A 57,671-nucleotide genomic window follows, 5' to 3' on the forward strand; every position below is an offset into this window, starting at 1 on the left:
CCAGCGCGTTGACCAGGCGCTAGCGGTTGGCGGCCAGTTCTGACAGGGCCTCGGGCAAACCATAGAGGTCGCGGATTATGGCGGAGGGCTGGAAACCCCAGTCCTCGAACACCGTGGCCGGGTCACGCTGGACCCAGATCGCCATAAGACCCGCGGCCCGCGCGCCGATCACATCCCAGCCGTTGCTGGACACCAGACACAGGGGCTGATCCATAGCGCCGGTGGCCCGCCGGGCGTGGGTATATACGGCAGGGTCCGGCTTGAAACTCTTGATGTCGTCCACGGACACCAGGCCGTCGAGATGATCCAGCAGCCGGCTGTGACCCAACACTTTCTTGAGCGCTGCGTGAGTGCCGTTGGAGAATGCAAACTGTGGGTGATGCCGGCCCAGCTCTTCCAGCACGGGTTCGGCATCCGCAAACGCCGGTAACGACAGATAGGCTTTCATCAGCTCGTCTTCCCGTTTCCTACTGAGGCTGAAACCATAGCTTTGCATCGCAGTCTGCAGGGCCTGACGGGTGCAGATTCCGAACTCCGCATAGACCCGCATCAATCCGCGGCGAAACGAGAACTCAAGCTGCTTTTGCCGCCACAGCAGGCTGACCGCCGAGGCCGCATCGCCGACATCGTCAGCGAGATGCTCCGCCATGCCCTGGGGATCTACCAGTGTGCCGTAGACGTCAAAGGCCAGATAAATTGTCATAATTGCGATGCTCCTGATTGCCTGCGCTTGATTAAACAGCCGGATCAAGCCGTGCTGTGGCTGTTGCAACCACTCTACCGAAGTTGCCCCGGCTTGGCTGCCTGGCTTTACTGACTCCGGCAACACGCCCTACAATGCCATGCATGAATACTATTGATGAATTCAATATTGACGTGCGGGCGCTGACAGTTCTGCTGGCAGTACTGGATACCGGCAGCGTTTCTGCGGCGGCGGTGCGTCTCGGGGTCAGCCAGTCGGCGGTCAGCCATACGCTGGACCGGCTGCGCCAGACCCTGGGGGACCCGCTGTTCGTCAAGTCCGGCCGCGGCATCACACCCACACGCTACACCCTGCAGGCCGGGCCCCACGTTCGGCAGTTGGTGGACGAGCTGCGCTCACTGTCGGTAGGGCCGCTGTTTTCACCCGACAGGGCCGAACTCACATTCACCATCGCCGCCAACGATTACCAGCGGGATCTGCTGTTACCGCCGCTGATGGCACGCCTGCGAAAAACCGCTCCCGGCGTCCGGCTGCAAGTCATGCCCGCGGGCATACCCAGCCCCGAGATGCTGCGCAAAGACGTGTGTGACCTGATCATATCCCCCCATCCGCCTGCCGTTGGTGATGTCATGCAGCGACGTTTGCTGGACGACCATATGACGATTTTTTATGACGCTGACCAGCGCACGCCTCCCCGATGCCTGACGGACTATCTGCAAAGCCGCCATATCGGCATTCTGTTCGCCACCGGGGAGCGCATGGCACTGGAAGCATCGCTTACCACCCAGGGCCTCAGCCGGGACATCGCCGTTACCGTGTCCAATTTCTCGGGCTTGCCCGCATTCCTGAGGGGCACCGACTGGCTTGCCACTGCGCCATTCCGGATGAAGGATCACCTGATGAAAGCGTTCCAGCGAGCACCGCTGCCCTTCGAACTCAAACCCTTCACTCTGCTGATGCTCTGGCACCAGCGCAACCACCAGGACCCCGCCCATCGCTGGCTGCGCCAGCAGTTGATTGCCGTGGCGCAAGGGCTGGAGACATGACCCATCACTTTTGTTCATAGGTTATATGAAACCCGGGGCCGTTATTAATTCAGCCTATCGGCGTAGACTCCACGTTCATTCGAAAATTACCTGACCGGAAAACCCATGCTTGCACTGACCAGTGTCTGGACGACTATCCTGCTCGCCGCCGCCGTTGCGTTGGGGCCGCTGGCAACGGATATGTATTTGCCAGCACTACCATCCATGGGCGCTACCCTGGACGCCGGCACCGATCAACTGCAGCTTACCCTGAGTATTTTCATGGCCGGGTTTGCCCTGGCACAGCTCGTATGTGGCCCATTGGCCGACCGCTTCGGTCGCAAACCCATCATGATCGGCGGCTTTGGTCTGTTCGCCCTGGCCAGCCTGGGCTGCGCGCTCGCAACCGATATCGAGACCCTGGTACTCTGCCGCTTCCTGCAGGCTCTGGGAGGCTCCGCCGGCCCGGTGCTGGGGCGCGCCGCCATCCGTGACATCTACACGCCCCGGGAGGCCGCCCGCATCATGGCCATTCTCGCCAGCATCATGGCGCTCGCACCGGCGATTGCACCCTCACTAGGCGGCCTGCTCCTGGGTGGCTTCGGCTGGGCCTCCATATTTATTGCTCTGGGGGTCTATGCCCTGATCATGACCGTAGTCATCGCCGTCGGCATGCCCGAGCCGCTGAAGCCAGCCAACCGCCAGAGCCTGCGAATCAGCAATCTGCTTCACAACTACCGGGCCATCGGTATCGACCCGAGCTTTATCGGTTACACGCTCACCAACTCGCTGGTATTTGCCGGCCTGTTCGCATTTCTGTCGGGTTCGTCTTTCGTTCTGATCGAGTTTTTCGGGGTTAAAGCAGAATATTTCGGGTTTTACTTCGCCTTTGTGGTCGCCGGTTACATCCTTGGCAACCTGATTGCCGTGCGCCTTGGCCGACGCATGCTGCCGGATCAGATCCTTCAGCGCGGACTTACCGTCAGTGTCATCGGTGGCACCGTGATGGCGGGGCTGGCATTAACAGAAGTGTTCCATGTGTCGGCGGTGATGCTGCCGCAAGTCGTGTTCATGGTGGGCGTGGGCATGGTACTGCCACAGACCATGGCGGGGGCATTGGCGAACTTTCCCCGGATGGCCGGTTCAGCTTCCGCCGTATTCGGCTGCGTGCAAATGACTGTTGCCGCATTGGTGGGCCTGCTCGTCGGGCACCTCCATACCGGCACCTCGCTGGTTATGGCCCTGGCAATCGCCGCCTGCGCCCTGGCCGCCCTGACAGTCTATCGGTTGCTGGTTCAGCGTTATCCTGCCCAGGGCTTCGAGCCCGCTACCAGCGCCACGGCCTGATGCCGGAGCCGAATCGCCGGAGACATTTCCCGGTTGGTGAGTGAGTATGGAGAGTTGCGAGTCGTTGTGAAGGGTGACGAGTCATCCAAAATCGACTAAACAGGTGTATGGTAAAGACGTGGTAATACACTTGACGAATCAATGGACCAAAAGACGGAGTTTGCGATGAGCACAGTGACACTGGACGGTAACCCTATAGAAATCAGCGGCACGTTTCCATCCGTTGGCGACACCGCCCCGGACTTCACCCTGACCAACCAGGACCTGGAAGAAACCAGCCTCGATGCCTATGCGGGCAAACGCAAAATTCTCAACATCATTCCCAGCATTGATACCGGCGTTTGTGCGGCCTCGACGAGAAAATTCAACGAAAAGGCCGGCGCCCTCGACAACACCGTGGTACTGGTTATCTCCGCCGACCTACCCTTCGCGGCTGGCCGCTTCTGTGGGGCCGAAGGCCTGAAAAACGTCATTACCCTCTCAACCTTCCGCAAACACAGCTTTCAGCCGGACTATGGCGTCGCGATCCAGAACGGCCCGCTTGCATGCCTGTGCGCAAGAGCGGTTATCGTGCTGGATGAGGACAACAAGGTTCTCCACAGCCAACTGGTCGGCGAAATCAAAGACGAGCCGGACTATGACGCGGCGCTGAAGGTTCTCTGAGAACGGGCACGGGATAGGAATCGCTCCAAGCTCTGATACAAGTTTCTGGCAGAGCTCCCGAAGGCTCGATGATGGCGGGAGGCCAGCCTGTTCCAAGACCGGGTGTGGCCAGGGATGGCCACACCCGAGCCCTACAGGGACGTATTCACGGGCGTGTCCTGGAACAGGCTGGCCTCCCGCCATCACACTTCAATGCAGAATCCTGAATTACACGACCCCTCACCACGAGACGACTCCCCACCAGTGAGCACCACCACCCAAACTCAGCCCTCCCTGGCCCGCCAGCTATTCACCATGACCTGGCCCATGCTGTTCGGGGTGCTGTCGCTGATGACGTTCCAGCTCGTAGACAGCGCCTTCATTGGCCAGTTGGGCCGGGATCCACTGGCGGCGCTGGGGTTCACCCTGCCCATGCATCAGCTCATCATCGGCTTGCAGGTTGGCCTCGGCATTGCCACCACGGCCATCATCTCCCGCACCCTCGGAGCCGGTGACCAGGCCCGGGCCGAGCGACTTGGCGGTCTGGTCGTGGTGGTCGGTGCCGCCATGGTGCTGATGCTCTGCATTTTGCTGTGGCTGCTACAAGCACCGACCATGACGTTGCTCGGGGCGGATGCTGCCTTATTACCGATGATTCGAAGCTACTGGATGCCCTGGCTGCTCTCCGCCTGGACCGGCGCCATGCTGTACTTTGGCTACAGCATCTGCCGTTCCCACGGCGACACCAAGCTACCGGGGTATATGATGGTGGCGACCAGTATGGCCAACATCGGCCTGGACCCCCTTTACATCTTCGTGTTCGGCTGGGGTCTGCCCGGTGCCGCGTGGGCAACGGTGACCGCCTTCGGTGCGGGCTGCCTGGTGGTCTATCCGAGCTTGTTGAGGCGGGGCTGGCTGCGGTTTGATCTCGCCGAGATTGCCCTCACAAAGGCCCTGAAGCAGCTGTCCGGCATCATGGCTCCGGCCATGGTCAGCCAACTGATGCCGCCGCTTTCCGCCATGCTCGCCACCGCTCTGGTCGCCGGTTTCGGTTCCGCTGCGGTCGCCGCCTGGGGCCTGGGCACCCGTCTCGAGTTCTTCTCTATTGTCGTGGTGCTCGCGCTGACCATGTCCCTGCCCCCGATGATCGGGCGAGCCCTCGGGGCGGGCGACATCCAGACCATCAAACGACTGATTCGCCTTGCGGTGAGATTCGTGGTGCTCTGGCAGTTCGGGCTGGGGGTTCTCTGGCTGGCCGGCTCCGGAGTAGTTTCGGAGCTGTTCAGCAGTGACCAGACCGTTCAGGCCGTGCTGGGGGAGTATCTGATCCGGGTACCGCTGAGTTACAGCGGCCTCGGTGTCTGCATGATGATGGTATCGGTGTGCAATGCGCTCGGTCTGGCGATGAGAGGGCTGCTGATTTCCGTGCTGCGGTTATTTCTCTGCTTCCTGCCGGCACTCTGGCTTGGCGCCCAATTCGGCGGCATTGAAGGTCTGATGACCGGAGCCCTGGTGGGCAATCTGTTTGCCGGTGTCATGGCCTACTGGCTTTACCGGCGGGGCATGCAAAAGCTGACTGCTGCGGGCAAGCTATGAGCAGACTCCCCGAGCGCCCGGGCGGACCACTATCGGGAGGCAAGTGGCGGGGTTTTCCGCTATCTTTGAATCCTGTTCTTTTTCGTGACACCAAGGTGCTGTCTGATGGAAATTCGCCCTGCCGCTACTCTGGCTTTAACCCGGGACACCGCAAGCGGAATGGAGGTGCTGCTGTTGCAACGCACCTGGGACGCAGTGTTCCTGCCCGGATTTTATGTCTTCCCGGGCGGCGCTGTCGATAGCAACGACCACCAGTGCCTGGCCTTGGCCTGCGGTCACGATGACGCCTCTGCAAGCCATTACCTGGGCATCACGGAAGGTGGGGCGGGCTATATGATTGCAGCCGTGCGGGAGTGCTATGAGGAAGCCGGCCTGTTGCTGGCGAATGACCAGGACGACAAGCCGGTCAGCCTGGACCGCGCGATACTTGAGCGTGAACGCGCCGCGCTGAACGCCGGTGAGCGCACACTGGCTGATATGTGCGAGCAATACCGGCTTACCATACCGCTGGACCAACTGGCGTACCTGAGCCACTGGGTGACTCCGTCCGGGCCACCCCGGCGCTTTGATACCCGCTTTTTTGTGGCGGTGGCGCCGCCACACCAGGTGGCTCGCCATGACAACATTGAAACCATCGATCACGTCTGGCTGTCACCGGCCCAGGCGCTGGAAGATCACCGCCTGGGTCACCGATTATTGGGCTCTCCTACCGTTCGAACCTTGCGGATACTGAGCGATTTCGACGCCACTGACGCGCTGATGGCCTACGCCCGCTCCCAGCCGCCGGAGCCTCTGGAGAATCAGCCGTGGCCTGGCCGCAGAGCTGGGCAGCCAATTACTGTGGAACCCGGTGCGCCCGCCTATGACGAGGTCCGCAAGCTTGACCCGGGTCGACTGGGCAGCGCCAGCGCAGCCATCACTCCTGGCACCCCGGTTCTTCTGGGGCCGGGTGTGCAGCGTCTGACAGCGGGCAACGCCGGGATGATGACCGGCCCGGGCACCAACACCTACTTGCTTGGCAAACCCGGCGATTACACGGTTATTGATCCCGGCCCGGAGGACCAGGAACACCTGCACCAACTGCTGGCAATCACCGACGGCGCCATCACCCAGGTGCTTGTCACCCACACCCACCGGGACCATTCCCCCGGGGCAGCATTTTTGCGGGCGGCCACCGGTGCCCGGTTAGTAGGCATGGAGCCGCCGGAGGGCGCCTCTCAGGACGCCAACTTCCGGCCGGACCGGGTGCCCGCAGACGGTGATGAGATCCTGACCGCCGCGGGTAAACTGAAAGTACTTCACACCCCCGGCCACGCGTCGAACCATCTCTGCTACCTGCTGGCAGGGCAGAATCTGCTGTTCTCCGGGGACCACATCATGCAGGGTTCGACCGTTGTGATTAATCCGCCAGACGGGGATATGAAGGCTTACCTGGCTTCACTGCATGGTCTGCTGCAGGAAGACATCGCTTATATAGCGCCCGGTCACGGTTTTCTGCTGGGTCATGCCCACGCCGTTGTTGACTACCTGACGACTCATCGCATGGCCCGGGAGCACAAGGTGCTGGCGGCGCTGGACCACCACGGCCCGGCCACTCTGGCAAATCTCGTTCTGCACGCCTACGACGACGTGCCTGCTGCAATTCACGGGCTGGCCAGCCGTTCATTGCTGGCACACCTGCTGAAGCTGCAGCAGGACGGTGTTGCGGCTGTAAGTGATGACCGGTGGCAGCTGATTATTCAATGAGCCTGATCTGAAGAACATTACTTCTTCGCAATCACCCAGACCGCATGGACGATACCCGGAATATAACCCAGTAACGTCAACACAATATTGATCCAGAAATGTTTGCCGATTCCTACCTGCAGGAAAACGCCCAGTGGCGGTAACAGTATGGCGATCAGTATTCGCAGTAAATCCATTCGCTTTTCTCCTTGCCTGGTGATTCAACTCGTCCGTACTCACTATAGTGGCTAAGCCGGGAATCAAAAGCCGTCGCAGCTCCAGCGGAGCCGCCTGCCACGCTGGAAAACCTGCCATCGTTGGGCTGACGGCGGAAATTAAACCTTTGTCAGGCGGGGTTCCGTAGCGCCCTTGTGTCATCTATCCTGAATAGCCTGGTGATAAGTCATTCAGTCACCGATTCATCCAAGAGGCTCTCCCCAGTGCTTATTAAGTGGTATGCACGTCCCTTCTCACTTTCTGTCATTTTCCCCTCTGCAGTATCGCTCTGCCTTGCCAGTGCGCTGTTATTTGCCAGTGCTCCTGTGCTTGCCGATACCACCAAGGTATCGGAAAGCATTCAGGGTGAGGATGAAAGCGTTGAAGAAATCGAGACGTCTGAACCCCGGCAGTCCCGGGTTACTGACAATGATGCTGCCGAAGACTGGCCTAACGGACTCGGCACAGAAACCGCGGCGCAACGCGGCCGGAAAAAGCCCCCGGACACCGCCGAACCGATGAAGATCGTGGCTCCCGACATTGACCTGAAGAAAATCGCACCAGTGCCCCAGCCGGTCGAGCAGCGCCCACGGGACAGTGGCGGCAGCGATGCCCCGGACTCCGACAGTCGCCCGGACCAGCCCCCCAGCTCCGGCAACGGTGACCGCCCCGGTGCAGACCTTCTGACTACCGCTTCTGAAGGTGCCACTTCAGAGCAACCTGAATCCCCAGAAAACCAGCAGGGGACTGAAGTGGCACCAGAGATTCCCGCTCAAGCCAGGCCGTTTTCGCTGTTGAACGCCGACATATTACCGGCAACATCCACGCGGCTGGCCTGGTCTCCGGGTATACAGATCGCCGGGCTGTCCCAGCCAACGCCTGTACTGGTCGTCAATGGTGCCGAACCCGGGCCGGTTCTGTGTCTCACCGCCGCCGTCCACGGCGACGAACTCAATGGTATCGAGATCGTGCGCCGGGTCATGTATGACCTGGAACCCCGGAAGCTCTCCGGTACCGTTGTGGGTATTCCCATCGTCAACGTGCAGGGTTTTCAACAGGGCAGCCGCTACCTGGCGGACCGTCGTGACCTCAACCGCTATTTCCCGGGCGATCCCGGTGGCAGCCTTGCCGGGCGTATCGCCCATTCGCTGTTCGGGCAGGTGATTCGTCACTGTGACATGCTGGTGGACATTCACACCGGCTCCCTCAAGCGCACCAATCTGCCGCAGTTGCGGGCAGATATGAACAACCCCGAGGTGGCCGAGTTCACCCGGGGTTTCGATGGCATGGCCGTCGTCCACAGCAGTGGCGGGCCGGGCATGCTGCGCACTGCTGCAGTGGCCTCTGGTATCGTGTCGGTCACCATGGAGGCGGGCGAATCCTTACGGATTCAGGAGGAGCAGATAGAGGCCGGCGTTAACAGCATCGCCAGCCTGATGGAGAAGCAGAAAATGCTTCAGCGCTTCTTCGTCTGGGGCGATCCGGAGCCGGTGTACTACGACTCCCATTGGCTCCGCGCCAATCACGGCGGCATCCTGTTCAGTGAGATCAAGCTGGGCGCTACCGTCATGGAGGGTGAAATCCTTGGCATCGTTGCCGACCCGATAACCAATGAGCAGCACCCGATCCGGGCAGATTCTGACGGTCGCGTCATCGGCATGGCTGTCGATCAGGTCGTGATGGCAGGTTTTGCCGCCTATCACATTGGTCTAAAAGCGGAAGTGCCCGGTGAAGAGTAGTATGCTCACGATCTGTTAATGGTCTGACAGCCTGAAAAGGAGCATCCGTGCCCGGCAACAAACCGCAACCACTCTGGCTGGCCTACATAGGCCTGACGCTCACTCCCCTGTTCTGGGCGGGTAATGCGGTGGTGGCACGCAGCGTGGTGGATACCATTCCACCCCTGTCGCTGTCGTTCTGGCGCTGGGTGATTGCTCTGGCCATTCTGTTGCCCATCGGGTTGCCGGCTGTGCGCAGACAATGGCCGGTCATCGTTGACCGGTGGCCTTCCATGCTGGCGCTGGCGGCGTTCAGCGTGGGTGCGTTCAACACCCTGCTGTACCTCTCGGCGCAAACCACGACAGCGCTGAATATCACGCTGGTCAATTCCACCATTCCCATCATGGTAGCCCTGATGGCGTGGTTGATCCTCGGGGACCGGATGCGTCCGTTGCAGATCATGGGTATCGGGCTTGCCATTGCAGGGGTACTGGTGGTGGTTGGACGGGGTAACTGGCAAACCTTCACTCAACTCTCGTTCCAGCCCGGTGACCTGATCATGGTGGGCGCGGTATTTTGTTGGGGTCTGTTTTCAGTATTGCTGAGACGACAGGCGGTACCGCTGGACCCCATCGCGTTCCTTACCACCCAGGTGGCACTGGGCGTGCTGGTCATTCTGCCGTTCTATCTGACCGATTTTCTGTTTATCTCAGGCGGCTTCGAGCCCTCAATGGAGGTTGCCCCGACGCTGCTCTATGTTGCCATTTTCCCGGGCATACTGGCCTATGCGTTCTGGAATAACGGTGTGCATCGGGTCGGGCCGTCCAAGGCGGCCATGTTCATGTACCTGAACCCGGTATATGCAGCCGTGCTGGCGGGCCTGTTCCTCGCTGAGCGTCTGAGTGTTTTCCATCTGGCTGGCGGGGTGTTGATTCTGCTGGGCTTGTTGCTCACCACCAGGCCTGCAAAACTGTCGCCGGTAAGATAACTAAGCCTCGTCGCGGCCCAGCCGCTCCCTCTCATCCAGCCATTGCGCGAGGTTATGGAGAATCTTGCGGGCCAGGGAGCGGGCTTTTTCGGTGTAGGGGCCTTCGAAGCAATCGTCCAGCGTACGGTTGAAGTGTTTGAACCAGAGTTCGAAATGCTCGTCGCTGAGGGCCATCTGATCGTGAAGTTGCTCATGGTGATACACCATGTTGCGGTGGTAGGTGTCTTCCCCCAGCAGCATCTTGCACCAGTAGCCTTCAATTAACGGCAGGTGGTCTGCCAGGTGCACGCCTGCCACCTCCAGAAACACTGGCTCCATCACCGGATCGTCCAGTAGGCGGCAATAGAAAATTTGCACCATGCGATGGATAGCGGCCGGATTGTCGAGATCCATTGTCACCTCCCCAGGTGATTGTGAACCTAAGGGCCATTGTGTGCCTCTACGGGGCCGGAGTCACCTACCGCCGAGAGATCAGTTCAATCTGATAGCCACGGTGAAAAGTCGCTACAGCACCGCCGCGTTTGGTGACTGTTTTCCTCCTCCGGCTTTCGATAGGATAGAAAGTGAGTTTGGACCGTGATCCTGAATGACGTTTGAGGCTTGCCCCATGACTATCAGGAAAGTGTTAATCGCCAACCGGGGCGAAATTGCCGTCCGCATTGCCCGGGCCTGCCAGGAGATGGGCATCAAGGCCGTTGCCATCTATTCCGAGGCCGACCGCTACTCTCTGCATGTCAAGAAAGCAGACGAGTCCTATTGCATCAGCAAAGACCCGCTCTTTGGATACCTGAACCCCCATCACATCGTCAATCTGGCAGTGGAAACCGGCTGTGATGCCCTGCATCCGGGCTACGGTTTCCTGTCAGAGAACGCCACCCTGGCGGCGATATGTAAAGAGCGGGGAATCCGGTTTATCGGACCTTCTGCCGAGGTGATCGAGGCGATGGGGGACAAAACCGCGGCCCGCACCACGGCCATCCAGGCCAAAGTGCCGGTCACGCCCGGCACCGACAGAAACCTGAAGGATCTTGACGATGCGGTCACCCAGGCCGGCAAAGTCGGCTACCCGGTGATGCTCAAAGCCACCTCTGGTGGTGGCGGCCGTGGCATTCGCCGCTGCGATGATGAAAAAAGCCTGCGTCAGAATTACGAACGGGTGATTTCGGAGGCCACCAAGGCTTTTGGCAGTGCCGAAGTCTTCCTGGAGAAGTGCATCGTCAACCCGCGCCATATCGAGGTGCAGATCCTGGCGGACAGGCACGGCAATGTTATTCACCTGTACGAACGTGACTGCTCGATCCAGCGCCGCAACCAGAAACTGATTGAACTGGCGCCTTCGCCCCAGCTCACGGAAGAACAACGGGACTACATCGGCAACCTCGCCGTGCGGGTTGCCAAGGGCTGTGGTTACGAGAACGCGGGTACGGTGGAGTTTTTGCTAGATGACAAAGACGATTTCTACTTCATGGAAATGAACACCCGGGTTCAGGTGGAACATACCATCACCGAGGAAATTACCGGGGTGGACATCGTCAAGGAGCAGATTCGCATTGCCGCCGACGAAAAACTGCGGTTCCGTCAGGATCAGGTCAGCTACCGGGGCTTTGCCGCCCAGTTCCGGATCAACGCGGAAGACCCCAAGAACGGCTTCCTGCCCAGCTTCGGGCGCATCAGCCGTTATTACTCCGCCGGCGGCCCCGGCGTTCGCACCGACGCCGCCATGTACACCGGCTATGACATACCGCCCCATTACGATTCCATGTGCGCCAAGCTGATTGTCTGGGCCCTGGATTGGGAGGAGTTGCTCGAACGCAGCCGGAGAGCCCTGAATGATATGGCGATCTATGGTGTCCAGACCACCATTCCGTATTACCAGCAAATACTCCAGCAGCCGGATTTCCGCGCCGCAAATTTCAACACCAGCTTTGTGGAAAGCCACCCGGAACTGCTCGAGTACAGCAGCAAAACCAGACCGGAATCGGTTGCTACTGCCATCGCTGCAGCGATCGCGGCCCAGGCCGGACTGTAGGGACCTTGGGAGACATCATCATGAACAAACGCAAGATCCACATTACTGACGTTATCCTGCGGGATGCACACCAGTCCCTGATTGCCACCCGTATGCGCACGGAAGACATGCTACCGGCCTGTGAATGGCTCGATGGGGCGGGATACTGGTCACTGGAGTGCTGGGGCGGCGCCACCTTCGATGCCTGTGTGCGCTTCCTCAAGGAAGACCCCTGGACCCGGCTGCGACAACTGCGAAAAGCCCTGCCCAACACCCGGCTGCAAATGCTGCTGCGGGGCCAGAACCTGCTGGGCTACCGGCATTACGCTGATGATGTGGTGGAAGCTTTCTGCCAGAAGGCTTCCGACAACGGCATTGATGTATTCCGCATCTTCGACGCCCTCAACGATGTCCGCAATCTGGAAACCAGCATCCGGGCCGTCAAGAAAACCGGCAAACACGCCCAGGGCACCCTGTGTTACACCGTCAGTCCGGTACACAATACCCGGACTTTCGTGACCCAGGCGCAAGCCATGGTGGATATGGGCATCGACAGCATTGCCATCAAGGACATGGCTGGGCTGCTGGCACCCCAGGCGGCGTTTGAGTTGGTCAGCGAACTCAAGAAAACCTTCAAACTGCCGGTGTTCCTGCACACCCATTCCACCTCCGGCATGGCCACCATGTGCCACTGGGCTGCCATTGAAGCGGGAGTAGACCACATCGATACTGCCATCTCTGCCTTTGCCGGCGGCACCAGTCATCCGCCGACGGAGTCCCTGGTGGCGGCGCTGCACGACGCCGGTTATGAGACCGGGCTGAAGCTCGATGTGCTGGATCAGATCACCCTGCACTTCCGGGCAGTCCGCAAGAAGTACCACCAGTTTGAAAGCGACTACAACGGTGTCGATACCGCCGTGCTGCTATCCCAGGTACCGGGGGGCATGATGTCCAACCTGGCCAACCAGCTCAAGGAGCAGGGTGCCCTGGAGAAAATCCGCGAGGTGTTCGCAGAGATTCCCCGAGTCCGCAAGGACCTGGGCTATCCACCGCTGGTAACGCCGACCTCCCAGATTGTCGGCACCCAGGCGGTGATCAACGTGCTGGCCGGCAAGCGTTATGACACCATCACCAACGAAGTCAAAAAATACCTGCAAGGCTGGTACGGCAAGGCACCGGGTGACATTGACAGCGATCTCCAGCGCCGTGCGGTAGGCAAGGAAGACCTGATCGAGGAACGCCCCGCCAACCTGATTCCCAACGAGTTCCACAAACTCAAGGATCAGATTGGCGAACTGGCCGAAAGCGAAGAAGATGTGCTTACCTACACCATGTTCCCGGACCAGGCCAAGGCCTATCTGGAACAACGCAAAGCCGGCACCCTGCAACCGGAACCCCTGGAGCCGCTGCCAACAGCAAAAGCCGCGGGCAGTATCTCCACCGAGTTCAAGATCACCGTCCACGGCGAGACGTACGACATCCATGTTACCGGGGCCAGCCCCGCCAGCGACACCGAGCGCCGCTTCTACATGACCGTCGACGGGGTGCCGGAGGAAATCTCGCTGGCATCCCTGGCTGAGTTCCAGAAGGACAACGGCGGCAGCAAGCGTGGCAAGGCCAGCAAGGAAGGCCATGTGACCACCACTATGCCAGGCAACATTGTGGAGGTGCTGGTCAAGGAAAATGACGAGGTGTCCGCGGGTGATCCGGTGCTGATCATCGAGGCCATGAAGATGGAAACCGAGGTCAAAGCCTCCGCCTCAGGTAAGGTTGTCGCTGTGCACATCAAGAAGGGCGATCGGGTAACCCCGGGCGAGGTGCTGGTGGAGATAGAGTGACATCGGGCTGAGCCATCAGGGCAATGAGTTCGTACTGTGAGTTCCACCAAATGATCCGCTAAATTCGATAGAGGAAAATCAACCATGGCAACCATTACCCGTCGCGGTGTTCCGGTTACCACCGCTGGCGACTTGCCCACCCCGGGAAGCAAGGCACCGGAGACAGTATTCTCCGGCAATGATCTCGGCGATGTCAGGCTGTCTGACCTGGCTGGCAAGCGCGTGATCCTGAATATTTTCCCCAGCATCGACACCCCAACCTGTGCCAAATCCGTGCGCCGATTCAACGAAGCCGCCAGCAAACTGGATAATACCGTGGTGTTATGTGTGTCCGCTGACCTGCCGTTTGCTCAGGCGAGGTTTTGTGGCGCCGAAGGGCTGGAGCGTGTGATGACGGTTTCCACATTCCGTAACCCCGAATTCGGCAAAGCTTACGGAGTTGAGATGGTGGACGGCCCGCTGATGGGTCTGTTGGCCCGCGCCATTGTTATCCTGGACGAGACCGGCACCGTCCTTTACACCGAACAGGTGCCGGAAATTGCCCAGGAGCCGGACTACGACGCCGCGTTGGCGACGCTGTAAGAGTGGCGGGCGAGGCCGGGTCAGAGCGTACCGCCGACCTCGATGCGATAACCAAGGTCGACCACGCGCGCTGTGATACCTCCACCGCCGATGCGCGCGAGCAATTCGCTGGCAGCCCGCGACCCCATCGCCTCACGTGGTGTAATGACACTGGCCAGCCGGGGCGCCATTACCTGACCCACATCGTGACCGTGGAAACCGGCGATGGCAATCCGCTCGGGTACAGCGATGCCCTGTCTCACGCACTCGAAATAGGCGCCGATCGCGACGTCGTCGTTAGTGCAGAACAAGCCATCGGTTTCCGGATGGTCCCGCAACATTTCAGCCATCAGCGTGGCGCCGACTGTGTAGGAGGATCTCAGATTGGTCCGCAGGGTATCGGGTTCCAGGCCATGTTCGATCATGGCTTTGGCATAGCCCTCCTGACGCTGCAGGGTACGGGCATCGAGTCGCACCGCGAGATACCGTATGTTGCGGCGGCCCCGGGCAATCATTTCGCAAACCATGTCGTAAGCGGCGGCTACGTTGTCAAAACCGATGGCCTGATGAAAGGGAGCGGTTCGGATATCCATAATCTCCACCGTCGGAATACCAGCCGTTTCCAGCATTCGAAGAGCTTTGGGGGTGTGCTGACTTTCCGACAGGATGACACCGTCCACATTATAGGAGAGCAACGAGGCCAGGCCCCGCTCTTCCACTTCCGGGCTGTAGCCATAATGCGACAGCATCAGGTGGTAACCTGCAGGCTCCGTGACCGCCTCAATGCCTTTGATGACATCCGCGAACACCTGGTTAGTCAGCGAAGGCACCAGAATACCAAGGGCGCGGCTGGTCGCCTTCGAGAGCATATCGGGCCCTCGGTTGGGAATGTATCCCAACGCTTCAGCCGCCTCCAGAATCCGCATCCGCAAGCTCTCGGATACGGTGTCAGCGCCACGCAAACCGCGACTGACTGTCATTTTGGTGGTACCGACCTGGTCGGCAATGTCCTGTAGTGTCGGGCGTCGTTTTTTCACAGCATTCTTGTGTTTTGGATCAGGGAAAAAGGCTTCCAGCACAACCGGTGCCCGGCATCATTCGTCATTACGTGACCCAAGCGCCGCCAGACAACACTGCAGGACCTGCGTCGGTGATTGCCGGATATCGACAATGGCCGCCTCCTCCGGATTCGGCTCTTCGAGCTGTTCATACTGGCTTTGCAGCATCTGCTTGCCGGTGAAGTAGTGATCCCTACGCTCGGCATGACGCAACCAGATGGTGTCAATATCACCTTTCAGGTAAATCACCGACAGCGCCGGATCGGCCTGCCTGAGCTGGTCCCGGTAGCTGCGTTTCAGCGCGGAACAGGCCAGTACCAGCCCTTGATCGCGGCCGATGTAACCTGCCAGATCCCGCAGCCAGTCACGCCGATCGTCATCGCTCAGGGGCACACCGTCTGCCATCTTGCGGATATTGGCGGCACTGTGAACATCATCAGCGTCCAGAAACTGCAAACCGAGGGTCTCGCCAAGCTGCTGACCGATCAGTGATTTTCCACTTCCGGAAACTCCCATCACCAGAATTTTTTGAGGACTCATGTTACTCCCACCATAAAGCCAGTTGAGGGAAGGCAATCAACAACCCAAGAGCAATCAACTGCATACCGATAAACGGCAGCAATGCTCGGAAAATCTCTCCCAGTGAAATGTCCTTGGGGGCGACGGATTTGAGGTAAAAAGCCGCTGGCCCGAACGGCGGTGACAGGAACGAGACCTGCATGTTCATGCAGAAGACCACCCCGAACCAGATCGGGCTGTAGCCCAGTTCCGTGATGATTGGCACAAAGATTGGCATGGTCAGCAGCGCCACCCCGACCCAGTCCAGAAACATGCCGAGAATCAGCAGGATCAGCATCATGAAGAGAATGGTACCTATGCCACTGCCACCGCTGACGGCAAACACCATTTCACGCACAAACTCGATACCGCCCATCAGGTTGTATACGCCGACCAGGGCCGTGGCACCAATGCCTATCCAAATGATCATACCGCAAATGCGCAGGGTGCTGATGGTGGCCTTGCGTATCATACTGTAGCAAAGTTCACCCCGTATCCAGGTGCTGATGGCAATGCCGAGCACACCCAGAGCAGAAGCCTCCGTGACAGACGCCACGCCACCGTAAATACTACCCAGCACCACCACCACCGAGAGAAGGGGAAACAACAGGGCCTTGAAGAAGTTGGGCCCTGGCGACTCAGTGTCGTCGGTGTCGGACGGCAGGGGTGCGAGGGACGGGTTCAGCCATACCCGCACCAGAACATACCCCATGTACAGGAGCGCGAGGATCAGCGCGGGCAGGAAGGCGCCCTTGAACAGGTCCCCGATCGAGACGTTTGCGGTCAGGCCATAGATGATCAGGACAATACTCGGAGGCAGCATGGTGCCGAGAGCGCCACCGGCACAGGTAGTGCCAATCGCCAGCTTGCGGTCATACCCCAGACGCAACATCTGCGGCAGTGCCAGAATACCGAGCAGGACCGTTTCACCACCAATCACCCCGGACATGGAGGCAAGAATCACCGCCACGACGAGGGTCTGGATTGCCACCCCGCCCCGCAGTTTACGGCCGAGCCGGCTCATGGCATCAAACAGATCCCGGGCAATACCAGAATGGTCCAGCAGGGCCGCCATCAGCACGAACATTGGTACCGCAAGAAACACATAGCTGCCGATAAAACTGTACAGCCGGCTGCTCACAATCGGCAACGCCTCCGGGCCGAACCAACCCAGGGCAAACACCAACGCGACCAGACCGGTGGCAAAGGCAAGCTGCATGCCTGTCAGCAGCAACACAATCAACATCAGGAGCATCAGCAGGCTGCCATAGCCAATGCCCATTGAGGCCAACTCAAACATCACAGTCTCCCCAGCTGTCGCAGATCACGAATCAGGTGCAGGGTGAACTGCAACGTCAACGTTATAATGGCCACCAGAATCAGTGCCTTGAGATAGGCTGGAAAGGGCGGGTTCCAGGCTGAGCCTGAGGTCTCCAGCCGGATGTCTCCCCAGGGTGCGAAGACCGCATTCTTCGCCATGAACCAGGACGCGTAAATCATCATGAGGCAGAACGCCAGGCCCAGCAGGTGATGCAGCACCCGCAACATGCATTGGATGCGAGCAGAAACAGCGTCATACACCAGCACAACCCGCACGTGCCGATCGGTGGCAAAAGCATAGAGGCCACCGAACACGAACAGCGAAGCCCCCAGGAATGTCACCGTTTCATGTACCCACAACGTGGGCGAATCGAACAGGTAACGGCGAGCGATCTCATAGGCGGACACCACCACAATCAGCGCGAAAATAAGGCTGAGTTTCTTGCCCAGCCAGACAACTCCGCGATCCAGCGGGCTGGAGCCGATATCCTCATCAGAGACTGGCAGTTCCGGCAAAGGCCCGGACTGGGGGCCGGATACGGTTTGATCATGAAAATCAGACATGCAGCAAACTCCAGCCCTGCTGCCACACATACGTCATGGCGACAGGGCCTTCGAAAGGTTCGGAAAGACGGAGGGGGTTAGAGTAGCCCCTGAGACTCCAGAAATTTGGACACAGACTCATAGACCTTCTGGGCATTCGGGGATTGTTCGGCGTAGATTTTCCATTGCTCGCGGGCAATGGCACGGAACTTTTTACGCTCCTCGGCGGACCAGTCATGAAGTGTAATCGACGGATCTTGCCGGGCTTCGTTCACCGCTTCCACGTCGGCCAGGGCCAGTTGCGTGCTGATGTCATTGGCGAAGTCCCTGACTGACGTGGTGAAGATTTGCTGGAGGTCCTCAGGCAACTTGTTCCATTCATCCAGATCCATCACTACTTCCAGCAGCGGCAGGGAGTGGAAGCCCGGATAAACCGGATGCTGGGCAATTTCGTGCAGGCCGGCAGAGTGGTTGGTGGAAAAGACGGTGTAATCGGCCGCATCAATAACACCTTTGCTCAGACCGGTGTAGACCTCCGAGCCCGGCAGATTCACCGGTGAGGCACCCGCGGCAGCAAACACCGACTGCACCAGACCTTCCGGAGCCCGTAATTTGAGACCCTTCAGATCCGCCACACTATCCAGGGGCACTTTCGACACAAAGGACTCCAGGCCGGTCGCTCCACCGCCAACAAACTTGACACCGTAGGGCTCATAAAGCTCATTCATCAGCTCATACCCGCCACCGTAGTAGATGTAGGTGATCAACTGATCCGGGCTGGACCAGGCACCGACGGTATTACCAATCAACCCGAACGCGGGGTCTTTACCGGAAAAATACCCGGTCACCGAGATATGGCCATCCAGGATACCCATATCGATGGCGCCCAGGGTTTCGGTGTGGCTTACCACACTGCCCACCGGCAGGATGTCGATCTCTACCCGGCCCCCGGTCATCTTTTCAACGCGGTCGGCCCAGGCCTGTTTGATCTGGAAATTCTTGACCCCGGACGGATCCGAAGACTGGAACTTGAAACTGTAGTCGGCAGCGAGGGTATTAATAGCAAAAGTGGCGGCGAACAGGCCTGCCACCAGGCTGAGAAAAGGCTTCATAAGAGCTCCTGAATTCTTGTATCGACGGTTGATGTTACCGGTAACATGAGCGAGTGTAGAGGTCGCACTCGGACCTTGGCAAGATTATTTTGTTACTGTGAACGTGAACGTAAGGTCATGGGGAAAAGTAACTTGGCCGATTTACCCACTTGACAGTATCCTGTCTCGCTGTCTTTACTGTGGGGGTGCAAAACGACGATCAACTTTTTGTCTGAGCACGGATTTTTCAATAATAATAATCAGTTGGGTTCCCGGGTCTCGGGTTCCTGCTCCAACAGGGTGGTGCGTGTTCTGTGGATAACCAGTCTCAGGAAGCCTCCGGTATTCTTACAACCCATGGTCTGACCAAGGACTTCAAGGGTTTTACCGCTGTAAAAGACATCAACCTGACGGTTCGCAAAGGTACGATACATGCCATTATCGGGCCCAACGGTGCTGGCAAGACAACGTTTTTCAATTTGCTGACCAAGTTCCTGACCCCAACCTCGGGTCAGATCATCTACGACGGCCATGACATCACCCGCCGCAAACCCGCAGATATCGCTCAGCAAGGCCTGATTCGCTCGTTCCAGATCTCAGCGGTGTTTCCCCACCTCTCGGCTCGTGACAACGTGAGGATAGCGCTGCAGCGCAAGCTTGGGGTGTCCTATCACTTCTGGCGCCCCACCCGCATCCTCGATCAGCTCAATGAGCGTGCGCAGGCACTGCTGGAACAGGTCGGTCTGAAGGAATTTGGTGGTATTGCCGCGGTAGAACTGCCTTACGGCCAGAAGCGGGCCCTGGAAATCGCCACCACCATCGCGCTGGAGCCGCGGCTGATGCTGCTGGACGAGCCCACCCAGGGCATGAGCGCAGAAGACGTGGGTACAGTGACGGACCTGATCCAGAAAGTACTTGAGGGCCGCACCATCGTGATGGTGGAACACAACCTGAACGTGGTGTCGACGCTGGCCGACACCATCACGGTCCTGAACCGGGGCGAGGTTCTCGCCGAGGGCAATTACGAAACCGTGTCGAAGAATCCCGCTGTCATGGAAGCCTACATGGGGACCACCGATGAGCAATGAAGCCGGCAAAGAGCTGCTGAAAATCGAGAACCTTCATGCCTGGTACGGCGAGTCCCATATCCTGCACGGCATGGAGCTTACGGTTCACGAAGGCGAAGTCATTACTTTGCTGGGGCGTAACGGGTCCGGCCGCAGCACCACGTTAAAAGCCATCCTGGGCATAGTGGGCCGCCGTACCGGCTCGATCCGGGTGCGTGGGGTGGAGGTGATCAATATGCCCACCCATAAGATCGCCCACGTGGGACGACTGGGTTATTGCCCCGAAGAACGCGGTATTTTTGCGTCACTCAATGTAGAAGAAAATCTCGAGCTGCCCCCCACCCTGGCCGAAGGCGGCATGTCGGTGGATGAGATTTACCAGATGTTTCCCAACCTGGAGGAGCGCCGCTACAGCCAGGGCTCAAAACTCTCTGGCGGTGAGCAGCAGATGCTTGCCATCGCGAGGATACTGCGCACCGGGGCCACCCTGCTGTTGCTGGACGAGATTACCGAGGGCCTGGCGCCGGTAATCCTGAAATCGCTGGATGGCGTGATCCGTAAACTTCGAGAGCGCGGCTACACTATCGTACTGGTAGAACAGAATTTCCGTTTTGCGGCACCGTTGGCCGACAGACATTATGTCATCGAGCATGGTCGCGTGGTGGAAGCCATCGACGCGGCGGACCTCGAGGCGAAGCAAGAGCAGTTGAACAGGCACCTGAGTGTCTGACTGAGGGGGCCGGTCGGGTTTCGGCCAGCCCCGATGCAAATAACAACAAGGGGTACAAGCATGCTCAATCATTGGATCAAGGGGATTGTAGGAGCCGTTGGCCTTGCCAGCGTCACGTTGCCACTGACTGCAACCGCCGAGCTGTCGGACAACAAAGTCAAAATCGGGGTGCTCAGCGATATGTCCGGCGTTTACAAGTCGCTGGAAGGGCCAGGTGCGGTGATCGCAGCCGAAATGGCTATTGAAGACTTCGGCGGTAAGGTGCTGGACCAACCTATCGAGATCATTTCCGCAGACCACCAGAACAAACCCGACATCGGTGCCAGTACCGCCCGGGAATGGATCGATGCCGAAGAAGTTGACATGATTACCGCGCTGGATAACTCCTCCGTCGCGCTGTCCGTTCAGGGCCTCGCCGCCGACAAGAAAATCATCACCATGAACACCGGCGCCGGCACCACCGCCCTCACTGAAGAGCAGTGCAGCCCCTACGGCATTCACTACGTCTATGACACCCATGCCCTGCCGGTCGGTACCGCCACCGCGATGGTCAAAAACGGTGGCAAAAAATGGTATTTCATCACCGCAGACTACGCTTTCGGCCATTCGCTGCGGGATAACACCGGTGCAGTCGTGAAAAGCCTGGACGGCGAAGTGGTTGGCAACGTCAACGCACCATTGGGCACCAACGATTTCTCCTCCTACCTGTTGCAGGCACAGTCGTCCGGAGCTGACGTAATTGGCCTGGCGAACGCCGGTCAGGATACGGTCAACGCCATCAAGCAAGCCAACCAGTTCCGTATTGTACAGAGTGGCCAGAAGCTCGCAGGCATGCTGGTCTTCCTGACCGACGTCCACAGCATGGGGCTGGATATCGCCCAGGGCCTGCAGTTCACCACCGCGTTTGTCTGGAATCGGGACGATGAGGCACTGGCCTGGTCCAACCGTTTCAATGAGCGCCACGGCGCCATGCCCACCATGGTTCAGGCGGGTGTGTATTCAGCAGTTACCAGCTATCTGGAAGCGGTCAAAGCAGTGGGGTCTGACAACTCCGATGCCGTCCGCAAAAAGTTGGGCGAGATGGAGCTGAACGACTTCTTCGTCAAGGGCGGCAAGATCGCAGCCAATGGCTCCATGTTGCACGACATGTATCTGGTGGAAGTCAAGAAGCCGGAAGAATCCGAAAGCGAGTGGGACCTGCTGCGCGTGGTCTCCACGATTCCGGCTGAGACCGCCTTCATCCCGATGGATAAAACCGCCTGCCCGCTGGTCAACAAGTCCTGATCAGCCGGACTGCCGGTTTTTAAACCCAACCCGCCGGCGTACAAGCTCTGTGCGCCGGCGTTTTCAACGCCTGTAGGGAGTAAACGACGTGTCTATTCAGGTCATCCTGGCGCAAGCATTGCTGGGTCTCAACGTGGGGGTTTTCTACGCCATGCTGAGCCTTGGTCTGGCGGTGATCTTCGGGCTGCTTAACATTATTAATTTCGCCCACGGGGCGATGTACATGCTGGGCGCCTTTATCGCACTGATCGGCTACTCCTTCATGGATCAGTGGTTCGGCATTTCAATTCAGATCGGCTTCTGGCCATCGCTGATTATTGTGCCCTTGCTGGTCGGTGGCCTCGGCATCCTGATCGAACGCACCATGCTCAAACGGCTTTATGATCTCGACCATATTTACGGTCTGCTGCTGACGTTTGGTATTACGCTGATTCTACAGGGCCTGTTTTCCAACTATTTCAACGTCTCCGGCACACCCTACCCGGGCCAGCCGGACGCGCTCAGCGGGGTGGTGAACCTCGGGTTCATGTACTTCCCCACCTACCGCCTCTTTGCCATCGTGTTTTCATTGGTGGTGTGTTTTGCCACCTGGTATGTCATCGAGCACACCAAGCTCGGTTCGCGGCTGCGGGCGGGCGTGGAGAATCCGCAACTGACCCAGACTTTCGGGCTTAATGTTCCGCTGATGGTAACCCTGACCTTTGGTTTTGGTGCTGCCCTGGCAGGCCTGGCCGGCGTACTCGCCGCCCCCATCTACTCGGTCAGCCCGCTGATGGGTGCAGACCTGATCATTGTGGTGTTTGCGGTGGTGGTGATCGGTGGCATGGGTTCGATCATGGGCGCCATCCTCTCAGGCCTTGCGCTGGGACTGATCGAAGGTTTGACCAAGGTGTTTTATCCGCCCGCCGCCAGCACGGTAATTTTCTTTCTGATGGTGCTGGTGTTGCTGTTCCGTCCCGCCGGCCTATTCGGCAAGGAGAAGTGACCCAGCCATGATGAACCGCATACTGTTTGTTCTGATGCTCATCGCGGGGCTGACCGCTCCATTTTACGCCTACCCGGTGTTCGTGATGGACCTGCTGTGCTTTGCCCTGTTTGCCTGCGCGTTCAACCTGTTACTGGGTTACGTGGGCCTCCTGTCCTTTGGCCATGCAGCGTTTTTTGGCGGTGCCGCCTACATCTCCGGCTACGCCATCAAAGCCTGGGGATTTTCCCCGATCTTCGGCATACTCACCGGCACTGGCTTTACCCTGATTCTGGGGTTCTGTTTCGGGTATCTCGCCATTCGACGCCAGGGTATCTATTTTGCCATGGTAACCTTGGCATTGGCCCAGATCGTTTACTTCATGGCACTGCAAATGCCCTTTACCGGCGGTGAAAACGGCCTGCAGGGCATTCCTAGGGGGACCCTGTTCGGCTTTATCGACCTGAACAATTCGTTGAACATGTATTACTTTGTGTTCGCGATTTTCCTGATCGGCTTCGGCATCATTTATCGAACCATCCATTCGCCCTTTGGCGAAGTACTGCAAGCGATCCGCGAGAACGAATCCCGGGCCCTGTCACTGGGCTACGATGTGGACCGTTTCAAATTGCTGGCGTTTGTTATCTCTGCAACCCTGGCAGGACTGGCGGGTGCCACCAAGGCCGTTATATTCCAGTTCGCGGCGCTCACGAACGCTCACTGGCAGACCTCCGGTGAAGTGATCCTGATGACCCTGGTCGGGGGTCTTGGTACAGTCTTCGGGCCAGTAGTGGGTGCCATCACCGTGGGCGCCCTGAGCCATGAGCTCAGTGCATTCGGGTCCTGGGTGCAGGTTATTCTGGGTACGATTTTCGTGATCTGCGTGATGACCTTCCGCCGGGGCATTATTGGCGAGTTGGGAAGGGTGCTGAATAAAAAATGATCACCATGGCCATCGCCATTACCAAGGAGCCAGGATGCGTATTGTTTCCGCCGAAGAGGTAGCGCGCTCGCTACCCTGGCAAAGTCTGATCGAACGCCTGGCTCAAACGTTCCGGATCGGTGTCGAGTCTCCGCCGCGCCATCACCATACCATGCAGCGGCCCGACGGCGAGGCCACCATGCTGTTGATGCCCGCCTGGGAGAAAAGCGGCTACATCGGCATGAAAATGGTCAACGTGTTTCCTCAGAATGCCGACGCCGGTCTCCCCGCCATTTCCGGGGTTTACCTGCTCAGTGAGGGTGCTCACGGTCGCCCGCTGGCCTGCATTGATGGCAGCGAACTGACCCGCCGACGCACGGCCGCCGCCTCAGCCCTCGCAGCCCGGTTGTTGGCACGGGAAGAGGCCAGCAGTTTGCTGGTCATCGGCACTGGCCAACTGTCGCCCATGCTGATTGAGGCCCATGCCTCCATAAGGCCGATTACCCGGGTCCGGGTTTGGGGCCGGAACCCGGAAAAGTCAGCCGCACTGGCGGCCAGTTTCGCGGATCGGTTTGACTGCAAGGCGGTCAGCGATATCGATCTGGCGGTGGGTGAAGCGGATATCGTCAGTTGCGCTACGCTGTCGACTCAGGCTCTCGTGCATGGCGATTCCCTGAAACCGGGCACCCACCTGGATCTCGTCGGCGCCTTCCGGCCAACCATGCGGGAAACCGATGCCGAGTGTTTCGTCAACAGCGAAGTGTTTGTGGATACCTACGCCGGCGCCATGGGCGAAGCCGGGGACATCCTGCAGGCAATTCGGGAAAATGCCTTTACCCCCCAGGGCATCAAAGCAGATTTGGCTGAGCTACTGCGGGATGAGCATGCCGGGCGCTCCAGTCCGAATGCCATTACCGTCTTCAAATCCGTGGGCGCGTCCCTTGAGGATCTCGCCGCCGCTATCGAGGTGTGGGAAAGCCTGTCGGCAGAAGACGCCAACACATCTTCCTAGTGCCCCGTCTGGCTAATTCGCAGTAGGTTAACGAATTAGCCAGACGGGACACTGCATTCAGCGCAAGGCGCTGACCGCGCGTTGGATCTGATCCAGTGCCTGAACCAGAACCGCCCGGCGGGTACCGATATTCATCCGCATAAAGCCACTACCGCCCTCACCGAAACTGCTCCCGGGATTCATTCCGACCTTGGCGCGCTGGATAAAAAAGGCCTTCAGCTCGTCATCGGCCAGCCCGAGTTTCCGGCAATCCAGCCACAACAGATAGGTCCCCTGAGGCTCGATCAGTTCGATCTGCGGCACATGATCTCGCAGGTAGTCACAGGCAAACCGGTAGTTTTCCTGCAAATACGCCAACAGCTCGTCCAGCCAGGGCCCGCCTTCCCGGTACGCCGCCTCAAACGCCGCCACACTGAACGGATTGGCCTGTGCCATGTGCATGGATTCGAATACCTGTTTCAACCCATGACGCAGAGTCGGATCCGGCACCACCAGCGCGGATAATCCGAGGCCGGCAATGTTGAAAGTCTTGCTGGGCGCGACTGCAGTGACCAGCTTGTCCTGCGCGGTCGCTAATCCGGCGAGCATGGTGTGGGTCGCTCCCGGATAAACGAGATCGCAGTGGACATCGTCCGAGACAATGGTCAGATCATGGCGGCGGGCGATGGCCAGCACCGCTTCCAGTTCATTCCGGTCCCACACCCGGCCTACCGGGTTGTGGGGTGAACAGAGAAACAGCACGCGGGCGTCGGCGGCACAACGCTCAAGATGGTCGAGATCCATCCGATAGCGCCCGTTCTCAAGTACCAGCGGGTTTTCAATCAGGCGCCTTCGGGTTTTTTTCACCGAGCTGAAAAAGGGCGGATACACCGGGGGCTGGATGATAATCCCCTCGCCCGGGCCGGCAAACGCCATCGCGGCCCCATGCAAAGAGGGCACCACACCGGGTGCCATCAGTATCCAGTCCCGCTCGATAGTCCACTCCTGGCGGGTTTGAAACCACCGGATCATTGCTTCGTAGAGACTGTCCGGGAACAGGCTATAACCGAACACCGGGTGGCTCGCCCTCATCATCAGCGCCCGGCTGATGGCCTCCGGAACGGCAAAATCCATATCCGCCACCCACATTGGAATGACATCATCAGTGCCGAATACCGCCTGACGGGCATCAAACTTGACACTGCCGGTGTGCTCTCGTGGCAACTCCTGATCAAAATCTGCGGTCACATCCTGCCCCTCAATCTGTGGTCGACGCCGCCCCAATTTGCCCTCGGTCTGACCGGATTATCGGGCCCGACGCTTTCCAGTGCTCGCCGGGGTTCAAGCGAGCGGACTATCCGGAACTGGGCAGGTACCACGGGTCCGATCAGATATGACCCTGACTGCGCAAGTATTCGTCATAGCTGCCACTGAAATCAGTGATGCCGTCCGCATTCAACTCGACGATGCGGGTGGCCAGTGACGACACGAACTCCCGGTCGTGGCTGACAAAAATCAGCGTGCCGGGGTAGTTTTCCAGGGCCAGGTTCAGCGCTTCGATGGATTCCATGTCCAGGTGGTTGGTGGGCTCGTCCATCAACAGCACGTTGGGCTTTTGCAAAATCAGTTTGCCGAACAGCATGCGGCCCTGTTCACCACCGGATATTACCCGCACCGATTTTTCGATGTCATCACCGGAAAACAGCATCCGGCCCAGGGTGCCTCGAACCAGTTGTTCACCGCCGGTGGTCCACTGCGCCATCCACTCGCTGAGATTGTCGTCGGCGGCAAAGTCCTCGGTGTGGTCCTGGGCGTAGTAACCCACGTCGGCGCTGTCGGTCCATTTGACTTCGCCCTGATCCGGCGCCAGTTTGCCCGACATGCACTGCAGCAGGGTCGTTTTACCAATGCCGTTGGGGCCAATGATGGCTACCCGCTCCCCGGCTTCGACCTGCAGGTCCAGTTTTGACAACACCGGCTCGTCATCGAAACCTTTTGACAGGTTCTTCAGGGTCACCGCCTGGCGGTGCAGCTTCTTGGTTTGCTCGAACCGAATGAACGGGCTGATGCGACTGGACGGCTTGACGTCTTCGAGCTGAATCTTGTCGATCTGGCGGGCCCGGGAGGTTGCTTGCTTGGCCTTGGAGGCATTCGCAGAGAAGCGGCTGACAAACTGCTGTAGCTCTGCAATCTGGGCCTTCTTCTTGGCGTTGTCCGACAGCATGCGCTCGCGAGCCTGGGTGGCTGCCGTCATGTATTCATCGTAGTTGCCCGGAAACAGCCGCAGCTCGCGATAATCCAGGTCTGCCATGTGAGTGCAGACGCTGTTCAGGAAGTGGCGGTCGTGGGAGATAATCACCATGGTGCTGTTACGGGCAATCAGGATACCTTCCAGCCAGCGGATGGTATTGATGTCCAGGTGGTTGGTAGGCTCGTCCAGCAGCAGTACATCGGGGTCCGAGAACAGTGCCTGGGCCAGCAGCACCCGAAGCTTCCAGCCGGGTGCCAGCGCACTCATCGGTCCCTCGTGCTGCGCCAGCGGGATTTCCAGCCCCAGCAGCAGTTCGCCGGCACGGGATTCGGCAGTGTAGCCATCCAGTTCAGCAAACTGAACTTCCAGGTCCGCCACCGCCATGCCGTCTTCTTCGCTCATTTCTGCCAGCGAATAGATGCGGTCACGCTCGGCTTTCACCTGCCAGAGCTCTTCGTGGCCCATGATGACCGTGTCGATTACCGAGCAATGCTCGAAAGCAAACTGATCTTGCCGCAGCTTACCGAGACGGACATTAGGCTCCAGCATAACCTGACCGCCGGACGGCTCGAGGTCACCCCCCATAATTTTCATGAAGGTGGATTTGCCTGAGCCGTTGGCACCGATCAGACCATACCGGTTACCGTTGTTGAATTTGACCGAAACGTTTTCGAACAGGGGCTTGGCCCCGAATTGCATGGTGATATTGGCAGTAGAAATCAACGAAGGAATCCATTTACAGTGAAGCGCGGCCCAAAGGACGGCGCGGAAAAGCAGGGATTGTACAGGTTTTGAGCACCCAGGTGTCAGCCCTTGCGAAAAGCGGGGTAAGGAAAAACCGGAACACCCCGCCTTCCACTTAAGTCGCAATGACGAAGTCATCGGGTTTGCTCAGACTGGCGGATACTTGCGAAGCTAACCAACCAGCTATTTACCCGTTGCAGTCCGCGATACCACCCGGAGCGGTAACCCATGCTTGCCCAGATTCTTTCCACCATGTTGCCGGTGTTCCTGATTACCGCCTGCGGCACCCTATATGGCCGCTATCGCAGCCCGGACATCAAGGGCCTGAACACCCTGAACATGGAGCTGTTTGTGCCAATGCTGGTGTTCGCCGTGCTGGCGGACCAACAGGCGCCGCTGCAGGAGTATGCCACGCTTGCCCTTGCCGCCGCTGTGGTGGTGCTGGGTTCGGGATTGCTGCTCTGGCCGGTGGCACGTTTCTTCAATTTGGATATTCGTACCTTCCTGCCACCGATGATGTTCAATAATTCCGGCAACATGGGGATACCGGTATTGGTGCTGGCCTTCGGAGAAGCCGCGCTGCCCGCTGCGGTCGTGCTGTTTATTGTGGAAATGCTGCTGCACTTTTCCGTCGGCCTGAAAATGCTGAACCCGCAAACCCCGGTCTGGCGGCTGCTGAAGATTCCCGTAGTGATCGCCAGCATCGCCGGCCTCACGGTCAACATGAGCGGCCTGCCGATGCCGGACTGGTCCCTTGAAGCCCTCAACATGCTCGGTGGCGTCTGCATCCCGCTGATGCTGTTCACGCTCGGCGTGCGCATGCTGGATGTGGACTTCAGCGACTGGAAAACCGGGTTGCTGGGTGCGGTCGCCTGCCCCGCCAGCGGTCTGATACTGGCTTGGCCGCTGATCTACCTGCTCGATCTTCAGGGCCTGCAACTGGCGGCTTTGTGGGTGTTCGCAGCCTTGCCACCGGCGGTACTCAACTACATGGTGGCCGAACAATACCAGCAGGAGCCTCACAAGGTTGCCTCTCTGGTACTGATCGGCAACCTCGGAAGCCTGGTAGTTATGCCGGTGGTTCTGGGGCTGGTATTCACCGCCGGGTACGGCTGAACACCTCGGATACTGACTTTCTGTTCATGGTTATTGCGGCTAGGCTTACGGGCAGGCTCAAGGGTAATCGTGTCCTGACCTCAAGCCCCGCCAGCTGGAGCAGAGTTCTACCATGACGGATTCAAGTAAGTGCCCTGAACAAGACGGCTTACCCCTATCCCGAGTGATCGGATTGGCTCTGGGGCCGGTTTTCCTGCTTTTTACCCTGCTCACTTCAGCGCCGGAAGGCATGAGCGAAGAAGCCTGGGCCGCCCTGGGCATGATGCTGCTGATGGCCACCTGGTGGGCTACCGAAGCCATCCCTATCCCGGCCACCGCGCTGTTGCCGATCTGCCTGATTCCGGCCCTGGGTATTGGATCGATCAGGGAGGCCACCACGCCCTACGCCAACCCGATTATTTTTCTTTTCCTCGGGGGATTTACCCTGGGACTGGCGATGCAGCGCTGGAACCTGCACAAGCGTATTGCTCTGGCGACGCTGCTGGCGGTTGGTAATCAGCCAAAACGGCAGATAGCCGGCTTTATGCTCGCCACTGCATTTCTCAGCATGTGGGTCAGCAATACCGCCACCACTATCATGATGCTGCCGATCGGGTTATCGGTCATCAACATGATCGACAGTGATAACCACAATGCCGTGCGCCGCTTTGCCTCTGCCCTGTTGCTCGCAGTAGCCTATTCCGCCAGCGTCGGTGGCATCGCCACGCTGATCGGAACCCCTCCGAACGCTTTGCTGGCGGCCTACCTGGCGGATAACCACGAAATTAACGTGGGCTTCGCCCAATGGATGCTGGTGGGGGTTCCTGTCTCCCTGGTTATGCTGATCGTCATCTGGTGGTGGCTCACCCGGGCCGGCTTTGACTTTGGGAAGGACTCCGGAAGTAGCCAGTTGATGCGCGAACAACTTCACGACCTTGGCCCCCTGAGCCGGGGTGAAAAACTGATTGGTGTGGTGTTTGCGCTGACAGCCGCCGCCTGGATACTCCAACCGCTGGTGTCAGACAGCCTGCTGCCCTGGCTCGACGACACCATCATCGCAATTACAGCGGCACTATTGCTGTTTCTGATTCCGGTTGACCGTAGCCGGGGTGAATTCATCATGAACTGGGAAACCGCCGAGCAAATACCCTGGGGGGTGCTGCTGTTGTTCGGCGGTGGTCTGGCGATGGCCAGTGCGATCAGCAGTTCCGGTTTGGCACAGTGGATTGCCGAGAGCCTTTCTGTCATCGGTGTACTCCCCGTGCTACTGATGATCGCGCTGGTGACAGCAGTGATTATTTTCCTGACCGAAGTCACCAGTAACACGGCCACTGCGGCGGCCTTCCTCCCGCTGATGGGCGCCCTGGCGATCTCCCAGGACCTGTCTCCGGTGCTGCTGGCGGTGCCGGCAGCGATCGCGGCCAGTTGCGCTTTTATGATGCCGGTAGCTACCCCGCCCAACGCTATCGTGTTTGGCAGTGGTCATCTGCGCATTGGTACCATGATCAATGCCGGGTTCTTGCTGAACCTGGTCGGTATTGTGGTGGTCACCCTGCTTGGCTATGCCTTGATGGGCTGGGTATTCGGGCTGTGAACGCCATCGCTAGCCGGTGGTGATGGCCACTTTCAGCACGCCATCGCGCTGGTGGGAGAACAGGTCATAGGCGGCCACAATATCGTCGAGCCGGAATTGATGCGTAACCAATCCGCTGAAATCGACCCGCCCGGACGCCACGATGTTGATCAGCCGTCGCATGCGCTCCTTTCCTCCGGGGCACAGGGAGGTCACAATCCTGTGATCCCCCAATCCGGCATGTAAAGCGCCGAGCGGAATTGTCAGGTCACTGGAATACACCCCCAGGCTGGAAAGCGTGCCGCCCGGCTTCAATACTCGCAACGCCGCCTCGAAGGTGGACTGCAGGCCGAGCGCCTCGATCGACGCATCGACCCCACGCCCGCCGGTGAGTTTCAGAATTTCACCGACCACGTCCACTTTGTTGAAATTAAGGGTAATGTCAGCGCCCATTGAACGGGCAACATTCAGGCGTTCCTCGATACCATCCACCACGATGATCTGGCTGGCGCCCCGTAGCCTGGCCCCGGCGGTCGCGCACAAGCCGATAGGACCCTGAGCGAAAATCGCCACCAGGTCACCGATCTTGATATTGGCACTTTCGGCCCCGGCAAACCCGGTCGACATAATGTCCGGACACATCAGCACCTGCTCGTCGGTCAAACCATCCGGTACCGGAGTCAGGTTGGCTTCGGCATCAGGCACCAGGGCAAACTCGGCCTGGACGCCATCAATAGTATTACCGAACCGCCAACCGCCCATGGGTTTATAACCGTGAGCATGCTGATGGCCCCCGTCCTGGGCAGAATGACCATCCTGACAGGCGTAGGAGGTAAAACCCGGACAGATGGCACCGGCGATGACTCGTTGACCCTCCTCATAGCCGCGTACATTGGCGCCGAGTTTTTCAATAATGCCAACCGGCTCATGTCCCACCGTCAGACCGGGAGCCACCGGGTACTCCCCTTTCATGATGTGGACATCAGTGCCGCAAATGGTCGTGGTGGTAATGCGTATGAGGGCGTCATTCGGGCCGATATCCGGAATTTTCTTGTCCGCCAGCTCAATGCGGCCTGGTTCGACAAAAATCGCCGCTTTCATCATGGTCATTGTTGCGCTCCTTTGCTGATCGGAACCGTACCCGGCCCGGAGGGAACTTATGCATCAGCTTAGGAGACAACCCGCGTCCGGATATTGATCCGCGTCAAAACAAGGTCCAAAGGGCAGTCCAGCCTCCGGGTCCGCAGGTGATCAGAATGTGGTCGCCAGCACGGTGCCCATTTTCTCCTGCCCCAGCGCTTGTTCGAACCGGTCGCCGCTCCAGGCCGGATGACCGGCGATCATCACCATAGGCACCACACCATCAGACCGGTTCACCAGCTGTTCGTGCTGGAACTCTTCACGGAACTGGCGCCGGACGCTGTTGTGGTGATCGAACCGGCGCAAGGCGAAGGGGTCGATCAGTGTAATGTCGGCCTGATCCCCCACCTCGATGCTGCCGCCCTTGACGCCAAAAACCCGGGCAGGGTCCCGGGTCAGGCGCTTTACCATATAAGCGACATCTTCATCGCCGCCATCCGAGGCCAGCTTGAGGGCCCGAAGGTTGCCATCGTAGAACGCCATATTGGTCAGGTGCGCGCCGCTGTCGTTGAATCCGGGTAACAGCTGCGGGTCCATCAGCAGCTTGCGCACCACGGCTTCGTCCCGGTTGGCGGACACGGTATACCAGCTCAGCCGGCGGTCAAACGCCCGCAACATCCCGAGCATGAAATCGCCCTCGTCCCGGGCCTCGGCAAAGTATCCGGCCATGACGGCCTGCTCGGCATCGCTGAACGAGGCCTTGTCACCGGCGTTGAATGCCTTGACGCGATCAAAGACCGCCTCGAAGTCGAGGCCCTGCCAATCCGCGAGCGGGCAGACGTCAACGGTCATATCCGCCAGGGTGCGATTGAAGGCATAGTCTTCCAGCCTCAGCAGACGTTTGAGGCGAGCGAGGCCAAAGCCGCTTTTGCCGGTCATCCACATGGTCTTGAAGCGTTGGATGTAGTCCGGATCGTTCAGGATCTTCATGCGGGTGTCGCGGTCTTCCAGCTCGACCTCGTTCAGGGTACGAAGCTCGGCGATTTCTTCAGACAGTGGCGTCACGGCGCCATCCGACCACACCTTGAAGGGCGCGGCCAGGGCCTGGAGGTGAAAATCCCCCTTGAGCAGTCGTGAATTCAACACCCGGGCAAGCAGCCTGGCCAGGCGCACGATCTTGCGGTTGCTTTGCACGTCCAGCGCCGCCACCACCGTGGTTTTCAGCGGCTTGCCATGGAGACGGCCACAGCTGAGCAGGAAGGTCTTGATGGTGCCGATGGTGCTGTCTTTCGGAGGTGTTGCCTGCCAGACCGCGCCTTTCTGGCGCACCACCTCGGTCAGCCTTTTGATTTCGGAATACTTGGCAAACTGCGTCGGTATGGTCTTGTGGGTGTTGGGCTGATTGGCCAGATAGTGGAACGGCAAGGCATCGGTGGAGAAGCCGGCATAACCGTCATCCAGGGCCTGTGCCAGCAAGGCTTCCATGGCCTGAAGCTCATCCTCGGTCGGGTCCCGGGAGACGCTTGCCTCAAAACCCATGACCTCGATTCTCAACATCGAATGAGGCACCATTGTGACCAGATTCGGCCCGAGGCGGAGTGTGTGCAAATGCTCCAGGTAAGCCTTGGGGTTGTCCCAGTCGACTTTATCCGCCGTTGCCCGCAGCACTGACTTGGGGATGTTCTCAACCCGGGCATAGCAGTCCACGATCGGGTCGGCGCCGGCCCTGCGTTGCGAGCCGAACGCCAGACCCAGGCTGCAATTGGCAATCACCACGGTGGTGGTGCCATGACGGACGGATTCCGGCAGGCCCGGTGCGACTTCCAGCTCAAGGTCATAGTGGGTATGGATATCAAACAGGCCGGGCATGGCCCAACGTTCGCTGCCATCTATGGTCTTGCGCGCAAGACTGGCGTCCAGGTTCGGCCCCCGGGCGGCGATCCGGCCCTCGGCAATGGCAATGTCTTCAATCGGTGGCATTGGCGCGCCGCTGCCGTCAAAAACCTTTGCGCCCTGAATCAGGTAGTCCCAAGGTGTATCGCTCATATCCGCCTCACGTATTGTTGTTGTTCTGATGTTGCTGCAAGTTCGCAAACCGTTGACGGGTGACCTCCAACGGCACATCGTCCCTGTTGTGGAAGTATTGGCAAAAGGGGCCAGTGGCGACGCCCGCACCATCCGCGAGGGATTTTGCCGTGGTCCCTGCAAAGTCCTGACTGGAGAGTTTCCCGAAAACGGCATGCAGTAGTGCGTTACGCTTGCGAATTGCTTTCTTCCGGGGCGGTGTTGGTTTCATGATCATCAAAAACCAAACCTGACGTCAAGTTCAGCTGTCAGTGGCTCAACAAGGTGGCGCAGGTCAAAACCGGCGAAGCGATTCCCGCTCGCTCTCGCTCAGGGGGCGAGCATCTCTTCCATCATTTTATTAAGAGGTTGAGGTGCCTTATTAAACGTTTAACTTCATGTTTCAACGTCTCTCCCGAGAGCATACCAACTCCCAGGATAAGTCCTGAACGCAGATCTGTATCGGCGCATACGGTGCTTAACGGCCGTACCACCAAGTGCTCTTTCAGAAGTGACCTGGCAATAGCTACATCGTCAACCTGGGATTCAAACTCAATGCACAAACTAATAGCGTGGCTGGGTGGCGAGATATGGCGCACATTAGGTAATCTCTTGAGATGATCGTGAACGACTTGCTGACGCCCCAGATACTCCCTTTGTATGCGTCGACACCAAGCATCCAGGTCACCGTCAAATATGAATTGTGCCAACACTGCCTGATCAAGCATACGGCCTTCGCGGAAAAGCTCGCTGCGCAATCGGTTGAGAGGGGAGGCGAGGTGTTTCGGAACCACCAGGTATCCCAAACGCAAGCCAGGAAATATCATTTTAGAAAACGAGCCCGCCAATATATGGCGGTCAGACCGGGGGTCAAAGAGTAGGTTGACGTGATCGTCCTGACTGAACTCGTAGTCATCTTCAATAATATAGGCGGGGTCAAGCGCTTGGCATAAATGGCGCTTGTCCTCAATGCATGTGGGTACGCTGAGGGGATAATGATGCCCCCCCATCAGGTAGGCTAACTGAATTGGCCTGGATGACTCAGGAAGTACATGGCCGGTGCCAGGTGTCCACGAAATCATTTCAAGCTCAAGGTTGGAGGCGGTAAACACTTTACGGGCCCCCCAGTAGCAGGGCGATTCTATCGCCACTGTATCCCCCGCATCAGCGAGAGCCATAGCGCAAAGCTGCATCCCGTTATGGGTACCGTCGGTAATGATAATTTGTTCGATGTCGCAATCAATGCGACGCCAGCGCTGTAAAAAATCGCGGATGGCTCTCTTAAGAGGGCCATAACCACCCGTAGAATAAGAGAGCAACAGGGCATTCTGGGGTACTGTCACACTCGCGTACAGTTGTCGCCATTTACGAATCGGAAACCTGGCAATATCAGGAATACCAGGTACGAAAGAGCCACTTTGTACCATGCCAGCCCCGGGATCCCGGAGCACTCGCTGAGCCCGCAGAGAAAGGCGGGGTTCAGGTGTTTCTGAGGGGATATCAGAAGCGCGGTGGGTCGACCAGGTACCCTTACCATGGTGGGTTACCAGAAGCTCCTCTTTAATTAACGTGTTGATTGCCCCTGCCAGTGTATGTCTGGAGATACTCAGCGTCTTGGCAAGCGTTCTGTGCCCGGGTAGGCGCGTAGCACCTGACCATATTTGTGTAACAGCCTGCCTGAGTGTCTGCTCAACGCGTACTTGCTTGCTTAATGTTGAGGACTGCCGGCTGAATAGGTTATCCAGCTGTTGCAATACTTTTTCCTGTTCCATGCCGCGATGTTCTCACTCTCAACGTTGTCGTGGGGGTCTTTTCAGCTAGTGTCCCGTCTGGCTGAGTTTTCCAATATGCAAAAGTGGTCTGGTCTAACTTAAAAGTGGTGCATGCATTGGCGTGTCTTTCACTGTTACGTTGCCAGCCCATCACGCAACTCAGGAGAGCAGTATGAGCTTTATCGAACAGTGGCTGCACGATGCCGTTCCCTGCCTGATTGGCAACGAGTGGCGCACCGGTGAGCACACCTTCCCCGTGGATAACCCTGCCAGTGGCAAAGTATTGGCGCGGGTGGCCGATATGGGGGCCGATGATGCCCGAGACGCGGTGGCCGCAGCCTACAATGCCGGTGGTGCCTGGCGCGCCACCCCGGTGAAACAGCGTTCAGCTGTGTTGCGCCGCTGGTTTGAGTTGATTACCCAACATGCCGATGAGCTTGCTCGTCTGATGACGTTAGAGCAAGGCAAACCGCTGGCCGAGGCGCGGGGTGAAGTCACCTACGGCGCATCCTTTATCGAGTTTTTTGCCGAAGAAGCCAAGCGCATGGCCGGGGAAACGCTGCCCAGCCATGGCGCGGATAAACGTTTATTGGTCCTGCGTGAGCCGGTCGGCGTGGTCGCGGCCATTACGCCGTGGAACTTCCCGCTGGCGATGATTACCCGCAAATGTGGGCCTGCCCTCGCCGCGGGTTGCACGGTGGTCATCAAGCCTGCCGAAGCTACGCCGCTAACGGCCCTGGCCGCCGCCTATTTAGCGCTCGAAGCCGGTTTGCCCGCGGGCACGATCAACGTGATTACGGCATCTTCGCCTGCGGCAGTGGGCGAGGTGCTGACCACCGACCCACGGGTGCGCAAAGTCTCGTTTACCGGCTCGACCCCAGTAGGCAAACGCCTGCTCGCCCAGTGTGCCAGCACGGTAAAAAAAGCCGCCATGGAGCTTGGCGGCAATGCACCGTTTATCGTGTTCGACGATGCCGATGTGGAGGCCGCCGTGGAAGGCGCGATTGTCTCCAAGTTCCGCAATGCGGGACAGACTTGCGTATGTACTAATCGCTTCCTGGTGCAGGACGGTATCTATGATGCCTTTGTCACTAAGCTCACCGAACGTGTGAAAGCGCTGAAAGTGGGCGATGGCCTGACTGAGGGAAGCACCATTGGCCCGCTAATCAACCAAGCCGCGGTAGATAAAGTGCAGCGCCATGTGGATGACGCCGTTAACCAGGGCGCGCGCTTACTTTGCGGTGGGGAACCTCATGGGGCGGGCGAGCGGTTCTTTACCCCCACGGTGCTGGCGGATGTCACAACCCGCATGGTGGTGGCCGCTGAAGAGACCTTTGGCCCTGTGGCGCCGGTGTTTCGCTTTCAGCGTGATGACGAGGCCATTGAAATGGCCAACGCTACGCCGTTCGGCCTGGCCGCCTACTTTTACACCACGGACTACCGCCGCATTTGGCGAACCATGGAAAAGCTGGAGTACGGCATGGTAGGCGTCAATGAGGGGCTGATTTCCACCGAGCTTGCGCCGTTTGGCGGCGTGAAGGAGTCAGGTCTGGGCCGCGAAGGCTCCCACCACGGGTTGGATGAATTCACCGAGTTGAAGTACGTCTGCATCGGCGGTCTTTAAATAAAAGGTAACGAGAAATGACAAACCAGGAATTGAACGAACTGAAAAACCGCTTTGTGGCCAACGGTGCCGCGACGCCGACCACGCAGTTTGCTGAGTACGCCGAAAATGCCGAGCTGTGGGATGCCGATGGCAACCGTTGGATTGACTTTGCGGGCGGCATTGGCGTGCTTAACTTAGGGCATCGCCATCCGAAGATCGTCGCTGCCGTGGAAGCTCAGCTCAAGAAAGTGATGCACACCAGCGCAGCGGTCATCTCCTACGCGCCCTACGTGCAGCTGTGCCAAAAACTCTGTGAATTGACCCCGGTACGTGGGCCCGAGCGCAAGGCGATGCTGGTGAATACCGGCGCCGAAGCGCTGGAAAACGCCGTGAAGATTGCCCGCGCAGCGACGGGACGAACCGGCATTATCACTTTCGATGGCGCCTTTCACGGCCGCACCATGATGACGCTGGCCATGACCGGTAAAGTACTGCCCTACAAGAACGACTTCGGCCCCATGCCGGGTGACGTGTTCCGTGCGCCATTCCCCAACCCGCTGCACGGTATCAGCGAAGAGGCGTCGCTTAATGCCATTCGCACGCTGTTCAAGACCGACATTGCCCCACACCGCACCGCCGCCATTGTGATTGAGCCGGTTCAGGGCGAAGGCGGTTTTTACATTGCCTCACCAGGCTACCTGAAAGCGCTGCGTGTGCTGTGTGACGAGCACGGCATCTTACTGATTGCCGACGAAGTACAGTCGGGCTTTGCACGTACAGGCAAGCTGTTTGCCCTTGAGCATAGCGGCATCGAGGCGGATCTTCTAACCACCGCCAAGAGCCTGGCCAACGGCATGCCGCTGTCTGCGGTGGTAGGGACGGCCAAGCTGATGGACGCCTCTGGTCCCAACTCCCTGGGTGGCACCTACAGCGGCAACCCGCTTTCTTGCGCGGCGGCGCTGGCGGTGATTGAAGTCATCGAGGAAGAAAATATCCTGGCGCGCAGCGAACAGATGGGCAGGATGCTGGCCGAGCGTTTCACGGTTTGGGAAGACCGCTTCCCCGCTGTGGCTCACGGCCGCCAGCTAGGCGCCATGGCCGCCTTTGAACTGCTCGATAGCGAAGGTCAGCCCGACACCGGCCTTACCCAGAAGCTCTGCGCCAGCGCGCGTGAGAAAGGCTTGATCCTGCTCTCCTGCGGCTTCTACGGCAACAGCATTCGGATTCTGGTACCGCTGACGGTCTCATCCGCCGTGCTGGAAGAGGGCTTGAGCATTATCGAGGCGTCCCTGGAAGCCCTCAGTTAATTCTCGACTGCAACTGTTGGTTGTTATGACAAACTGAAAATTTATTTGACGACTTTGATGCCGTAGCGCTGCAGCCTACGGACCACGCTGGATTGGCTGATGCCGAGTCGCTCGGCGATGGCATAGGTGCTCGGCAGCGTTCTGCTGAGTTGCTCCAGGGTTTCACGCTCCAGCCGAGCGAGATACTGCTTGAGTGTTTCGTGGGTTTCTAATGGGGCGGTCCCGGGTAAGGTGGAGGCGCTCGGGAAGCTTGCCGGTTGCTGCTCCGCTTGCGAATGGAATGCAGGCACTTCAATTTGATCAGTGGGGCTTGAAAGCCAGGCCCTTTCTAACCAGTTTTCAAGTTCGCGTACGTTGCCCGGCCACTCACTGCCCATCAACGTCGACCAAACGCGGGTGTCGAGAATTTTTTGACGCCCATAGCGCTGATTAAGTCGTTTCAGGCAGGCTTCGACAAGATCCGGAATATCTTCGCGGCGGTCGCGTAGCGGCGGCAAGGTGATAGGAATAACGTTGAGGCGATAGTAAAGATCCAGGCGAAAGAGGCCAGCCTCTACCTGTTTGCCCAGATTTTGATTGGTCGCCACCACCAAACGAAAATCGACTCGACGTGGGCGCGTATCGCCCAAACGGGTCAAACTGCCATCCTGAATGACTTTGAGCAGTTTAGTCTGCATAAGCAGTGGCAGCTCGCCGATCTCATCGAGGAATAGCGTGCCGCCTTCGGCTTGTTCTAATAGCCCTGCTTTGCCATGCCTCGCCGCGCCACTGAAGGCGCCTGGCTGATAGCCGAACATCTCGGACTCGAACAGGTTGTCGGGAATCGTTGCGCAATTGACTTCAATAAATGGGCCATCACAACGCTGACTCCAGCGGTGAAGCTGTTTGGCAAAGGCAGTCTTGCCAACACCGGATTCACCGAGCATCAGCACATTGGCATCCGAGGGCGCGACCCGCTTAAGCAGTAGCGCAATTTCACGCATGACGTGACTTCTCACCTTCAGGTTGTCGAGTGCGTCGTCCAGCGCCTGTTCTTCCGCATCGGGGGCTGCCTGGCTGCGCTTCAAATGTTCGCTGAAGCGTTTCTGCAACAGGGCGTATTCGTCTTGTAGTAGCTGCAGGTCGGTTAAATCCCGCGAGCGGCTGATAACGCGCTCCAGCTTACCATTCACGAACACAGGGTAAGCCTCGGCGATGACGCGGCGGCCAGTCCCGGTCACCTGCATAAGTTGAGCGGGCCTTCGTGTGCGTATCACTTCCATGCTAATAGACGGCTTGAGCACGCCCGTGGCTTGCAACTGTTGAACGCTGCTGGAAAGCAGCTCTTCCCGGGATACCCCGTAGACCGCTTCGGCCCCGGGGCTAATATCCAATACCCGCCCATCGCCACTGACAATAAAGAAGTGATCGTTGGCTGTCTCCACAATCGTCTGCAGTACGCATCTGTCGATTTCAGTCATGGCAACATGCTCTTTAAGTGATTCAATTATGCATCGCCGATGCATAATTGAATTGATGGGCTGCTCATTTGATGCATTTTTGCATCAAATACTGGGTAAATCTACCTATTGGCGGTAGTGGCGACCTGGCATGGCCTGTGCACTGAAGAATTTCAGGAAATGTGTAAGAGCGCTTGCAGAGCGACTTAATAATTTCAAACCAAGGCCAAGGAGATGTATATGTCAGAATTCAATCAGCCGCTGGGCGGTAACAGCATGCCGCGCTTTGCTGGCCCCGCCACCATGATGCGGCTGCCAACCCAAGAGAATGCCGCCCGGTTAGATGCCGCTTTTATTGGCATCCCCATGGATATTGGCACCTCTAATCGACCTGGTACCCGTCTTGGGCCGCGCCAGATCCGTGATGAGTCGCGCATGCTACGCCCCTATAACATGGCGACCCGCGCAGCGCCCTTTGAAAGCCTGCAAGTAGCCGACATCGGTGACGTGCCGATCAATACCTTCAATCTGCTGAAAAGTGTCGACATCATCACCGCGTTTTACGATGACGTACTCCAACACAACTGCATTCCGCTCACCCTCGGTGGCGAACACACCGTGACACTGCCGATTCTGCGGGCGATGGCTAAAAAGCATGGCCCGGTAGGGTTGATTCATATCGACGCCCACGCCGATGTGAACGAGCATATGTTCGGTGAACGAATTGCTCATGGCACGCCTTTCCGCCGCGCACAGGAAGAAGGCTTATTGGCCCAGGGGAAGGTGGTACAAATTGGCCTGCGCGGCACCGGCTACGCTCCTGAGGATTTCGATTGGTGTCGCGAGCAGGGTTTTCGCGTGGTAACCGCAGAGGAATGCTGGTACCGCTCGCTGGCACCACTCATGCAACAAGTACGCGAGCAGATGGGCGACATCCCGGTATACATCAGCTTCGATATTGATGGCTTGGACCCCTCGGTTGCTCCCGGTACTGGCACAGTGGAAATGGGGGGACTGACTTCCACACAAGGATTGGAAATTGTTCGTGGTGCTGCAGGCCTGAACATCGTGGGGGGCGATCTGGTGGAAGTATCACCACCCTATGACCCCAGCGGCAACACCGCGCTTATGGGCGCCACGCTGCTTTATGAAATGCTTTGTGTACTGCCGGGCGTGAAACGCGGTGATTAAGATTACCGGCCAGGCCGATAGCACAACAATAATTCAATCTGAGGTGCTTTATGACATCCTCCCTCGATACATCTGACAACATAGCGCTCGAGGGCGCCCCCCTATCCCAGCACGGACTGATCAAGTTCCTCTTGCCATCAATAATCGGCGTATTGCTGTTCCTGGTGCCCTTCTCGATGGGGGGTACCATTAACATCGGCATGGGATTCGCCGCCGATGGGCTCAAGGCGCTGCTGGGGGATACCCTGCCGGCTATCGCTACGGTAGTACTATGCCTGTCCATAGTACTGACCCTGGTGGTCAAGTTCACCCATCCAGGCTGGGCGCAGGAAAGCATGCTCAAGGACCTGTTCGACGTGGCGCCGTTGTGGGTCGCAATGCGGGCCCTTGGCGCGCTCTTCGCCTTGATGACCTACTTTCAGGTCGGCCCCGAGTTCGTTACCGCCGCCTTCACTGGTGGCGTGATGCTCAACGACCTGGCACCGGTTCTGCTCACGTTCTTCTTTTTTGCCGCCATCCTGCTGCCGTTTTTGGTCGACTTCGGGTTCATGGAGTTCATCGGTAGCCTGCTACGCATCCCCTTCCGGTGGATCTTCGGGCTGCCGGGCCGCAGTGCCATCGATGCCACGGCCTCCTGGATGGGGTCGGGTACCGTGGGGGTGCTGATCACCACCCAGCAGTACGAGAAGGGCTTCTACAACTGCCGTGAGGCGGCGGCCATCGCCACCAACTTCTCCATCGTCTCCATTGCTTTCGCGATTCTGGTCACTACTTTTATCGGCATCAACCACCTCTTTGTGCCCTTCTACCTGACGGTGGTGGTCGCCGGTTTGGCAGCTGCGGTGATCGTGCCACGGTTGCCACCGCTATCGCTCAAACCGAACACCTACTACGAGCCGGTGGGCTGCCGCCTGCAAGAGGAGCGCACCGGCAACCAGAGCCTGCTGCGCTACAGTCTGGAAATGGCCGTGGCCCGCGCGGAGACGGCCCCCGGTCCGCGGAAACTGTTGCGCATCGCCCTGTTCAACGTTGCCGATATCTTCTTCGGCCTGCTGCCGCTGGTCATCGCCATCGGCACCGTGGCGCTGATCCTGGCCGAGTTCACGCCGCTGTTCACCTGGTTGTCGATGCCCATGGTGCCGGTACTGGAGTGGATGGGCCTGCCGGAAGCCAAAGCTGCGGCCCCCGCCATGCTGGTGGGCTTCGCCGACATGTTCCTGCCAGCGGTACTGGGCAGCAACATCGAGAGCGAGCTGACGCGTTTCGTAATTGCCTGCCTGTCGCTGACCCAGCTGGTCTACATGTCGGAAATCGGCGCTCTTCTGCTGAAGTCCAAGATCCCGCTGAAGCTGTGGGAGCTGCTGGCGATCTTCCTGATCCGCACCGCCATCACCCTGCCGATCATCGTAGTCATGGCCCACTGGCTGGTGGGATGAGGGACCTCCAAATGACCTGTGCAGAACTGCTCATTCGTCTGCTGCGGGACACCTACGGGGTGGATACCGTCTTCGGCATCCCCGGGGTGCACACCGTGGAGCTCTATCGTGGCCTGGAAGGGGGCGAGGCCGCTGGCATCCGCCACGTCAGCCCCCGCCACGAGCAGGGCGCCGGTTTCATGGCCGACGGCTATGCACGCGCCACCGGGCGCCCCGGGGTATGCTTTATCATCACCGGGCCCGGGATGACCAATATCGCCACGGCAATGGGTCAGGCACTCGCCGATTCCATTCCTATGCTGGTGATCTCGAGCGTCAACCGCCGCGATACCCTGGGGCTGGGTCAGGGACGCCTGCATGAACTGCCCAGTCAGCAACAGCTGATCGCCGGGGTCTCGTGCTTCAGCCACACGCTGCTTGATCCCTGCCAACTGCCCGAAGTGCTGGCCCGGGCCTTCACGGTGTTTCGTAACGAGCGACCCGGGCCCGTGCATATTGAGATACCCATCGACCTGTTCGATGCACCGGTTGCGATACCGAGCCAATGGCAACCGCCGATGCTGTATCGCCCGGCGCCGGACCCTCGAGGTCTCGCCGAGGCAGTCGACTGGCTCACGGCCGCCGAGCGCCCCCTGGTGCTGCTCGGCGGTGGCTGCGTAGGTGCCCCCGACGCGGCACGCCAGCTGGTCGAGCGCCTCGACGCGCCGACGGTGACCACGATCAATGCCAAGGGGCTGCTGGGCCGCCACCACCCACTCGACCTGGGCGCCAACGCCGCCCTGCCGGCGCTACGCGAGCTGGCGGCGAATGCCGACGTGATCCTGGCGGTGGGCACCGAACTCGGCGAGACGGATTACGACGTGGTGTTCGACGACGGCTTCGCCCTGACCGGCCGGTTGATCCGTATCGACCTGGATGCCCAGCAGCTCGTGCGCAACCAGCCACTGGCGCTTGGCCTGGTGGGCGACGCCGGCCGCAGCCTCGAGCTGCTGGTAGAGCGTCTGCCGCACCCGATGCACAAGGGCGGCCGGGGGCGCACCGCGCTGGCCCTTGCCACGCTGGACCTGGTCAACGATCCGGCCTTCATGCCCTTTGTTCCCCTCTATGCAGTCCTTGAGACAGCACTGCCGGAGGCTATCCTGGTCGGCGACTCGACGGCCCCGGTGTATGCCGGTAACCATTTGGTCTCGCAGCCAGCACCACGTCGCTACTTCAACGCTTCTACGGGCTACGGCACCCTGGGCTACGGCCTGCCGGCCGCCCTCGGCGCCCAGCTCGGCCAGCCGGCACTGCCGGTGGTCGCTCTGGTCGGCGACGGCGGCGTAATGTTCACCCTGTCGGAGCTTGCCACCGCCGTGGAAGAGCGCTTGCCGGTGGTCATTGTGCTGTGGCACAACGCAGGCTATGAAGAGATACGCCGCTTCATGGACGCCCACGGTGTCGAGCGCCTCGGCGTGGATCTCAAGGCCCCCGACTTCCTGACGCTCGCCCGCGGCTTTGGCTGCCCGGGTGCACGGGTGGAAAGCCCTGCAGAGCTTGCCAAGGCATTAGCCGACCGCGTATCAACCGAGCCGTTATTGATCGAAATCAACGCCGCGGCCTGGCAAAAAAATCTTATACAACCAGGGTATAACAATGAAAGCTAATCGTGTTTTAGGTCAGGATACGCTGTCAGCAGAAGACGTCGACCGCAGCCTTGGGCTGCCCGGAACGTTCGCCCTGTGGATAGGCGCTAATGTGGTCGTCACAACCATTCTAACCGGCATGTTTTTGGTGCCCGATTTGTCTTTTCAGCACGCTATGTTGTTGATCTTAGTAGGCTCAGCTGTGGGGATCATTCCACTGGTTTTGATCGGTGTCATGGGTCAGCAAACGGGTATGACCACGATGGTGCTAGCGCGAGGCACCTTCGGTAGAAAAGGCGCTAATTTTCCCGCCTGTATTAATTTGTTTGCATTGGTTGCCTGGAGTTGGATTCAAGCTTTATTAGCGGGGATGAGCCTTGATTATGCAGTTGAAAGCCTGACCGGTTACTCAAATGTAGCGTTATTCACCGTGGTATGTGAATCGGTGGTCGTACTCATCGCCCTGCGTGGTCACTTAGGCATTGAAAAAGTTGAGAAAATTGCTGCGTTACTGATGTTGGGGTTGTCGGCAGTGGTGCTTTTCGGGCTGAATCGCCACTACGATTTGCCCAGTATTACCGAATTGGAACCCGAAGGTGTTTTAGGCGGCGGTGTGGTTTTTGACATCGTCGTGGCGACCGCTTTTTCCTGGATACCTCTGGCCGCGGATTACAATCGCCACTGCCGCTCCCTAAAAGCCGCCATTGTCGGTACATGGGGTGGTTACGTGGTGGCGACGCTAGTCGCAATGGGGTTAGGTGCCACGGTCTCAGCTTTATCGATCACGGTCGGCATGGAGCCTACCTATGACCCAACAGCCTTGCTCAGTGGTTTCGGTTTTGGCCTGCCTGCCGCATTGGTTATCTTCTTTTCGGTATTGACCACTAACGTTATGTGCGTGTACAGCGCGACGCTTTCGTTTATGAGCGTAAAACCCACAGTACCATTCTGGAAACCAGCGCTGCTCATTGGGGTGGTATCAGTTATCGGCGCGCTAATCCCGGGTATCCTTGACCAGTTCCAAACCTTTTTATTGATTATTGGCAGCGTATTCATCCCTGCTTTCTCATTAATGATAGTGGATTACTATCTTTTGGATCGCAGCCGCTATACATCAGCGCAGCTAATGCGTAATGCCAGTTTGTTACCAGCGTTCAATTGGGTTGCAATAGGCAGCTATGCGATCGGCGCGCTTTTAGCCTATTACTGGAATTGGGTTGCACCACTGGAGTTTGGTGCGTCGCTACCTGTCTTCGTCATAACTGGCGCGCTTTATTTTGTGGTCAATAAAGTTGTCGTAGCGAAGCGAGTACCTGCATGAGTCTCAAACACATAGATCACGATAATAAGTGGTATCGTGTTGCTGCCAAAGCCGATGGCATCACGCTAATTGACGAGCCCTGGATTAAGCCCTTTTATCGCTGCAATATTTGGCATGTACAAGGCAGTAAGCGTGGCATGGTGGTTGATTTTGGCCTGGGCGCAGTTCCACTGCGACAGCAGGTGGCACTGTTGAGCGAACGCGACTTGCTGGCCGTCGCCAGCCATACGCACTTTGACCATATCGGAGCTGCCCACGAATTCAACTGCTGCCACGTGCATGTGGCCGAGGCTGACATTCTTACCTCACCTGACAACACGCGTACCCTGGCAGGCCAGTTTCTTAGCGACGACATGTTCGATGCCCTACCGCCGAAACCATACTCCCACGACCGCTATCGCATTACGGCACCTCAACTGGTGTGCCCCCTGGCAGACGGCGAAATACTGGATTTAGGTAATCGGCGGTGGGAGGTGATTCATACGCCAGGTCATTCCCCCGGTGGGATTGCCCTTTGGGAAGCGTCTACGCAAACGCTGATTTCAGGCGATCTCATTTATGATGGTCCCTTAATTGAAGACACCTGGCACAGCGACCTGGCCGATTATGCCAGCAGTATGCGTCGGCTACGGGAACTCCCGATACGCACTGTGCACGGTGGCCATTTTCCTAGCTTCAGCGGTCAGCATTTGAAGCAACTTATCGATGACTGGTTTCGCCAACACGACCTTTAAAGGAGCCACAATAGTGTCTATTTCCTCCAACGCGGAGCCATCTTCGTTGCTCGATAAACAGTTTATCAACAACAAGTGGGTTGCGTCGTCAGGCACACGCATGCTCGACGTCATGAATCCTTACCGCGAAGAGCGTATTGCCCAAGTCACCGCGGGGGATTCGCAGGATGTGCAGGCTGCCGTGCAAGCAGCGCAACAGGCGCAGCCAGGCTGGCAAGCGCTCGGTGGTGCTGGGCGAGCAGCCTATCTGGATGGGTTTGCCGACGGCCTGGAAGCCCGCCGGGACACATTGATAACGCTTTCTGCCATCAACAACGGTAAGCCATTAGCAGAGGCCGGTATCGATCTGGACGATGCGATTGCCTGCTACCGTTACTACGCCCAGCAGGCCAGGACATTGGATGCTCGCCAGGGTGGGCACGTTAGTGTGGCAATGGAAGGCGTGGATGCTCGCTGCTATCACGACCCGGTCGGTGTCGTGGGGCTGATTACACCGTGGAATTTCCCGCTTGTCACCAGCGCGTGGAAGTTGGCACCCGCCCTGGCGGCCGGCTGTACAGCGGTGCTAAAACCTTCGGAGGTCACGCCACTGCCCGAGCAAGTATTGGCAGAGCTTGCTCTTGAAATCGATCTGCCCGCGGGAGTGTTAAACCTGCTGAATGGAGATGGAGACGGTATTGGCGCGCCGCTTACCAACCACCCCGGTGTGGATAAAATCTCCTTTACGGGCAGTAACCGGGTAGGTGAAACAGTGATGCGGTCAGCGGCTGCCCGCACCGCCAGCGTATCACTTGAGCTAGGGGGGAAATCGCCAATTTTAGTGATGGAAGACGCCGACCCCGCCCAAGCCGCCGACTGGGTAATGGCGGGCATCTACTTCAATGCCGGGCAAATTTGCTCAGCGACTTCACGCTTGCTGGTGCATGAAAGCGTGGCGGAGGCGCTCTACGCCGCGCTAGCAGAGCGCATGGATGCCTTAACCCTGGGCGATCCATTAGCAGCAGACACCGACCTGGGGCCGCTGACCAGCGCCAAACAGCGGGAAGTGGTGCAGCATTATTTGGCACTGGCAGAACAGGAGGGGCTAACGGTGGTGCGCGGCGCGCAACATCGCACCTTGCCCGCCCGGGGCTATTTCCTGGCTCCGACGCTATACCGTGATGTACCGGTGGAGAGTCGCTTGTGGCAAGAGGAGATTTTCGGCCCCGTGCTGTGCTCGCGCAGCGTGACAAGCGAAGAAGAAGCGATAGGACTAGCGAACGATAGTGCCTATGGCCTGGCGGCAACGGTCATTAGTGGCGACCCCAAACGGGCACGGCGCATTGGCCGCCAGCTCAAGGCCGGTAGCATCTGGTACAACAGCGAGCAACTTGTGCTGCCCGAAACCGGCTGGGGCGGCTTCAAGCGTAGCGGTATTGGCCGCGAACTTGGCCCTTGGGGGTTGGGTGCTTACCTGGAGGTGAAGCATGTGGTCGGGCCTTTAGATCGTTGATGCCACGCACATTCAAGTGGCTCCAGTGCCCGCCATCGCCTGGCAGCGCCAGTTGCTGGCGCTTGACGGGTAATGGAGCGTGTCATTGAAAACCCCCGAGAATCTCATCGTAGTTTAGTACGCTCCCGTTCAAGCCCCGATCAGACCCACCACCGGATCTCAACTTATCATTGGATTAACACAACCGCAGATCAAGGCTGCGGATATTACAGGTCGCGAGTATCGGAAATTTCTTGACGCGGCCGAGCCCGGATTAGGCTCTTCGCCAGTGCGACGCCCCAAACTCCCCAAGGTGACGAACCCTTCATAGTGAATGAATATTATTAATTAACATATTCAATGTCTTAACTTATTTTATTTAATATTCACGACTCGTTTACGTCCAGTCTTTCACGCTACCTGTCCGCTTTTTCACAATGTGGGGTAATCCAACTGCTATAGTCCTGAGTAACATTTGGTTAAATATACAAAAAGGAGTCCATGCATGAAGCCGCATCAATATTTGGGACGAGTTGCAGTTATTGTCGGGTTGGCGGTAACCATCGCCGCGTGCGCAGGACCGGGGCCGAGACCGGATGGCAAGCTTGCAACTGCTGAGGCGTCCATTCAGCGGGCCGAAGCAACGGATGCCCGAGAGTTTAATCCGATCCTCCTGAACGACGCACAGAGCAAAGTTGAAGACGCTCGCGAACTGATTGAGAAGGAAAGGTATAAAGAGGCAGAATTGCTGCTTGAACAGGCTGAAGTTGATGCTCGACTCGCCGGTGCCCGGTCGGAAACGGACAAGGCCAGAGACGCCGTCATGCAGCTGAACCAGAACATCGAAACTCTTCGCCAGCAAATGCAGGCTGAGCAACAGTAAGGCCCGATAGAAGGAGATGAATATGATTAATAGAAAGCTGTCTTTAGGAATCGCGGTCGGGCTGTCTGCTTTGATGGTCGGTTGTGCTGGTTCGCCCCCGGAAAATCAGATGGTTACCGAGGCCGAATTCGCTTACAGCAAGATTGAGAACGATCCCAACGTAGCACGGAGTGGTCCTTCCGAGCTGCGCAGCGCCCGCAACGAGCTGGATCGCGCCCAGGCTTTACTGGCCGAAAATGCGAGCGAAGAAGAAATTGAACACGTGGCCTATCTTGCCAAACGCCACGCTGAAATAGCTTACGAAATGGGTGAGCGCGCCCGTCTGCAGCAAGAAATCGATTCCGCAGAAGAGCGTCGCGAACAGCTCGTGCTGGAAATGCGTACCAGCGAAGCCCAATCAGCCCAGGCGGAAGCTCGGCGGTTGCGTGAGCAACTGCTCGCAATGGAAGCAAAAGAGACTGACCGCGGCATGGTTCTGACCTTGGGAGACGTACTCTTTGACCTGAACCAGGCAGATCTCAAACCGTCAGCTCAGCGCACTATCCAAGAGCTGACAGAATTCATGAATGAATACCCTGGTCGGCGGGTGCGTGTCGAGGGTTATACCGACAGCACAGGTGCGGAGGACTATAACCAGGGCCTGTCCGAACGTCGTGCCATGTCAGTCAAAGCTGCTCTTACCGAAAACGGTGTCAGTAGCAGCCGCATTGACGTTGTAGGGTATGGCGAGGCCTATCCCAAGGCCAGCAACGACACCAGTAGCGGCCGCCAGCAAAATCGTCGGGTAGAAATCGTCATCTCCGACGAGGAAGGCAATATTCAATCCCGGTAAGCCAATCTGGCAGTGTGATCATTCACGAGGAGTGGCTTGAGTAAAAAAAGGGGTCGGAATCTTCCGGCCCTTTTTTTGTATTGGGTTCATCGAACTTGCATCTGTTTCTGGTTTGCTCGATCGTAATTTCGGGCTCAACGGAAAAGGAGGTCATTCAATGAGTGTTCTGTTCCTGCTGGTCAGCGCTCTGGTTCTTCTCTATTTGGGCGTAGGCGGCCTGATTGCCGCAGCCGTTCTTACCCTTGCCACCCTGATTGGTGCATTTATCGACGGCTGGCACATTGCGGGCATTCTGTTCGGTGGCCTTGCCCTGATTGCCACCTTACTGCTGGTCATTCCGAACCCGTTGCGGCAGAAGCTGTTGAGTCGACCACTGTTGGGCTGGGTGCGGGGCAAGTTACCCAAATTGTCTGATACCGAGTCCGAAGCGCTGCAATCCGGCAGTGTCGACTGGGACGGCGAACTGTTCTCAGGAACACCCAACTGGGATCGCTTGCTGGATGCAAGGCACGGGCATCTGACCATGGAAGAACAGGCATTCATCGATGGTCCGGTGGAAACCCTGTGTGGCATGCTGGACGATTGGCATATTACCCACGAGTTATTTGATTTGCCCTCGGACGTTTGGACCTTTATCCGCGAGCAAGGCTTCTTTGGCCTTGTTATTCCAAAGGCAAACGGGGGCAAAGGGTTTTCTGCGACCGCACACTCTGAAATTGTGATGAAGATTTCAACCCGCAGTGTTTCTTCAGCAGTAACTGTTATGGTGCCCAATTCGCTCGGCCCGGGCGAATTACTGATGCTTTACGGTACCAATGCTCAAAAAGACTATTACTTGCCACGCCTGAGCAGAGGCGAAGAAATCCCCTGCTTTGCCCTGACCTCCCCGGTAGCCGGCTCCGACGCTGGCGCAATTCCCGATAAAGGCATTGTCTGTAAGGGCGAATGGAACGGTAAGGAAGTGCTGGGCCTGAAAGTCACCTGGAACAAGCGCTACATTACCCTGGCGCCGGTCGCTACGCTGATTGGCCTTGCCATCAAGGTGTATGACCCGGACAAGTTGCTGGGAGAATCTTATGAAATCGGCGTGACCTGCGTGATGATCCCTCGGGATCTTGAAGGTGTTAATGTCGGCGCCCGCCACCTTCCGATGAACACAGTGTTCATGAACGGACCGACCTCGGGTGAGGAGGTGTTTATCCCCATGGAACAGGTTATTGGCGGCCAGGAATGTCTCGGCAAGGGTTGGAAGATGCTGCTCGAATGCCTGTCCATTGGCCGGTCTATCTCACTACCCGCGCTTGGCACAGGTGCTGGCAAAGTCGCCAGTCTGGCAACCGGCTCCTATGCTCTGACCAGAGAACAGTTCGGCCGTTCCATAAGTCAGTTTGAAGGGGTGCAGGAAGCCCTGGAACCCATCGCCGGTTACACCTACATGATGGATGCCGCAAGGCTGTTCACCGCCGGCATGCTTGACCGGGGCGTACGCCCGTCCGTGCCCTCGGCGGTACTGAAATACCGCAATACCGACCTGATGCGTATTGTGATCAACCATGCTATGGACGTGGTGGCCGGCCGTGGTGTGATTACCGGCCCCCGCAACTTCCTGGCCCGGGCCTATCAGGCGGTGCCCATTGGCATCACCGTTGAGGGCGCCAATATTCTTACCCGCAGCCTGATGATCTTCGGCCAGGGTGCTATTCGCTGTCATCCGTTTATTGTTGAGGAAATTGAAGCGGCAGGCATGGAGGACGAAAAAGCAGCGGTGCAGAAGTTCGACAGTATTTTCTACCGCCATATTGCCCATACCACCCGCAATGCAATGCGGTCCTTCGTGCTCGCACTGACTGGGGGTTTCCTGGAACCGGTGCCGCGTCAGGGTAATATCCAGTCCAGCTATCGTCAGCTTGCGCGGTTCTCGGCAGCATTCTCGCTGATGACCGACGTCACCCTGCTTACGGTCGGCGGTGGCCTTAAAGCCCGTCAGCGCCTGTCCGGCCGCATGGCGGACTGCCTGGTGCATCTGTATTACGCCACCGCAGTCATCAAACAATGGCACGAGGAAGGTTACCCGGATGACCAGCGCCCCCTGGTGGAGTGGTGCCTGCAAACCTGCCTGAGGGACCTCAAAACCTCAATGCGTGAAGTGATCATCAACTTCCCGCTGCCGCTGCTGCGTTGGCCGTTGCGGATACTGGTGTTCCCGCTGGGCGCTACCGGCCTTAACGGACCGGACGACATACTGGGTGCGGAGGTTGCAGCCAGCATCGTCAAGGACACTCCCCTGCGTAAGCGCATCAGCCGCGGCAGTTACGTCAACACTGATTCGGCCGACCCGCTGGGCCGCGTGCTGAATGCCTACCGGTTGGCCAATGAAACCCGTGAATTGCGGGAGCGCCTGTATGAAGCCCTGCGCAATCGTGATGACGACAAATTGGGTGGCATCGACCTGCTGATGGGCCACCAGCGCAAGGAACTGGTGGACTGGGCCTGTGAGCAGGGCGTCGTGAAAGGTGAAGAGTGCGACAAGCTGCTGGAGGCACTGGAAGCCCTCTACGATGTTATCCGCGTCGATGCTTTTGAAGCCGACGGCCTGAAAGCCCTGGCCCACTGCGCCAAGGGCAAGCGCAAAGTGGTAGAATGCGCACCGAAAGAAGAAGAGTGATTCGATTTACCTCGGCTGCACCCGTTGATCGGGTGCGGCCGAATGCCTGCCGTCCTCCAATCTTCCTACCTTATCGTCTCAGCCTTTCACTGTGATTAGCACATTCTATGAAATCAGCTTCAGAAAGCGCTTTTTCTTATAACCTTTTAGTTATAAAATGCATGATAGATATTTCATTTTAGAATATATAGATATTCCGGCAGGCTATATGAAACTTCAGTTCAATCAGGTCACCAAATCGTTTGGTGACCTGAATGTGATCAAGCAATTTGACACCACCATCGGGGACGGTGAAATCGTTGCCCTGGTGGGTCCGTCAGGTTGCGGAAAATCGACGTTGTTACACATGCTTGCCGGGCTTCAACAGCCCACAACCGGCATCCTGACAGCGGATGGTGATTCGGTGGCCAAACCGTCCCCGGAACGCACTCTGGTATTCCAGGAGCATGCCCTGTATCCGTGGATGACCCTGCTGGACAACGTAGCCCTGGCACTGGAATTCCAGGACAAGCCCCGCAAGACATCCCTGGCAGACGCCGGTAAATGGCTGGCGCGAGTTCAACTGGCGGGTTTTGAAGACTATTACCCCCATCAAGTGTCCGGGGGCATGCGTCAGCGTTGCGCTTTGGCCCGGGCTTTTATCGCCCGCCCCAAGGTGTTGTTGCTGGATGAACCTTTCGGCGCCCTGGATGCGCTGACCCGGATGACTCTGCAAAGTGTCCTGAAAGACCTGATTGAGGAAGAGCGGCCTACCGTCGTTCTGGTTACCCACGATGTGGACGAAGCCCTCTACCTGGCGGACCGGGTGATGGTGTTCAGCCAACGCCCGGCAACCGTACTGAAGGAAGTCGAACTGGGACACATTCCCAAGACCCACGACCTGACTGTTTTTGCCGATGTCCGCCGGGAAGTTCTGAACCTGTTGGGCATTGATACTGATGAACACGAACCTAAAGATTCCCAAGGAGAAATGGCATGAACCGCTCTTTAATGGCTCCCCTGTTTGCCTTCCTGCTGGGCCTGGCTGTCATCAGCCCGGCAACAGCAGCGGAGGAATTCCGTGTCGGCTATGTCCGTGTTATGGACGATGCCCAGGCCATGCTGGCCTATGAAGCGGGGCTCTATGAGAAGTATGGTCTGGACGCAGAACTGATCGAATTCACCTCGGGCACCGACCTGATCAAGGGCATCGTTGGTGGCCAGCTGGATATCGGCGTTCTGGGTTTCTCAAACGCCTTTACCTGGGCTTCCAAGGGTGCAGACCTGAAGATTGTGGGCGGCGCACAGCGGGGCTATCACTCACTGCTGGTGCGCGACGACTCCGGCATTGAATCGGTAGAAGACCTCCGGGGCAAAAGCCTGGCTTCCCAGAAACAGGGCAGCACAGCCGATATCGTACTCAAGGGCGTGATGCTTGCTAGTGCCGGCCTTGCTCCTTCAGACCTGAATATCATGGGTGTTGCTCCTTCGGTGGCCGTACAGTCGCTGGTTGGTGGCCGCGTGGATGCCGCCTTCCTGTTCGAGCCTTATGACCGCATTGCGCAGCTGGTGGCTCCGGTCAAGCAGATCTACGAGATTGGTGAAGTCTGGCCCTTTCCCTGCATGGTAGTGATCACCTCCGGTGAAACCCTGAAAAACCGCAAGGATGTACTCTGGGCGGCACTGGATGCCCAGCGCGAGGCCATCGAAATGCTTGAGAGCGAACCCGAAAAGGCTGCGCCTTTAATCACTGGGTACTTTATCCGGGAGCCCGTCGTTAAATCCCGTAACCAGGGCGACGTACCCAGTGAGCAGGTGATTACCGAGGCCATCAAGACCAACGACTTCAGTGCCAAACTGACCGAAGACGATATCAACCGCATGAAGGAGCTGGCGGCCATCATGCAGGAACAGGATATTCTTCAGGTGGAAGGCGAGTTTGATGTCGATGCCTTGCTGGATCTATCCTGGCAGCAGGCGCGCGAGCTGTAAGCATGAGCAATACTCAGTCAACCGGCGTTGCCAGCAAACGGGCCTATGTGGCCGCTATCGCCATTATCCTGTTTTTCTGGCAGGTGGCGGCCTGGTTCCTGCCGGACTTTCTGATGCCGGATGTACCGGTGGCCTTGCAACGGCTGTGGGAAGAGCTTAACAGCGGCGACTTCTACGAGGGGTTGGGGAACAGCATGAGCCGCCTTGGCATTGGGTACGGTGCTGCCCTGTTCTTTGGCATTATTCTGGGCCTGGTGGGTGGCACCCTGGATCTGGTTCGAAGCACCCTGAAAGCGGCTATCATCATCCTGCAATCGATACCGTCCATTGCGTGGGTACCGCTGTTCCTGATCCTGATGGGCTTTGGCAACTTGCCAATCATTGTCGTAGTAGCCATCGGTGCGTTTTTCCCGACCGCCCTGAGCGTGATGAACGCCACGGAGAGCGTCGAAAAAGTGCATATCTCCGCTGCCAGGGTGATGGGTGCCTCCAAGATGCAGATGCTCAAGCGCGTCTACTTCCCTGCCGTTACCCCGGAACTGATTACCGGTGCCCAGCTCGCCTTCGGCAACGCCTGGCGCGCCCTTATCTCGGCTGAGATGATCGTTGGCTTCAGCGCCGGTCTCGGCAAATCTCTGGCTTATTCCGGCGAGATTGCAGACATGACCGGGGTGATGACCAATATCCTGGTGATTGCGATTCTGGCCGCGGTTATTGACCAGGTTATCCTGGAGCGCATCAAACACCGGTTGCTGCGTTACCAGTACCTCTGACTGTCACTCAGCCCTGAGGCCACCCCGAATCGCCTCATCAACCAGCCACCGGCGCAGAATCTGAATACCCCGCTCGCGTCGGCGGCTGGTTTTCCAGGCGAAGTAGAACTTGTCACCGGTCATCACCGAGTGACAGGGCAACCGCACAAAATCCCCTGAATCCTTCCGTGTACTGAGCATGTAATCGTTGGTCAGGGCAATACCCTGGTGGTAACGTGCCGCCTCCAGCGCCAGCAGCATGTGACTGAAATGCTGGATCCGGGCCGCACCGGGAATATTCTGATCCACTCCGCGATACCAGGCTTCCCAGTCACCGGCCGCTTTATCGAACATGTTGTGAGTGGACAACAAGGGAAACCGGGCCACCTCTTCTGGCGACAGCTCCGGCACATCCCGCCCTTCAACCTCGGAATCCCGCCCCAGTTCCCGACGGATACGCTGCCAGTAATCCTGACTACATACCGGAAACAGTCGCTCGGTGTACAACAACTCATAACTGAAGGCCGCCGATACAGGCTTGATGGTGATAAAACAGTCCGCCACCCGGTCCGACAACACCGGGTTCTCACTGCTCATCTCCAGCGACAGCTCCAGTTGCGGGTACTCCCGCTGCAAATCTGGCAGCCGGGGCACCAGCCAGCGCACCGCAAACGAACTGAACACCGACAGCCGCAACCGCGACTCTTCATGCCCCAGTAACTGCTCGCTCACCCGTTCAATCTGCAACAACGCCGACCCCACCCCATCCAGGTATTGTCGCCCCTCATCGGTCAACGCCAGCGTCCGGCCACTGCGCCAGAACAGCTTCTCGCCCAGGTAGGTTTCCAACTGCTTGATCTGATGACTGACCGCACTCTGACTCACAGCCAGTTCTTCCGCTGCCCGCGAAAAACTGTTCAGGCGGGCAACAGCCTCGAAGACGGGCAGGGATTTCAGGGGTGGAAGTTTCATTATCTAATTTTCTAATGCCAAGTGTTTAAAGATCATTTTATCGGATAGTAATACATCCGTAGACTCACCACCACAAGTGTCAGTCCAATTAGAGATTGAGATTCGATCTCATGAAACGTGGTATTGCTCCAGGCCAGAGCCACCAAGGCTTGGGCGGCTATTTTTGTTGAATCAGAATAAGCCCCTCACAATTTTATCGTGAGATTCCGCCTGTTTTTATCCCGTTTTAGCTTTGGTCAGTCTTCCGTTGTGAGCCGGATTTTTCTGACAGTGACAGTACTAAATTACATTCACCCAAGCGCGATACGGCTTGACCCTTCGACGCTGAAACTCCCAGGGAGGCACCATGTCAGGAAAAACCGTCAACAGCGCCATTCTATTGCTGGTGATTGGCAACGCCATGGCCATCATCTCGGACGTCTTCATCAAATTGTTGGAACCCGGCGCCCCGATCTTCCAATTTGCCTTCCTGCGCTGCGTCATCACCCTGCTGCTGTTGCTGCCCCTGGCCGGACAGCTCAACCGCAAGCACCTGTTCTCCGGCTTAAAGGTGCACGCCGTGCGGGCTCATATACACCTGGCGGGCATCCTCTGCATGATCGTCGCCCTGGCAAACCTGCCACTGGCCACCGCCAACGCCATCTTTTACGCCGCACCTATCCTGGTCATGGTGCTATCCACCATTGTATTCCGGGAAAAACTCACCCCACTGAGCGTCGTCGCCGTGTTCAGCGGCTTCGCCGGCATCGTCGTTATCCTGCGGCCGGTAGAGTTCAACTGGGCCGCCATCGCAGCTCTGGCAGCTGCCCTTACTCTGGCCATCAACGCCGTCATGGTACGCAAGCTGCCCAAAGAACAGACCACGGTGCATAAACTGCTGCTGAACTACCTGCTGATCATCCCCGCCGCCGGTGCCCTGGCCATCTGGGAAGGCGCTGCCTGGGACAGCAGCATACTGATCAGCGCCGTCGGCTCAGCCGTGTTTCTGCTGGGCTACAACATCACCGTATTGCTGGCCTATAAGCAGGTGGACGCCAACCAGGTCACAAGCGCCGAATACACCGGTCTGATCTGGGCGGTTGGGATTGGCTGGATCTGGTTCTCGGAAGTGCCGGACCTGTGGTTCGCCGTGGGCAGTGCCATGATCGTGGTACCGCTGATTCTGGTTGGGTTGCGTTCGCGTCAGCGGAGCCCCCGGGTGCTCCGGGCTTACCCCGTGAGCGGTTGAGGCCCTGGGCCAATGGCGATGCGGAGGGACTGACCACCAAGGAGGTCGCTGCACCGTTAGTCGTCTAGGGATTTGCCCAGAGCCACCCAATATCACTGCGACGTCCTGCTACGCCTCAGCTCCTGGCTGACCGTACTGCTTTAGCACACCACCAAGATGACAATTTGTCGTTGCCTCTTCCCCACTAACGACGAAACGTTAAATACTAATCGCGCGGATAAGTTCTGGAACCTGTTGAACATAAAAATTAGATTATGCGCAGTGGACTGAACTTTCTTTCGCAAGGCGGTTTGCATTATTTGACTACTAAATCGCCGTGCAGTTTTTTATTTCCTCGCCAATATCTGCTACCAGATTAACAACATGGACACTTACCTATGCGCCATCAACGAGTGTGTAATGCGAAAACATACTGGCAGATGTTCGGTTCAGGAATTCGTTCTGGTAGGCATTATGGGCGAGAAAGTTTCGCCAACTTTGAAAGTCTTCGAATTCCAATTGGCTGATTATGATTTCGTTAGAGTGGTCTTTTTAAATCTTTAGATCAGGTAGCTGTTGATGAGTTTGAGGTATGGGATCAATACGCTTGATCCACAGCCAGCTCATCGATCCTTCCAACATCCTGATCTATCGTGCGGCACCCCTGGCCCTAAAAAAAGGTTGACCTGTTAAGAATCCAAGAGTACATGTATACAAGTATTCTTGAATATTTATAGGTGACGACAGAGATGGCGAATAAGAATTTGCAAGGTAAGGAAAGCAT

Annotated in this window: 49 protein-coding genes; 33 read left to right on the forward strand and 16 right to left on the reverse strand. The window is 58.0% G+C overall.

Annotation, left to right across the window (positions count from 1 at the left end; all coding sequences use genetic code 11):
* Window positions 1-19: 19 nt before the first annotated feature.
* On the reverse strand, window positions 20-703 hold the full coding sequence (locus F6Y09_RS04150) for a haloacid dehalogenase type II (protein WP_152205629.1): 684 nt from the start codon (window positions 701-703) through the stop codon (window positions 20-22).
* Between the two features lie 143 nt (window positions 704-846).
* On the opposite strand from F6Y09_RS04150, the gene F6Y09_RS04155 reads away from it, so the two are divergent.
* The 5 genes from F6Y09_RS04155 to F6Y09_RS04175 all read left to right on the forward strand — a co-directional run bounded on the left by F6Y09_RS04155 (window position 847) and on the right by F6Y09_RS04175 (window position 7,059).
* Window positions 847-1,749 carry a LysR family transcriptional regulator gene (locus tag F6Y09_RS04155; protein WP_152205630.1) on the forward strand — a complete coding sequence of 301 codons (903 nt, stop codon included), beginning with the start codon at window positions 847-849 and terminating at the stop codon, window positions 1,747-1,749.
* A gap of 105 nt (window positions 1,750-1,854) precedes the next feature.
* Entirely contained in the window at window positions 1,855-3,075 is a 1,221-nt protein-coding gene (locus F6Y09_RS04160; protein WP_152205631.1) for a multidrug effflux MFS transporter, read from the forward strand.
* A gap of 165 nt (window positions 3,076-3,240) precedes the next feature.
* The gene (tpx, locus tag F6Y09_RS04165; protein WP_152205632.1) at window positions 3,241-3,738 is read left to right on the forward strand and encodes a thiol peroxidase; all 498 of its coding nucleotides are present in this window, start codon (window positions 3,241-3,243) and stop codon (window positions 3,736-3,738) included.
* 294 nt (window positions 3,739-4,032) lie between these two features.
* Complete coding sequence (locus tag F6Y09_RS04170; RefSeq protein ID WP_179959352.1) at window positions 4,033-5,313, forward strand: MATE family efflux transporter; 1,281 nt, start codon at window positions 4,033-4,035, stop codon at window positions 5,311-5,313.
* Between the two features lie 105 nt (window positions 5,314-5,418).
* Window positions 5,419-7,059, forward strand: coding sequence for an MBL fold metallo-hydrolase (locus F6Y09_RS04175; RefSeq protein ID WP_152205633.1), 1,641 nt, complete (start codon window positions 5,419-5,421; stop codon window positions 7,057-7,059).
* Window positions 7,060-7,076: 17 nt separating this feature from the next.
* Here the strand turns inward: F6Y09_RS04175 and F6Y09_RS04180 are convergent, their stop codons facing one another.
* Window positions 7,077-7,235 (reverse strand): YqaE/Pmp3 family membrane protein, encoded by a 159-nt coding sequence (locus F6Y09_RS04180; RefSeq protein ID WP_022989318.1) that lies wholly within the window; start codon window positions 7,233-7,235, stop codon window positions 7,077-7,079.
* Between the two features lie 243 nt (window positions 7,236-7,478).
* Between F6Y09_RS04180 and F6Y09_RS04185 the strand changes: the two genes are divergently transcribed.
* A complete protein-coding gene (locus F6Y09_RS04185) occupies window positions 7,479-8,993 on the forward strand; it encodes a succinylglutamate desuccinylase/aspartoacylase domain-containing protein (protein ID WP_246180293.1) in 1,515 nt (504 codons plus the stop codon).
* Between the two features lie 47 nt (window positions 8,994-9,040).
* Window positions 9,041-9,961, forward strand: coding sequence for a DMT family transporter (locus F6Y09_RS04190; protein ID WP_152205634.1), 921 nt, complete (start codon window positions 9,041-9,043; stop codon window positions 9,959-9,961).
* Here F6Y09_RS04190 and F6Y09_RS04195 read toward each other — a convergent pair whose 3' ends face one another.
* Entirely contained in the window at window positions 9,962-10,354 is a 393-nt protein-coding gene (locus tag F6Y09_RS04195; protein WP_152205635.1) for a group III truncated hemoglobin, read from the reverse strand. It abuts the gene before it with no gap.
* 214 nt (window positions 10,355-10,568) lie between these two features.
* Here F6Y09_RS04195 and F6Y09_RS04200 point away from each other — a divergent pair, with 214 nt between their 5' ends.
* The 3 genes from F6Y09_RS04200 (at window position 10,569) to tpx (F6Y09_RS04210) (ending at window position 14,389) form a co-directional block, all read left to right on the forward strand.
* Window positions 10,569-11,990, forward strand: coding sequence for an acetyl-CoA carboxylase biotin carboxylase subunit (locus tag F6Y09_RS04200; RefSeq protein WP_152205636.1), 1,422 nt, complete (start codon window positions 10,569-10,571; stop codon window positions 11,988-11,990).
* 20 nt (window positions 11,991-12,010) lie between these two features.
* Window positions 12,011-13,807 carry a sodium-extruding oxaloacetate decarboxylase subunit alpha gene (gene oadA, locus F6Y09_RS04205; RefSeq protein ID WP_152205637.1) on the forward strand — a complete coding sequence of 599 codons (1,797 nt, stop codon included), beginning with the start codon at window positions 12,011-12,013 and terminating at the stop codon, window positions 13,805-13,807.
* Window positions 13,808-13,891: 84 nt separating this feature from the next.
* Window positions 13,892-14,389 carry a thiol peroxidase gene (gene tpx, locus F6Y09_RS04210; RefSeq protein WP_152205638.1) on the forward strand — a complete coding sequence of 166 codons (498 nt, stop codon included), beginning with the start codon at window positions 13,892-13,894 and terminating at the stop codon, window positions 14,387-14,389.
* Between the two features lie 20 nt (window positions 14,390-14,409).
* On the opposite strand, the gene gntR is transcribed toward tpx (F6Y09_RS04210), so the two are convergent.
* From gntR to F6Y09_RS04235, 5 genes are all read right to left on the reverse strand, one after another.
* On the reverse strand, window positions 14,410-15,405 hold the full coding sequence (gene gntR, locus F6Y09_RS04215) for a gluconate operon transcriptional repressor GntR (protein ID WP_152205639.1): 996 nt from the start codon (window positions 15,403-15,405) through the stop codon (window positions 14,410-14,412).
* 57 nt (window positions 15,406-15,462) lie between these two features.
* On the reverse strand, window positions 15,463-15,966 hold the full coding sequence (locus tag F6Y09_RS04220) for a gluconokinase (protein WP_152205640.1): 504 nt from the start codon (window positions 15,964-15,966) through the stop codon (window positions 15,463-15,465).
* 1 nt (window position 15,967) lies between these two features.
* Window positions 15,968-17,284: a TRAP transporter large permease gene (locus F6Y09_RS04225; RefSeq protein WP_152205641.1), complete on the reverse strand. Its 1,317-nt coding sequence runs from the start codon at window positions 17,282-17,284 to the stop codon at window positions 15,968-15,970.
* A complete protein-coding gene (locus tag F6Y09_RS04230) occupies window positions 17,284-17,868 on the reverse strand; it encodes a TRAP transporter small permease subunit (protein WP_152205642.1) in 585 nt (194 codons plus the stop codon). The genes F6Y09_RS04225 and F6Y09_RS04230 overlap by 1 nt, the downstream gene beginning before the upstream one ends.
* Before the next feature lie 77 nt (window positions 17,869-17,945).
* Window positions 17,946-18,959 carry a TRAP transporter substrate-binding protein gene (locus tag F6Y09_RS04235; RefSeq protein ID WP_152205643.1) on the reverse strand — a complete coding sequence of 338 codons (1,014 nt, stop codon included), beginning with the start codon at window positions 18,957-18,959 and terminating at the stop codon, window positions 17,946-17,948.
* A 293-nt stretch (window positions 18,960-19,252) separates the two neighbouring features.
* Here F6Y09_RS04235 and F6Y09_RS04240 point away from each other — a divergent pair, with 293 nt between their 5' ends.
* The 6 genes from F6Y09_RS04240 (at window position 19,253) to lhpI (ending at window position 24,917) form a co-directional block, all read left to right on the forward strand.
* Window positions 19,253-20,026 carry an ABC transporter ATP-binding protein gene (locus F6Y09_RS04240; RefSeq protein WP_152205644.1) on the forward strand — a complete coding sequence of 258 codons (774 nt, stop codon included), beginning with the start codon at window positions 19,253-19,255 and terminating at the stop codon, window positions 20,024-20,026.
* On the forward strand, window positions 20,016-20,735 hold the full coding sequence (locus tag F6Y09_RS04245; protein ID WP_152205645.1) for an ABC transporter ATP-binding protein: 720 nt from the start codon (window positions 20,016-20,018) through the stop codon (window positions 20,733-20,735). Before F6Y09_RS04240 ends, F6Y09_RS04245 begins: the two co-directional genes overlap by 11 nt.
* A 60-nt stretch (window positions 20,736-20,795) precedes the next feature.
* Complete coding sequence (locus F6Y09_RS04250; protein WP_152205646.1) at window positions 20,796-22,019, forward strand: ABC transporter substrate-binding protein; 1,224 nt, start codon at window positions 20,796-20,798, stop codon at window positions 22,017-22,019.
* A gap of 88 nt (window positions 22,020-22,107) precedes the next feature.
* Entirely contained in the window at window positions 22,108-23,004 is an 897-nt protein-coding gene (locus F6Y09_RS04255; RefSeq protein WP_152205647.1) for a branched-chain amino acid ABC transporter permease, read from the forward strand.
* 7 nt (window positions 23,005-23,011) lie between these two features.
* Window positions 23,012-23,926: a branched-chain amino acid ABC transporter permease gene (locus F6Y09_RS04260; protein ID WP_152205648.1), complete on the forward strand. Its 915-nt coding sequence runs from the start codon at window positions 23,012-23,014 to the stop codon at window positions 23,924-23,926.
* A 34-nt stretch (window positions 23,927-23,960) separates the two neighbouring features.
* Window positions 23,961-24,917, forward strand: coding sequence for a bifunctional Delta(1)-pyrroline-2-carboxylate/Delta(1)-piperideine-2-carboxylate reductase (gene lhpI / locus F6Y09_RS04265; protein ID WP_152205649.1), 957 nt, complete (start codon window positions 23,961-23,963; stop codon window positions 24,915-24,917).
* A 57-nt stretch (window positions 24,918-24,974) separates the two neighbouring features.
* On the opposite strand, the gene F6Y09_RS04270 is transcribed toward lhpI, so the two are convergent.
* Together F6Y09_RS04270 and F6Y09_RS04275 are read right to left on the reverse strand one after the other, a co-directional pair.
* Window positions 24,975-26,144, reverse strand: a complete 1,170-nt coding sequence (locus tag F6Y09_RS04270) for a MalY/PatB family protein (RefSeq protein ID WP_152205650.1) — start codon at window positions 26,142-26,144, stop codon at window positions 24,975-24,977.
* Window positions 26,145-26,283: 139 nt separating this feature from the next.
* Window positions 26,284-27,870, reverse strand: a complete 1,587-nt coding sequence (locus F6Y09_RS04275) for an ABC-F family ATPase (RefSeq protein WP_152205651.1) — start codon at window positions 27,868-27,870, stop codon at window positions 26,284-26,286.
* 249 nt (window positions 27,871-28,119) lie between these two features.
* On the opposite strand from F6Y09_RS04275, the gene F6Y09_RS04280 reads away from it, so the two are divergent.
* Window positions 28,120-29,007, forward strand: a complete 888-nt coding sequence (locus tag F6Y09_RS04280) for an AEC family transporter (RefSeq protein WP_152205652.1) — start codon at window positions 28,120-28,122, stop codon at window positions 29,005-29,007.
* Between the two features lie 112 nt (window positions 29,008-29,119).
* A complete protein-coding gene (locus F6Y09_RS04285) occupies window positions 29,120-30,580 on the forward strand; it encodes an SLC13 family permease (RefSeq protein WP_152205653.1) in 1,461 nt (486 codons plus the stop codon).
* 9 nt (window positions 30,581-30,589) lie between these two features.
* Here the strand turns inward: F6Y09_RS04285 and F6Y09_RS04290 are convergent, their stop codons facing one another.
* The 4 genes from F6Y09_RS04290 to F6Y09_RS04305 form a co-directional block, all read right to left on the reverse strand.
* Window positions 30,590-31,669: an NAD(P)-dependent alcohol dehydrogenase gene (locus F6Y09_RS04290; protein ID WP_152205654.1), complete on the reverse strand. Its 1,080-nt coding sequence runs from the start codon at window positions 31,667-31,669 to the stop codon at window positions 30,590-30,592.
* A gap of 141 nt (window positions 31,670-31,810) precedes the next feature.
* Window positions 31,811-33,685 carry an N-acyl-D-amino-acid deacylase family protein gene (locus F6Y09_RS04295; protein ID WP_152205655.1) on the reverse strand — a complete coding sequence of 625 codons (1,875 nt, stop codon included), beginning with the start codon at window positions 33,683-33,685 and terminating at the stop codon, window positions 31,811-31,813.
* 7 nt (window positions 33,686-33,692) lie between these two features.
* Window positions 33,693-33,941 (reverse strand): TetR/AcrR family transcriptional regulator, encoded by a 249-nt coding sequence (locus F6Y09_RS04300; protein ID WP_152205656.1) that lies wholly within the window; start codon window positions 33,939-33,941, stop codon window positions 33,693-33,695.
* Window positions 33,942-34,056: 115 nt separating this feature from the next.
* Window positions 34,057-35,475: an aminotransferase-like domain-containing protein gene (locus tag F6Y09_RS04305; protein ID WP_152205657.1), complete on the reverse strand. Its 1,419-nt coding sequence runs from the start codon at window positions 35,473-35,475 to the stop codon at window positions 34,057-34,059.
* Window positions 35,476-35,647: 172 nt separating this feature from the next.
* Here F6Y09_RS04305 and F6Y09_RS04310 point away from each other — a divergent pair, with 172 nt between their 5' ends.
* Both F6Y09_RS04310 and gabT read left to right on the forward strand, forming a co-directional pair.
* Window positions 35,648-37,099: an NAD-dependent succinate-semialdehyde dehydrogenase gene (locus F6Y09_RS04310; protein WP_152205658.1), complete on the forward strand. Its 1,452-nt coding sequence runs from the start codon at window positions 35,648-35,650 to the stop codon at window positions 37,097-37,099.
* A 17-nt stretch (window positions 37,100-37,116) separates the two neighbouring features.
* Window positions 37,117-38,388 carry a 4-aminobutyrate--2-oxoglutarate transaminase gene (gene gabT / locus F6Y09_RS04315; RefSeq protein WP_152205659.1) on the forward strand — a complete coding sequence of 424 codons (1,272 nt, stop codon included), beginning with the start codon at window positions 37,117-37,119 and terminating at the stop codon, window positions 38,386-38,388.
* Between the two features lie 41 nt (window positions 38,389-38,429).
* Here the strand turns inward: gabT and F6Y09_RS04320 are convergent, their stop codons facing one another.
* Window positions 38,430-39,848, reverse strand: a complete 1,419-nt coding sequence (locus F6Y09_RS04320) for a sigma-54 interaction domain-containing protein (protein ID WP_152205660.1) — start codon at window positions 39,846-39,848, stop codon at window positions 38,430-38,432.
* Between the two features lie 219 nt (window positions 39,849-40,067).
* Here F6Y09_RS04320 and speB point away from each other — a divergent pair, with 219 nt between their 5' ends.
* From speB to F6Y09_RS04380, 12 genes are all read left to right on the forward strand, one after another.
* Window positions 40,068-41,018 (forward strand): agmatinase, encoded by a 951-nt coding sequence (speB, locus tag F6Y09_RS04325; protein WP_152205661.1) that lies wholly within the window; start codon window positions 40,068-40,070, stop codon window positions 41,016-41,018.
* A 50-nt stretch (window positions 41,019-41,068) separates the two neighbouring features.
* Entirely contained in the window at window positions 41,069-42,454 is a 1,386-nt protein-coding gene (locus tag F6Y09_RS04330; protein ID WP_152205662.1) for a YjiH family protein, read from the forward strand.
* An 11-nt stretch (window positions 42,455-42,465) separates the two neighbouring features.
* A complete protein-coding gene (locus F6Y09_RS04335) occupies window positions 42,466-44,100 on the forward strand; it encodes a 5-guanidino-2-oxopentanoate decarboxylase (RefSeq protein WP_152205663.1) in 1,635 nt (544 codons plus the stop codon).
* Entirely contained in the window at window positions 44,090-45,400 is a 1,311-nt protein-coding gene (locus F6Y09_RS04340; RefSeq protein WP_152205664.1) for a purine-cytosine permease family protein, read from the forward strand. Before F6Y09_RS04335 ends, F6Y09_RS04340 begins: the two co-directional genes overlap by 11 nt.
* On the forward strand, window positions 45,397-46,134 hold the full coding sequence (locus tag F6Y09_RS04345; protein ID WP_152205665.1) for an MBL fold metallo-hydrolase: 738 nt from the start codon (window positions 45,397-45,399) through the stop codon (window positions 46,132-46,134). Before F6Y09_RS04340 ends, F6Y09_RS04345 begins: the two co-directional genes overlap by 4 nt.
* 13 nt (window positions 46,135-46,147) lie before the next feature.
* Window positions 46,148-47,626 carry an aldehyde dehydrogenase family protein gene (locus tag F6Y09_RS04350; RefSeq protein ID WP_246180295.1) on the forward strand — a complete coding sequence of 493 codons (1,479 nt, stop codon included), beginning with the start codon at window positions 46,148-46,150 and terminating at the stop codon, window positions 47,624-47,626.
* Window positions 47,627-48,110: 484 nt separating this feature from the next.
* Window positions 48,111-48,488: a DUF4398 domain-containing protein gene (locus tag F6Y09_RS04355; protein ID WP_152205667.1), complete on the forward strand. Its 378-nt coding sequence runs from the start codon at window positions 48,111-48,113 to the stop codon at window positions 48,486-48,488.
* Between the two features lie 22 nt (window positions 48,489-48,510).
* The gene (locus F6Y09_RS04360) at window positions 48,511-49,320 is read left to right on the forward strand and encodes an OmpA family protein (RefSeq protein ID WP_152205668.1); all 810 of its coding nucleotides are present in this window, start codon (window positions 48,511-48,513) and stop codon (window positions 49,318-49,320) included.
* 157 nt (window positions 49,321-49,477) lie between these two features.
* Window positions 49,478-51,985 (forward strand): acyl-CoA dehydrogenase, encoded by a 2,508-nt coding sequence (locus tag F6Y09_RS04365; RefSeq protein ID WP_152205669.1) that lies wholly within the window; start codon window positions 49,478-49,480, stop codon window positions 51,983-51,985.
* Between the two features lie 208 nt (window positions 51,986-52,193).
* Window positions 52,194-52,964: an ABC transporter ATP-binding protein gene (locus tag F6Y09_RS04370; RefSeq protein ID WP_152205670.1), complete on the forward strand. Its 771-nt coding sequence runs from the start codon at window positions 52,194-52,196 to the stop codon at window positions 52,962-52,964.
* On the forward strand, window positions 52,961-53,956 hold the full coding sequence (locus F6Y09_RS04375) for an ABC transporter substrate-binding protein (protein ID WP_218944089.1): 996 nt from the start codon (window positions 52,961-52,963) through the stop codon (window positions 53,954-53,956). Before F6Y09_RS04370 ends, F6Y09_RS04375 begins: the two co-directional genes overlap by 4 nt.
* 2 nt (window positions 53,957-53,958) lie before the next feature.
* Window positions 53,959-54,729, forward strand: coding sequence for an ABC transporter permease (locus F6Y09_RS04380; RefSeq protein ID WP_152205671.1), 771 nt, complete (start codon window positions 53,959-53,961; stop codon window positions 54,727-54,729).
* Between the two features lie 3 nt (window positions 54,730-54,732).
* Here F6Y09_RS04380 and F6Y09_RS04385 read toward each other — a convergent pair whose 3' ends face one another.
* A complete protein-coding gene (locus F6Y09_RS04385) occupies window positions 54,733-55,680 on the reverse strand; it encodes a LysR family transcriptional regulator (protein WP_152205672.1) in 948 nt (315 codons plus the stop codon).
* Between the two features lie 346 nt (window positions 55,681-56,026).
* On the opposite strand from F6Y09_RS04385, the gene F6Y09_RS04390 reads away from it, so the two are divergent.
* On the forward strand, window positions 56,027-56,908 hold the full coding sequence (locus F6Y09_RS04390) for a DMT family transporter (protein ID WP_152205673.1): 882 nt from the start codon (window positions 56,027-56,029) through the stop codon (window positions 56,906-56,908).
* Window positions 56,909-57,671 lie beyond the last annotated feature (763 nt).

This window comes from Marinobacter changyiensis (assembly GCF_009193265.1).
Classification (GTDB): domain Bacteria; phylum Pseudomonadota; class Gammaproteobacteria; order Pseudomonadales; family Oleiphilaceae; genus Marinobacter; species Marinobacter changyiensis.

What these genes read in the sequence shown, in the direction of transcription:
- F6Y09_RS04150 (WP_152205629.1), bottom strand. Translation starts at nt 703, where the DNA reads ATGACAATTTATCTGGCCTTTGACGTCTACGGCACACTGGTAGATCCC.
- F6Y09_RS04155 (WP_152205630.1), top strand. Translation starts at nt 847, where the DNA reads ATGAATACTATTGATGAATTCAATATTGACGTGCGGGCGCTGACAGTT.
- F6Y09_RS04160 (WP_152205631.1), top strand. Translation starts at nt 1,855, where the DNA reads ATGCTTGCACTGACCAGTGTCTGGACGACTATCCTGCTCGCCGCCGCC.
- tpx (WP_152205632.1), top strand. Translation starts at nt 3,241, where the DNA reads ATGAGCACAGTGACACTGGACGGTAACCCTATAGAAATCAGCGGCACG.
- F6Y09_RS04170 (WP_179959352.1), top strand. Translation starts at nt 4,033, where the DNA reads ATGACCTGGCCCATGCTGTTCGGGGTGCTGTCGCTGATGACGTTCCAG.
- F6Y09_RS04175 (WP_152205633.1), top strand. Translation starts at nt 5,419, where the DNA reads ATGGAAATTCGCCCTGCCGCTACTCTGGCTTTAACCCGGGACACCGCA.
- F6Y09_RS04180 (WP_022989318.1), bottom strand. Translation starts at nt 7,235, where the DNA reads ATGGATTTACTGCGAATACTGATCGCCATACTGTTACCGCCACTGGGC.
- F6Y09_RS04195 (WP_152205635.1), bottom strand. Translation starts at nt 10,354, where the DNA reads ATGGATCTCGACAATCCGGCCGCTATCCATCGCATGGTGCAAATTTTC.
- F6Y09_RS04200 (WP_152205636.1), top strand. Translation starts at nt 10,569, where the DNA reads ATGACTATCAGGAAAGTGTTAATCGCCAACCGGGGCGAAATTGCCGTC.
- oadA (WP_152205637.1), top strand. Translation starts at nt 12,011, where the DNA reads ATGAACAAACGCAAGATCCACATTACTGACGTTATCCTGCGGGATGCA.
- tpx (WP_152205638.1), top strand. Translation starts at nt 13,892, where the DNA reads ATGGCAACCATTACCCGTCGCGGTGTTCCGGTTACCACCGCTGGCGAC.
- F6Y09_RS04220 (WP_152205640.1), bottom strand. Translation starts at nt 15,966, where the DNA reads ATGAGTCCTCAAAAAATTCTGGTGATGGGAGTTTCCGGAAGTGGAAAA.
- F6Y09_RS04225 (WP_152205641.1), bottom strand. Translation starts at nt 17,284, where the DNA reads ATGTTTGAGTTGGCCTCAATGGGCATTGGCTATGGCAGCCTGCTGATG.
- F6Y09_RS04230 (WP_152205642.1), bottom strand. Translation starts at nt 17,868, where the DNA reads ATGTCTGATTTTCATGATCAAACCGTATCCGGCCCCCAGTCCGGGCCT.
- F6Y09_RS04235 (WP_152205643.1), bottom strand. Translation starts at nt 18,959, where the DNA reads ATGAAGCCTTTTCTCAGCCTGGTGGCAGGCCTGTTCGCCGCCACTTTT.
- F6Y09_RS04245 (WP_152205645.1), top strand. Translation starts at nt 20,016, where the DNA reads ATGAGCAATGAAGCCGGCAAAGAGCTGCTGAAAATCGAGAACCTTCAT.
- F6Y09_RS04250 (WP_152205646.1), top strand. Translation starts at nt 20,796, where the DNA reads ATGCTCAATCATTGGATCAAGGGGATTGTAGGAGCCGTTGGCCTTGCC.
- F6Y09_RS04260 (WP_152205648.1), top strand. Translation starts at nt 23,012, where the DNA reads ATGATGAACCGCATACTGTTTGTTCTGATGCTCATCGCGGGGCTGACC.
- lhpI (WP_152205649.1), top strand. Translation starts at nt 23,961, where the DNA reads ATGCGTATTGTTTCCGCCGAAGAGGTAGCGCGCTCGCTACCCTGGCAA.
- F6Y09_RS04280 (WP_152205652.1), top strand. Translation starts at nt 28,120, where the DNA reads ATGCTTGCCCAGATTCTTTCCACCATGTTGCCGGTGTTCCTGATTACC.
- F6Y09_RS04285 (WP_152205653.1), top strand. Translation starts at nt 29,120, where the DNA reads ATGACGGATTCAAGTAAGTGCCCTGAACAAGACGGCTTACCCCTATCC.
- F6Y09_RS04290 (WP_152205654.1), bottom strand. Translation starts at nt 31,669, where the DNA reads ATGACCATGATGAAAGCGGCGATTTTTGTCGAACCAGGCCGCATTGAG.
- F6Y09_RS04295 (WP_152205655.1), bottom strand. Translation starts at nt 33,685, where the DNA reads ATGAGCGATACACCTTGGGACTACCTGATTCAGGGCGCAAAGGTTTTT.
- F6Y09_RS04300 (WP_152205656.1), bottom strand. Translation starts at nt 33,941, where the DNA reads ATGATCATGAAACCAACACCGCCCCGGAAGAAAGCAATTCGCAAGCGT.
- F6Y09_RS04305 (WP_152205657.1), bottom strand. Translation starts at nt 35,475, where the DNA reads ATGGAACAGGAAAAAGTATTGCAACAGCTGGATAACCTATTCAGCCGG.
- F6Y09_RS04310 (WP_152205658.1), top strand. Translation starts at nt 35,648, where the DNA reads ATGAGCTTTATCGAACAGTGGCTGCACGATGCCGTTCCCTGCCTGATT.
- gabT (WP_152205659.1), top strand. Translation starts at nt 37,117, where the DNA reads ATGACAAACCAGGAATTGAACGAACTGAAAAACCGCTTTGTGGCCAAC.
- F6Y09_RS04320 (WP_152205660.1), bottom strand. Translation starts at nt 39,848, where the DNA reads ATGACTGAAATCGACAGATGCGTACTGCAGACGATTGTGGAGACAGCC.
- speB (WP_152205661.1), top strand. Translation starts at nt 40,068, where the DNA reads ATGTCAGAATTCAATCAGCCGCTGGGCGGTAACAGCATGCCGCGCTTT.
- F6Y09_RS04330 (WP_152205662.1), top strand. Translation starts at nt 41,069, where the DNA reads ATGACATCCTCCCTCGATACATCTGACAACATAGCGCTCGAGGGCGCC.
- F6Y09_RS04335 (WP_152205663.1), top strand. Translation starts at nt 42,466, where the DNA reads ATGACCTGTGCAGAACTGCTCATTCGTCTGCTGCGGGACACCTACGGG.
- F6Y09_RS04340 (WP_152205664.1), top strand. Translation starts at nt 44,090, where the DNA reads ATGAAAGCTAATCGTGTTTTAGGTCAGGATACGCTGTCAGCAGAAGAC.
- F6Y09_RS04345 (WP_152205665.1), top strand. Translation starts at nt 45,397, where the DNA reads ATGAGTCTCAAACACATAGATCACGATAATAAGTGGTATCGTGTTGCT.
- F6Y09_RS04355 (WP_152205667.1), top strand. Translation starts at nt 48,111, where the DNA reads ATGAAGCCGCATCAATATTTGGGACGAGTTGCAGTTATTGTCGGGTTG.
- F6Y09_RS04360 (WP_152205668.1), top strand. Translation starts at nt 48,511, where the DNA reads ATGATTAATAGAAAGCTGTCTTTAGGAATCGCGGTCGGGCTGTCTGCT.
- F6Y09_RS04365 (WP_152205669.1), top strand. Translation starts at nt 49,478, where the DNA reads ATGAGTGTTCTGTTCCTGCTGGTCAGCGCTCTGGTTCTTCTCTATTTG.
- F6Y09_RS04370 (WP_152205670.1), top strand. Translation starts at nt 52,194, where the DNA reads ATGAAACTTCAGTTCAATCAGGTCACCAAATCGTTTGGTGACCTGAAT.
- F6Y09_RS04375 (WP_218944089.1), top strand. Translation starts at nt 52,961, where the DNA reads ATGAACCGCTCTTTAATGGCTCCCCTGTTTGCCTTCCTGCTGGGCCTG.
- F6Y09_RS04380 (WP_152205671.1), top strand. Translation starts at nt 53,959, where the DNA reads ATGAGCAATACTCAGTCAACCGGCGTTGCCAGCAAACGGGCCTATGTG.
- F6Y09_RS04385 (WP_152205672.1), bottom strand. Translation starts at nt 55,680, where the DNA reads ATGAAACTTCCACCCCTGAAATCCCTGCCCGTCTTCGAGGCTGTTGCC.
- F6Y09_RS04390 (WP_152205673.1), top strand. Translation starts at nt 56,027, where the DNA reads ATGTCAGGAAAAACCGTCAACAGCGCCATTCTATTGCTGGTGATTGGC.